Genomic DNA, 51796 nt, shown 5'->3' with positions numbered 1-51796 from the left:
TGGCCGAGAGGCGACGAGAAGGAGAAAGGAGAGAAGAGAAATGGCGAGTGCTTCGACTTGTCGCATTGCTGGCGGAGCGAGCGAAGTCCCGGACGGAAGACATCGGCACCACGAGATCGCGTGAGGGCTTTGTAGAGACTCCGACGATGCGCGCCAGTCAACGAGCGGATCTGGAGGAGATACTCTCCGCACTCGATCAGGTGCCATTGACGTCGATTGCCACGATGGAGGCACTCCAGTACTTCATAAAGCTCAAGAAGCTCGTTGCGAAGGCCATCGGTGAAGTGGATCGGATTCCCTATCCAACCGCCGACGCGACGTGCGGCGAGGTATATGGCCACGTGTGGGTCAGCCTGTACAACCAAATCAAGGAGGCCGCCCAGGTACTGTCGTGGCAAGCGAAGCAATATCGCAGCGACGAGAGAGAACCTGCAGTTAGCTTTCCGCAGGATGACTTTTAGAATTCGCAGTGCACGGGTCTCGGCCCAGGCCGCGTACCCGATCAGCATCGGATAGAACCAGAGCGGCATCACGCACCTCCCTCGCGCCGGGCGGCGCGGCCAGTGACTGTCTGGTCGGTCTCGAACAGTAGAGTCTTCCCGCGCTTCGCGGCCTCCGCACGGATCCGGTCGGCGAGTTCTCGCAGCGACAACAGCATGTCGGTGGCCGTTCCTTCGGTGCATCCATGCTCCAACAGGAAGCTCACTGCGTGAATCGCGCCCTGCTGCACGAGATCCTGGGCAACTAGTTCCTCGTCGGTCATGCCGTCGAAAAACGCAGCGTCCAGAGACGCATCGTTCTCAATGGTTGCCATGGCTTATTTCCCCTTCGCGCTATCGCGCTGGGCGGCCAGGGCGGCGTCGATGTCTGAGCACAGGCTCACGGCGGGTGCCACGTCCTTCCACATTTCCAGCGTGGACCTGGCTTCTCTTAGCAACGCGATCAACTGCTTCTGCTCTGCATCGCGCGCCTCGGTCGGTTGTGAGGCGATCATGGCTCCGATAGCCGCGTCGGCGATCTCGGCAACGCGGTCGTCATCCTCAGCGACCGGATGGAAGTCATCCGGCCCCATCGAGCCTACACCCCATGCCGACCATACCTGGAGGCAATCGTAGGCGCCGCCCAACGCCTCCGCGATCGCATCACGCACCTTCGAGCGCTGCTCTTCCGTCAGCACCGGCGGCGCTGCGGATACTGGTGTCTGGTTGTCCCAGGCGCTGGTTTCGCCAAGTCTGGCCAACTGGCGACCAATGCTCCAGTACTCTGCAAGCCAGTGTCCGACCGGGGGCTTGTTTTCCCCCAGGCGCCCGTAGGTGATGGCGCCATCGATCGCATAGCGGGCGTCCTGTGCAGCGATCTGTCTATCAGTCAGGCGGGCCGTGGGGATCTGCGGAGCGCCATTCGCCGCGAACCACGCCCGGATCGAATCCGCGATCGTCTGCGGGTCGCACACGCTGCCGCCGGGAACCGTCTCGCGCAGCATTTTCTCGACGTCGATGGTCATTGGCGCGCTCCTGCAGTTGCATCGGTACCGAGAACCCAGCGCAGGGCTGCAGCACGCTCGCCTTTTGCCTTGGACAGTTCCGCCTCGATCTGCTTGCGCGTCTTCATGCGCGCTACAGCCTCACCCATGACAGCGCGCTGTGCCCGCGCCCGCTCGTGGCCGGTCGTGGTCTCGCCGGCCGCCACCAGCTCCTGGACTTTGGAGCGCTGCTCCGCCGGCGGCAGCGCCGCCAGCTTCTTGGCGTGGCCGAGATTCACCTTGCCGCTGTCCACGGCCTCCTGGACTGCCGCGGTGCATTCGAGCAGTCGCATCGTGTCCCGGACGGTGGCGACCGTACACTTGAAGATGATGGCGATCTGGTCCTCGCTGCGGCCGATCGCTGCCAGCTTGCGCATCTTCTCGGCTCGCCCCAAGGGGGTGTCAGCGGTACGCGCTTCGTTCTCAGCAACGATCACGTCCAGTGCGCTCTCGCGCTTCCCCTTGTGAACCAAGGCCGGAATCTGGAGGGGTGCGACACCGCGGGCGCGTCGCCATTGGTTGGCAAGACGTGCAGCCTTGACTCGCTGCCGCCCGACAACAACCTCAACATCACCGGTCTCTGGGTTCTTCAGGATCAGGATGGGTTCCAGAACGCCCAAGAAGTCGATGTTCTTGGCGAGCCCCTCATCCACCGGCAGATGGACACGCTCGTCGTAGAGGGGTGAGGTCTTGTCCGTCACCAATACCACGACTTCCGGGTCGAACGAGAGCGCATTGGTCTTGCCGCTGGCGCCATAGGCGTCGATAGAGTTCTTTGCCATGGCCCCTCCCCTACGCTACCCGCCGGGCCATGCCTTTCGACACAACAGCGGCAGTTGCGATGCGGAGGGCCTGCGCGGCACGACGATCCAGGATGAAGCCGCGATCCCACTCCTTGCGGGCTTCCGTGCCCTCCGGATACGGATTGCTGGCGCCCTGCTTCCCTGCGCGCGCGGCGAGCGCGCCCTCCTCTCGGATCTGCGTCCGAGACATGATCTGTTCCATTGGTCCTTCCCCCGGTACGGCCGGCTGGCCGTGCGTTGCTCAAATCCGAACCCAGCGCCTCAGGGCTGTTTCGGTACGATTCCCGCCAGGTTTCCCCTGGCGACTTTCTCGCGTTGGTCCAGTACGCTTTGCATGTCGGCCGGGCACGCCCACCAGCTCAGTACCTCGCGGATCAGCTCAGCCGTCGTCATGCCGCACTCGCGGGCGCGGCTGACGATCTGCTCGCCGACGGGCTCAGGCAAATCGACCTTCGCTTGGAAGGTCAGCTTGCCCAGCGGGTGGCTGTTGGGGCTGCGCGCGAGGAGCATCGAGTCTTCATTCATAGATTTCGATCACCATCACAGGGAACCAGCGACATGACGCCTGACAAGCAACGAGTGGCAAGCCGCCAGGCGCAACCGCTGAACGAACACGATCTGGAGCACCGCAGCCTCCGGCTGCAGGTCTTCCTGCTGCGCCAGCTGCTGCTGCGGCTGTACACGGAGCAATACGGGGAGCGGGCGCCGGCCGTCGTCGCTGAGCGGCTGGCCCAGGTACGCGACGCAGAGAGCGGCCAGGGTCTGCATCCAGCCGAGCAGGCGATGCTGCTCGACGAGACGGCCGAGGCGTTCGCCGACGTGGACGAGCACCTCGACCTCATCCAGGCCGGGGCACTGTGATTGATGCCCTGCCTTCCCTACTTGGTGCCGGCCACACTTGGCGCGCAGCGATGGCACGAGCCCGCCAACCATCCGGCTTTCGGGTCTCAGGAAGAAAGAGCCCCGGCGCAAAGGCGCCAGGGAAAAGCCGCTTGCGGGTCGGTCAAGCGGAGGGGTCAAACGGAGGAGCGCCGGCAGAGCGCTCTGCACAGAAAAAGCAGACAAACCTGCATGGCAGCGATGACAAACTGCCCCGCATGTACACATACGGCGAGCGACTTCGTTGGGCCATGGCGCACGCAGTTCCGCCTGTGTCTGGCCGATCACTTGCCAAGCGGATCGGCGTTCGACATCAGTCGATCTACTACCTGCTCGACCCTGGCCGGAATGCTCAGGGAAGCAGGCACACCCCTGCCCTTGCTCGCGCGCTTGGCGTATCGCCAGAGTGGCTGGCAACTGGAGCCGGCAAGCCGTACCGAAACGGGACGCCGCAGCCAGACCTGCACCACCGCGTATCGCTCTGCCTTGCGTCGGCGCGAGAACTGGTCGACCAGCTCGAGCAGCTGGCGCTTGCCCTTGAAGGGAAAGGCTGATCACGCCTGCGCTCCCTGGGCTGCAAGTTCGGGCCAAACGTCAGCCCAGTCCTCACGAAGATCGCGGCGCGTCACGGCGCCACTCGACGCGCGCTCTATGGCGACACACAGCTCACAGCGGAACTGCTGCCCGGTGCTGCGCGCCTTGCGCATATAGTTCTCGGACGTGCCGCACCGGCTGACGAAGTCAGCACGGGCTTGCTTGTCGAGGGAGTTGATGTACGCGATGAGCTTGTCCATGCGCACATATTACAAAAACGTAATGCGAAGTCAATACATTTCTGTGATTTACCAAAAGGTAATGGGGTTCGATAATTCGCCGTATGACCACCGCAGACAACCGCCGCCGGCGCCTCGACACCCTCATCAGGGAGAAGTTCGGCACCCAGGCGGAGTTCATCCGGCAGACTGGTGAGAACCAGGGCGCCATCTCCGCAATCCTCAAGGGCGCTCGCCCGTTCGGGGAGAAGAAGGCGCGCGACATCGAGCGCAAGGCCGGCGTCGAATGGGGTTGGCTCGACCGCGCGGAAGACGAGCCCCAAGGGGAGGCCCCGGAGGCTACCGGAGGGGTAATCTATGACCCGCAGGCGAGCACAGGAAGTCTGCTTGCCCAGGCGGCAGCTGCAATTGCTGCCGCACCGACGCTGCGTGACATGCAGATCGCGGAAGCGATTGCCATCCTTCAGAAGCTGCCCGACGGCGCCCTCTCCAAGGGCCTCGGGTACCTGCAAGACCTTCTGGTGAAATCTGAGGCGCCCGCGGCCGCCGACCCGGACGACGTGCCGGTTATGTCGCGCAAAAAGAAGGTTCTTGAGTTCACAGGCCTACACCCGGAGCCCACCGCAGAGAAGCGGCACAAGAGGTAACACCCCCAATCCTTCGGGTATCGCAGGGCCGCCGAACTGGCTAGGCTCGCGTTTACAAGAAGTAAAAGGGGGGAAAGGGTTATGAAGAAGATCATCGCCGCGACGCTGCTGAGCCTCGCGGCTTCTGCGTCTTGGGCCTCCTGCTTCGGCGGCCCAACGCACAAGACGTGCACCGACGACGCCGGCAACAGCTACCAGGTCAGCCGATTCGGCAACTCCACCACAGTCCAAGGCTACAACGCTGGCACCGGGTCGACCTGGGAGCAAACGTCTAGCCGGGTCGGCAATTCCACCTACACGCAAGGCACCGCGGCCAACGGCCAGAGCTGGAACAGCACAACCACTGCGATCGGCAACCAAACGACCACTTACGGCACGGACTCCCGCGGAAACTACTTCCAGCGGACCTGTGGGCCCTACGGGTGCTACTAAGCCAGATTCCGGAGGACGCAAGCTTGATTAGTATCTTGACCTCAGACGTGTATGGAGGCTTCGCATCCTGGATTGAGAGCGCGGACACAGCCCATGCACCGGGAGCGCAGCCGATCTACGTTGGGAGGGTCACATGGCCCGGCACGACAGAGGCTGAGGACACCGTAATCAAGCTCTATCCGGCAAGTTCGTGCGGCGTGGCGAATGAGGTGATTGGTTACATCGCAAACGCGAAACGAGGGATCCCTCAACCTCCTCGCGGCGGGATCATCCTCCTGCCGGAGGCAACGCTTCCTGCTTTCGCGCTAGACGTAGCGAAGTATGTCGACAAGAAGTCTGGCTTCGCAGTCTGCTGGGCAACCTCACTGGTCCAGAACGCCAAGCCATTCAAGTTCTACAGGCGACTTGTCGCATTTGATCGCACGCGCCTAAACGCCTTCTTGAAGAGCAACTTCTGCCATACGCTCACAGGGCTCGATCACATCACAGGCAACAATGACCGCAGCGACGCAAACTTCATGTGTGTCGATGACCTGAAGTACCTTGCCATTGACCAGGGCTCCATTGGCGGTAGCGATCACTGGCACATCAATTGGGTAGACGACAACCCCAAGAATCAGTTGCTCGCCCTTGCACGCGACGAACTTGCCGTCTCGCAGTACGCTGCGTGGCAGGCACATGCTTTGAGCGAGTCGAACACTACTCGCGACCTCTGGCCACAGACGAATAGCGAGCTCCAAACTAACCTCAAGCCACTGCTGAAGGCTGACCAGATTGCTACAATATTGGAGTATATGAGCGGTCGCGCAACGATTACGACACTTGCGCAAGCCACCGGGCAACTTTTCTGATGGACATATCCCTTCTACTGTCGAGAGCAGCCCACGCGCCAGAGCCAGTCTTCACCGGCGAATGGGCAACGCTATGGTTCCGCCCTGATCTTGGCAGCCAGCAAGAGTTCATCATTGGCGTCGCGGCAGTCATCAAAGGCGATCGACAACCATTAGTGCGGTGGCTCCCCCAGTTCTCGAAGCTCGCCTCGTTGTACGGTGATGCATTGAGCGGTGCCGAGATTCGCGACTTGGCATCGGGTGTCGAACTGGCTCTCGAGCGGCAATTCCGCGGTGATTTATCGAGCCTGACATCGGGAACACCTCATATTCGCGTGTCGAATTGTGGGTACCTCGCAACCCACAACGTCGAGCAGGAGCTAAGTCGCTTGCTCAAACGCCACGCGGGTGCACTTTGGGCCGACCCGGTGTCGAGAGAATCAGCGATGGACGAAGGCTGGGCCTATGCGGAGATGCGGCGCATGCTATCGAGTGCCGCGCATTCCGTCTTCGTGCCGGCGCGACAGATTTCGCTTGGCACGAGAACACTTCAGGTCGGCCTCTTCAACGGCAAGAGCTACGGGAATCTTGTTTCAGCCCGCTACGCCCATATGCAGACGGTGAAGCAGCATGTCTTTCAGTCGATGACGAGCGTCCTAGCGGCTCACAATTTGACTAACGCGACTTCGCAACCGGCGTTGTTTGTTGTGCTGCCACATCTAGCAGATGATCCAGGCGCACCAGCTATTGCACGGAAAACGGAACAGCTCCTGCAGGAAGTTGAAGACGCCGGCGTGGCAACTTTCTGTGAGTCAAATCCAGCAGATCTTGCGACGAAGTTGGAGACCTGGACGACCTCAGGCAAACAGGCACGACTCACCTGAAGCCCGCTACGCGGGCTTTTTGTTGCCTATCGTCTTCGTTGTCGCGCCGCAACCATACGTTCGTTCAGTCCCACGCGATAGAGCGTGGCTCCCACTCGCTCCAGGAGCGCCCTCTCCTTTCCCTCTATCGTTCGATCGGTCAGCAGCGCTGCCAGCATGGCGATCGCGTCGTCCACATCAAGTTCGATATCATCGTCGAGCGCCAACTGCTCGAACTTACGTATCACGTCATCAGGGTCCATGGCTGCCTCCTAGCCTCAGTCTACCCAGTCTAGACCGCACGCGCGTCACCCGAATGAGCGCGGCAGACGTCTCTGCCACCCCTTTGTAGTCCCTTCTGCCTCCAACAAAAGCGGGGTAGTCAGATCCCGCCCCACGCCTCGTAATTGTTCTGAAAGGCGGGGAGTGGCCTCGACCAAAACAACAAGAAACATGAGCAACGTGGTTCGCATGGACGCCTACAGGGAAAGGCGTGCACGGGAAGGGGTCCGAGAGGAGGAGAAGCCTCCGGACGTGGATGGGGATGAGGACGATGGCGAAATCCGGATCAGGATCCGTCGCGGCGGGCCGTACCGAGCGCGCATCGACGGCCTCTTCGCGGAAGACTCGGATCTGGTCATCGAGGCACTGGCGGACCTGGCCAAGCAGGTTGTGCTGGCCAAAAGGCGCGTTGGGGTCTAGCCTCCCGAAGAAAATTACATTTATGTATTGACGTTGCAATTACAGTTTTGTAATCTACCTCCATCGACGCGCCGCCAGCACTCCGCAGGCGGCCCACCAGATGGAGGAAGCAATGTCGCCTGCCGAAATCATCAGCCGCATCCCGCCGCAAGCGCGGACGGACGCGCTGATCGCGTTCATCGCCATCGACGCACTGAAGTTCGCGAGCAAGGATCCGGGAGAGATCCGGCTGCTGAAGGAAGCGCACTACACCGAGCTGCGTGACTCCCTGGTGGCGAGGGCAAACGAAAGCCTGGAGCACGAGCAGCGCCTGGCTGATGAGGCGCGGGCCGCCGTCGACCGTGCCATGGCGCAGTCGAAGGACGTCATCGTCCGCCGGCGCGTGGAAGGCAAGCAGGAGGTGACGACGATCCGCGGCTTCAATGCAGCTGCGGTGGAAGCGCGCGCCAAGGAGATGGTCGGCAATATCGACCGGTACCGCAGCCCCGCCGTCACCACGAAAGCCGACGACCAGCACGGCCGCCATGTGGTGGAAGTTCGCGCCCACAGCCTGGACTGAGGCGCGCCATGACCTACACGCACACCCCCGGGCCATGGAAATACGCTGGCAGCGACAGCGCAGGCGCCGGTGGCCTCCTGATTGGACCGAGCGGCGAGCCAGTGGCTGTTGTCTACGGGGCCAGCACGAACCCCTGTTCGGAATCGAATGGACGACTGCTGGAGGCGGCCCCCGATCTTCTCCAGGCCGCACAACTCGCTCTTCGGTTCATGTTGAGCGCCGGCCACCGTCAAGGTGATGTGCCGCTTGTCTTGCGTGACGCCATTGCCAAAGCCAATGGGAGCAAGGCATGACCACTCTCACGATCGTCCACAACGGCACCTCGCTGCAGATATCCGGCACCTACTGCCGCGGCTACGGCGATTCACATGATGAACCGGGCCAGGATGCCTGCTTCGAAGTGGAGCGCATCACCGACTCGGGCGTGGATGTGACCCACCTCCACGACATGGACGAGATCTCTGACCTCGCCCTTGATGCGTACCTCGCTGACGCTGCGTTCGAAGCCGGCCAGGCCGCCGACCTCAAGCGCGACGAGGTGCTGGCATGAGCGCCCCCATCCGCAAGGTCATCCACGCCGACGGCACCGAAGTGACGCTGGACGGCCCGCGCACGATCAAGCAGATTCGTGATCGCATCGGCGCTGACACGTTGGACACGGTGCGACTGCGCGACCGCGAGCACGTGATGCTGGTCGACGACCTCGGCCACGCGAAAGGCTTGCCCGTCAACGAGAAGGCCACCCAGCTTTACCGGGAGGTCTGCCGCCCGGGCACCACGCACCAGATCCGCGGATCGGTCGTCATCGTCCCGGATTCCGACTTCGGGGGCGCCCAATGACACCGCGCCACGACCCCGCACGCATCGCGCGCAACAACCGCCGGCTGAACGTGACCACCGTCGTCGTGATCGCGGTGGTCGCCCTCGCCTACTTCTTCACCAGCAACGCGCCGGCCGCGCAGATCCACCCCACGAAGCTCGGGAGGACCGCATGAATCCCGAGATCACCTGGGATGCCTGGCTGCGCTACCTGCGCGCTGCGGGCCTTCGCCCTTCTGGCCGCTGCCTTCCTGACGGCAGCCTCGAAATCATCCCTATTCGCTGAGAGGAACCCATGGAAGAGCAAAACGAAGTCCTGGATCCGGTCCAGGCTGAGCCGGCGACCGCCCTCGCCTTGTACGACCCCATCGAATCCGGCCTGGCCGAGCTGCGCACGGCTGGCGCAGAGGCCTTCGACGTGAAGAGCACGGCCGGCAACAAGGCAGCCCGCGAGTTCATTCAGCACTGCGTGGCCATCCGCACCGCGACCGAAGAGGCCTACACCAACTGGAACCGCCCCATCATGGCAGTCCAGAAGCAGGCACGCGAGAAGCGCGACGAGATCCTGGGCGCCGTCAAAGCGATCGAGGCACCCGTGAAGGACCAGATCGACGCCGAGCAGAAGCGCAAGGACGAGGAGCGCACCGCCAAGATGAAGGCCGAGGCGGACAGGATCAAGGTGCACCAGGCCTGCCTGAACGCGATCGCTACCCTGCCCCGCGACTACATCAGCTCGCCGGCCGCCGACGTTGAGGCCGCGATCCGCGACCTGGAGTCCCCAGAGTACCTGGACAGCCGGAACTGGGAGGAATACGCCGAGCAGGCCGCCGCCGCGATCGACGCCGCCCTGACGACGCTCCGCGCTCACCTGGAGAACGCCAAGGCACGCGAGGAACTGGCCGCGATGCGCGCCCAGCAGCAGGCCGAGGCCGACGCCCGCCGGGCAGAGCAGGAGGCAGCAGAGGCCGAGCGCCGCCGCGTGGACGGAATCAAGGAGCGCATCCGCGCGATCGAGCAGGCGCCGTCGACCTGCATCGGTCTGGCCGCCCGCCAGATACAGGCCCGCATCGACTCCCTCGCCCGCGAGGCTGCTGACGACTTTGCCGAGTTCCAGGCAGAGGCCGCCGCCGCGATCGACGCCGCCCTGACGAACCTGCAGACCCTGCTGGCTGCCGCCAAGGACGCGGAGGAGCTGAAGCAGTTGCGCGACGACGCAGCAGCCCGCAAGCGCCAGGAGGAGGAAGCGAAGGAGGCGGCCGCGCGCGCCGAGCGCGAGGCGGAGGAGCGCCGCCAGGCCGATGCCCGCGCCGCCGAGGAGCAGCGCAAGCGCGACGAAGCAGAGGCCATCCGCCGCGAGCAGGAAGCTGCCAAGGCCGCCGCGGAGCGCGTTCGCGCCCAGGCCGGCACGCTGCTGGCCCTGCTGACCGAGGCCCGCGCCCACGTCCCGGCCGGCGACCTGGCAGACCGCATCGACGCCGCCATCGCCCAAGCCACCGGGAGCGCAGCATGACCCAGGCTGAACTGCACCCGATCGAAACGAGCCTGACCCCGGCGCCAGGCGCCGGCATGGGGCCGCTCTACACCGCCTTCGCCAAAGCCCAAGGCGGCTTCAAGCCCATCGAGAAGAACCGCGCCGTCACGATCAAGCCGAAAGAGAAGCCCGCCTACTCCTTCCGCTACGCCGACCTGCAGGAGATCCGCGAGAAGACCACGCCGGCCCTCTCCGAGAACGGCCTTTGCTTGTTCCAGCTGGTGACGGACGAAGCCGGCACGACAGTTATCCGCACGATCCTGGGCCATTCCAGCGGCGCGCAGATCGAAGCTGTGATTCGCGTGCCGCGCGGCGACGGCGATATCAAGAACTTCGGCGCCACGGTCACCTACCTCCGCCGCTACGTCGTCACGGCGCTGTTGGGCGTGGCCGCCGACGACGACCTGGACGAGGACGGCGACACGGGCGGTGGTGACGGGCATTCGCCGGTCGCGCCGGAGGCCCACCCTGGCATGCGCGATGCCAAGACCATCGGCGACCTGAGCAAGATCATGGCCGGCCTCGACAAGGAGGCGAAGGCTCGCTACGCCGACTACTTCAACCTGCGCATGGATGAACTGCGGAGGGCCGCAGCGTGAGCACGATCATCGTCAACTGCTCGCAAGGCGATGTGGACTGGCTCCAGGCCAGATCCGGCGTCTGCACTGCCAGCATGTTCCGCATCGCACGCTCCAAGAAGACGGGCGGCCAGCCGACCGAAGCGGCCCTGGACTATGCCTTCCGCCTCGCCGTCGAGCGCGTTGCCGGCGCGCCCCTCGATAGCGGCTATGAAACGTGGCAAATGCGCCGGGGCCACGACCTGGAGCCTGATGCACGCATCGCCCACCAGGCGGACATCGGCATCTATGTCCAACCGGTCGGCATCGTCCTGACCGAAGACCGCTGCTTCGGCGCCAGCGCCGACGGATGGATCGGCGACGACGGCGGCGCCGAATACAAGTGCCTCGTCTCCCCCGAGGAGCTGCGCACGACCCTGATCGACCACGATCTGCAGAAGTACACCGACCAGGTGCAAGGGAACCTCTGGCTCTCCAACCGCCAGTACTGGGATTTCTGCATTTACTGCCCTGCCCTCAAGCCGATCAAGGAGTTCTTCCGGTGGCGCATCCAGCGCGACGACGACTACATCGACGCGATGGTCGAAGACCTGTGGGAGTTCGAGAAGCTGGTGCAGCACAACCTCGCCGAGCTGAAGAAGCTCGCCGCATAACCACGAGAGGACAGACCATGTGGTTCCGCAATCTCACCCTCTACCGCCTGGCATCGTTCGGCCTCAGTGCCGACGACCTGGCCGACGCGCTGGAGAAGCGCGCCTACATTCCGTGCACGGATCTCGAGTTGTCGTCCCAGGGCTGGATTCCCCCGCGCGACGGTGGCCTGGTGCACGCTGTCAACGGCCAGATCCTGATCACCCTCTGCATCGAGAAGAAGCTGCTGCCCGCCGCCGTGGTCAACCAGGCGACCAAGGAGCGCGCGACCGAGATTGAGGAGCAGCAGGGATTCAAGCCCGGCCGCAAGCAGCTGCGCGAGATCAAGGAGGCAGTCACCGACGAACTGCTGCCGCGGGCCTTCAGCGTCTGCAGCAAGGTCAGCGCCTGGATTGACCCGGTGAACGGCTGGCTCGCTATCGACGCCGCCAGCGCCCAGAAGGCGGATGTGATCCGCGGCGAGCTGTTCCGTGCGATCGATGGCCTGAAGCTGGTACCGATCCGCACCCAGCATGCGCCGGTGGCCGCCATGACCGAGTGGCTGGCGACGGACACTGCCCCGGCGGGCTTCACCATCGACCAAGACGCCGAGCTGCGCGCCACCGGCGAGGGCCGCGCAACCGTCCGTTACGTCCAGCACACGCTGGAGCCGGCCGACGTGAACCGCCACATCGCCGCCGGCAAGCGCTGCACCCACCTGGCCATGACCTGGAACGACCGCGTTTCGTTCGTCCTGACCGACAGCCTGACGCTCAAGCGCGTCACCGCCCTCGAAGTCATCAAGGAATCGGCAGGCGCGGCCGAGAAGACAGCCGATGAGGCCTTCGATGGCGATTTCCTGCTGATGGCGGGCGAGCTGGCCGGGATGCTCTCCGACCTGATGGCCGCCCTGGGCGGCGAGATCGCGCCCGCTGCCCCCGATGACCTGGTGTCCGCCGCCGAAGACGCAGAGGATTCGGACCAGGGCGAGCGCGACCCGCTCTACCCGCAAGCGGTCGAGGTGGTGCAGAAGAACAAGCGCGCCTCCATCTCGATGGTGCAGCGACACCTGCGGATCGGCCACAACCGCGCGGCCCGCCTCCTCGAGCAGATGGAGGGCGGCCGGATCGTCTCGCCCATGGATTCCAGCGGCAATCGCAGGGTTCTCGCAGGAGCGCCGGCATGACGAAGACGATCCGCAAGATGAAGAACGCCTGGACGACAGACGAACTCGACATCCTTCGCGCCAACTGGGGCAACGGCACGCCGATCAAGGACTGGATGCATCTGCTGCCGAGCCGCTCCCATTCTGGCATCCAGGCTCGTGCACGCGAGATCGGCCTTGGCTCCCGCGGAAAGGTCAGCCGGATCGGTCGATCCATCACCTGGAAGCTGATCTGCAAGCTGCTCGCGGATGGCAAGCCGCGCTCGACCAAGGAAGTGGCCGAGGAAATCGAGATCTCGCGCCGCTCCATCGACCACTGCATGCGCCTCATGCACGGCAAGGGCATCCGTGTCGGCGATTGGGGGCCGCAGGGGCTGGACGGCGTCCGCTCGCGGCTCTGGATTCTCGGCTTCGGGCCTGATGTGCCCAGGCCACCCACCCCCAGTCGCGCCGAGCGCGCCAGCCGGCGCTGGCGCGAGATCAAGAAGGATCCGGTGCGTCTGGCCATCCGCACCGCCAGGCTCAGGCTCAAGACGGCCGAGCAGAAAGGCCTGCTGATCCGCCGCGACCCGGCCGCCGCCTGGTTCTGAGCCATGCAGCACACCGCAGCCCTGATCACCCTCGCCGGCTTCTTCACCTTCATGGTGGCTGGCGCCTATATGCAATACCGGCTGACCAAGCGAATCGTCGATAGCGCGATTGGCCCTGCCGAAGACACCCAGGAGCAAGCAGCATGACAAGTCAGCATTCCCTGCGCGATCCGCTGCTGGCCGAACTGAAGGCCTCGCACGTCATTATCCAGAATGCGCTCAACCTGATGACCATCGACCAGAAGTGCGAATGGGGTAGGCAGAACGATGCCGCCGGCCTGGTCGAATTCGGCTCGACGCGCGCCAATGAGCGCGCAGCCGTGATCGCCGCAGCGGAGAGCGCTGCCCTCTCGCAGCCTCAGTCGCAGGCGCAGGGCGAGGCGGTGGCGTGCAAGCGCTGCGGCGGCTCTGGTTTTGTCGATGACGGCGAAATCACCGGCTGCGGCGGTGTCGAGTTTGAGAACGGCCCAGTGCGCTGCGTCAAGGATTGCCCGAACTGCGCCGCCCCTGCGCCGAGCGCCTGTCCTGCCGCGCCGACGGATCGGGTACAGCGCGACGTGATGTTCATCCTCAATGTACTGCAGGACGTGAACGCGGCCATGCCAACTTCGGCAGCTCACCGCATCACAACCAGCAATGCCATCGAAAAGGCCCGCGCCCTGCTCGCCTCCCAGCCCAGCGAGGCGCGCGTTGCGGAGCAGGACTGCCGGCAAGATCCATTCGCGGCCGTGATGAACCTGCCATGCATCGTCCCAGTCGAGTATGAAGATGCGGCAGTGAAGATGGCTTACCGCGTCGGCCACCGGGACGCCAGGCATGCTGCAGCAGAACTTCTCTCCGCCCCCTCCACCGACAGCGCAGCGGCGCGCGATGCGGAGCGGCTTATGTGGCTGGTCGAAGAAGAGGCGATGATCGTCACCATCCCAGTCAGCGCGGGCCTGCCACGCTACAGGGTCGAATGGCCATCCCTCTATGAGCAGCAGTCCGAGTGCTTCGCTGACCCGCGCGCCGCCATTGATTCCGCTATCGCCGCCCTGGCCGCCCAGCGCGAGGGAGGTGCGTGATGGGCTACATCAATCCGCTGCTGGAACTGCCGGCCGGTCGCTCGCTGCGCGCACTGCCGCCGGAGCTGCGTGCGCCGTTGGTGACGCTCCTGCGCGAGATGCGCAAGCAGGCCAATGCGGAGGCAGAGAAGGCTTGGGACCGCCGCAAGGCGCCCATGGCAGCCTACTGGCGCGCTGTGGCGACCTATGCCCGGCACACGGCCCATGCCCTGGAACAGAAGGGCTGCGCCAGCCAGCGCGAGGGAGGTGTGGCATGACGGTCTACGTCGACGACATGCCCGCGCTAGATGTCTGGCATTTCGGCGAGGCTCGCAAGAGTATCTGCAACGTGATAGAGGCTGTCGCCGCGATTGTGATGCTCATTGACAAAATTTGCGGTTACGTCTTCACCACCAAACTTAACTACGAATGCGGCGGTCTCCCTTGCGAGATGGTCAGACGCATGCACGGCTTCCTCAATGGAATCGTAGTCCGTCGCGCCCACGAGAAAGCCATGGATTGCCTTGACGCGAGCGTTGTTGAACTGCTGGATCCGATCGTAGAGCCCCTTCTCCAGGCCAAGCTCAAAACACTGCCGGAGCAATCGCCCAAACTCTCGCTCCCGCTGAGCATCAGCGGACGCCTTCGAGTCAAAGAACCGTCGAAGCCAGACGTCAATGTACTGAAGCCTCAGGGATACGACCTCAATCAAACAACCCGCGCGCCTAGCCACCTCGACTCTCTGCATCAGCTCCGCCATGTTGCGGATCTGAACCTCTACCGCAGGATCGGCATCCCGGGTTCTAAAGAGCTTGAAACTCCCTGGAGGCTCGGCTGCAATTGCGTCCACGAAAGCTTTTGTATCCGCGTCCATGTCTCTTCTCCCTTGATTTTGGAGAACCCTAGCATGAAGCACTTGCTGAACCAGACCCTCGTTGGTAGGGATGGCGCCATCCTCTCGGACTGCGAGCAGTACCGCTACCGACTCTGGCGCGAGTGGGACAGCGGCCGCCCGGCGCTGGGCTTCATCATGCTCAACCCGTCGACGGCAGACCACCAGGTCGACGACCCGACCATCACCCGGTGCCTGCAGCGCGCGATCGCGGGCAAGTACGGCCGCCTGGAGGTGGTCAACCTCTTCCCGCTGCGCTCGACCGATCCGGACGGGCTGCTGACGCACCCGGCGCCTCTCGGCGACCGAGCGGACCTGAACGACGCCGTCATCATGGACGCGATCGACCGGTGCGCGATGGTCATTTGCGCCTGGGGCGCCCACAAGGCGGCGCCAGCGCGCGCGGCCGAGGTGCTGCGCATCATCCGGATGTGTGGCCGCGGGAAGCTGCTCTATCACCTCGGGCTGAACCAGGACGGCAGCCCGAAGCACCCGCTCTACATCGCGGCCAAGACCCGGCCGCAGCCCTTTCAGCAATGACCGAAGCAGCAGCACGCATCATCGAATTGACCCGCCAGGGTTGGCGGATTGGAGGAAAGCAATGAGCGAAGTAGAACTGCTCGACCGCCTCGCCGACGCGGTCGCCAAGCGCGTGCAGCCGGCGCTGCCCGTCGCCATCGACCTGTGGGATGTGGAGGCCATCGGCGCCTTCCTGAAGCGCGCGCCGAAGGTGGTGCGCGAACGCATCGTCACGCTGCCCGACTTCCCGAAGGCGATCCGGCTGCCGTCCGTGCAGTCGGGCAAGACCGACGAGAAGCCGGTGCGAAGCCTCCCGCTCTGGGAGGCGGCCGAGGTCATCGCCTGGGCTCGCTCCTACAAGGGCTGGACCGGCGGCCGGCCCCGCAAGGAGATCTAGTCGAGCAAGACGGCCATGTCCTCGGCCGTCTTGTTGTAGTAGGTCATCAGCTCCTGCAGGTTCGTGTGCCCGGTCATCCGGGCCAGATCCAGCGGGTGCAACTTCTTCGCCAGCCGCGTGATGGCCTCGTGCCGGGTGTCGTGGAATGTCAGCCCCGCCACCTTGGCCTTGTCCCTCCCCTTGCGGAACAGCACGTCAAGGCTCCAGGGGTTGAGGTTGAACAACGGCTCCCCTGCCTCGACGGCCGGCAGCATCTGCAGCAGCTCCACCGCGCGCGTGGACAGCGGCACGTTCCGCGCCCGGCCGTTCTTGGTCAGGGGAAGGTGCGCCACCCGCTTCTCATAGTCGACCGTCGCCGCGGTCAGCCCCCGCAGCTCGCCGGCCCGCATTGCCGTCTCGATGGCGAAGAGGAACGCCACCGCCACGCGCTGGGACGGCAGCCCGACCGGCAACCCATCCTCGAATCCGAGCGCCGTCGTGATCGCGTCGATTTCCCCCTGGGAGATCAAGCGCTCGCGCGGCGGGTTGTCCGGCGGCCGGCTGACGTTCTTCATGGGATCCGTGACAAGCCAGCCCCATTCCTCGCGCGCCACCTTGAAGGCATGGGACAGCAGCGACATCTCCCGCGACACGGACGGGCCGGAGACGTCGCGCGAGCGCACGTCGCGCCAGGCGGCGATGTGGTGAGGCTGCAGCTCCGCCAGGCGGATGTCCCCGAACTTGCGGCCCTCCAGCTCAAGCCGGCCGATCAGGTCACAGCGCAGCTTTTCCCATCGCGCACCGCGCTTGGTCGGACTGATCTTCCGCTGGTACTCGTCGAGCACATCCCCGACCGTGTGGGTCTTGCTGCCCTGGCCAGCGTCGATCGAGCGCAGCTCGGTCTCGCGCTTCGCTGCCCAGGCCATTGCCTCGGCCTTCGTGTCAAAGACACGGCTGTCGCGCTGGGAGAGGACGCGGACCTGGGCCCGCCAACCGGTGGGGCGTTTCTGGAAAGAAGCCATGGTGCACTCGTGGGGCGTTGGTGGGGCAATCGTGGGGCGCGACCACGATTATAGAGTGCTTCCAACGGTGCGCGAGTGCGCTTAGACAGGGTGGGCGAATCGCCCGGAAACCCTTGTCAGCCTTGGCTTTCCGGGTTTCTAGTGGCACCAAATTGCGCTAAGTGTCTTCGTGCGGAAAACATCACAATTTGGTGGTTTGGTGCGAGGGAGGGGACTCGAACCCCTACACCATTGCTGGCGTCAGGACCTAAACCTGGTGCGTCTACCAATTTCGCCACCCTCGCGGTCCATGGGCGCGGCCCGGGCGGGCCTGCGCTTGCTCGTCACTGGCTGTGCAGCCCCGGCAAACAAAAAAGGCGGCTGGTACTGCCCGCCCTTTCCTGTCTGCCTGGCCCGGAGTGTGGTCCGGGCGGCCGACGTGCCGTGCGCCGGTAGCGCAACGAGGCAGCGGATTGTAGCGCAAGCGCGCGCCTGAATCCAGTCCCCGGGGCGCCGGTGCCAGCGCTCGGTTCTGCCGGCGGATGCAGGCCAGTACCAGCACGGTGGCGGGCGGCTTGACGCCGATGGCGGCGAGTTCGTCGATGTGGTGCTGGACGGCGGCGGCATCGCAGCAGGTCCAGCCGGCGACGATGAATTGCTGGACGTCGAGGGCGAGCGCGTCCTCGCCGGCTACCTGGAACTGCAGTGTCGGCATAGCTGCTACCTGTTACGGGGAAGGAAGGTCGGTCACATCGTCCGGATGATGTTCTTCCGGAATTCGTCGATGTGTTCGCGGATGGCCTTCGGCACCGCGCAGCGAAAATGATGGCGATGCATGTTCCCAGCGACATTTCGGGCAGGTATGATTAACGCCGAGCCAAAGATATCGATAAACGATATGTACATATCTTGGTGCAATACGGCCTGCCCGTGGTGCAGCAGCTCCCGCGGATGGTGCGATGCCCCGGCCCCGTCCCCGCACCAGCGGCCGCGCAACGGCCCGAACCGACCCGTGACGAGATGACCTCCCTGCCGCCCGCCTCCCCTCGAACCGCGCGCGCCGACGCAGCGTCGGACGCCGAGCGTCCCGATCCGCTCTTCAACCAATCGCTGGAAAAAGGCCTGGAAGTTCTGCGCGCTTTCGGCGCCGCGCACCGCACGCTGACGCTGCCGGAACTGGCCGCGCTGACCGGCATGACCAAGAGTTCGGCACAGCGCACCGTGCATACGCTGGAATGCCTCGGCTACATGGCCAAGCATCCGCAGACGCGGCGCTTCCGGCTGACCCCCAAGGTGATGGAGATCGGCTTCAACTATCTCGCCGCGGATCCGCTGATCGCCGCGGCCAGCCCCTACCTGTCGCAGCTCGCGCGCGACAGCGGCGAAACGGCCAACCTGACCGAACCGGTGGGCCTGGAGATGGTCTATGTGGCGCAGCTGATGACATCGAAGTACATCCCGGTGCTGACCCCGGTGGGCATGCGCATCCCGATGTACTGCACGAGTTCCGGACGGGCCTACTTGAGCACGCTGCCAGACGCCGAGGCCATTACGCTGCTGGAGCGCTCTCAGCGCGTGGCGCGCACGCCCGCCACGCTGACCGAGGTACAGGCCATCCTGGCGCGCGTGCAGTCGTGCCGCCAGTTCGGCTTTGCCGTCAACGAAGAGGAGCTGTTCCTCGGCGACATGGGGCTGGCCGCGCCCATCGTCGACCGCCAGGGAATGGCGGTGGGCGCCGTGCACGTGTCACCGCCGGCCAGCCGCTGGACCATGGCCGAGGCGCAGCGCAAGCTGGCGCCGCTGGTCATCGAATGCGCGCGGGCGATCTCGCTGTCCCTGGCGCACTGAGGCGGGCCGGGTGCCCGCAAGACAAAGCAAAGCGGCCTGCAAACCAGGCCGCCCCACCAGTGTTGCGCATGGCCGGCGCCAACGCGCCGGCCAACTTCATCGCGCGTGTTCCAGCATCGCCTGCAACAGCACGTCGGCGCCGGCGGCGATGTGCTCGGGCATGGCGTCTTCCAGCTCGTTGTGGCTGATGCCGTCCTTGCAGGGCACGAAGATCATGCCGGTCGGCGCGCGCTGCGCCACATAGACCGCGTCGTGCCCGGCGCCGCTGACCACGTCCATATGCGGCAAGCCGAGCGAGGCGGCCGCGCGGCGCACACTGTCGACGCAGGCCGGCGCAAAGGCACAGGGTTCGAACTTCACCACCTGGCGGATCTCCACCTCCACCCGCGCGTGCTCGGCGATGCCGGCGAAGGCCGAGCGCATCGCCGCGTCCATGCGGTCCAGGCCGTCGTGGCTCAGGTTGCGCAGGTCCACCGAGAACTCGACGCGGCCGGGAATCACATTGCGCGAATTGGGCGAGACCTGCAGATAGCCGACCGTGCCGCGCCCATGCGGCGCCTCGGACACGGCGATGCGGTTGACCGCATCGACCATGCGCGCCGCCGCCAGCAGGGCGTCGTGGCGCAAGGCCAGCGGCGTGGGGCCCGCGTGCGCATCCATGCCGGTCACGGTCACGTCATACCATTGCTGGCCCAGCGCACCGGACACCACGCCGATCGGCAGGCCGGCCGCTTCCAGCACCGGGCCCTGCTCGATATGGGCCTCGAAGTAGGCCGCGAACATGCCGCCCGGCACCTCTCCCACCGGGTGGGTGCCGCGGTAGCCGATCGCCTCCAGCGCCGCGCCCACGCTGACGCCGTCGCGGTCGGTCTGGGCATGCACGAAGTCCGGCGCGAACAGGCCGGCAAAGGCGCCCGAGCCCATCATCACCGGCGTGAAGCGCGTGCCCTCCTCGTTGGTCCAGAACACCAGTTCCAGCGGAGCGCGCGTCTCGATACCCAGGTCGTCGAGCGTGCGCATCACCTCCAGCCCTGCCAGCACGCCGAAGTTGCCGTCGAACTTGCCGCCGGAAGGCTGGGTGTCGATATGGCTGCCGGTCGCCACCGCGGGCGCGCCGGCGTCGGTGCCGGCACGGCGCGCGAAGACGTTGCCGACCGCATCCACGCGCACCGCCAGGCCGGCGTCGCGGCACCACTGCACGACCTGGTCGCGCCCGCGCTTGTCTTCCTCGGTCAGCGCGATGCGGCAGACGCCGCCCTTGGGCGTGGCGCCGATCCGGCCGAGGTCCATCAGCGATTGCCACAGGCGTCCGGCGTTGATGCGGGGAAGGTATTGCTGGTCCATGGTCACATGTCGGTTGGTTGAAACACGCTCGGCAACTTGCAAGAAGCAGACCAAGGCGGGGGCATCGCCGGGGGCTGCCCACCTTCGCCATGTGCTTCCGCCGACTGGCACGCCGCTTGCTTGAACGAAGGCGACCTCCCTTCCCACACAGGAGCTTCGCCAGTGAACCCCATCACGTCCCCTCTCGCGACTGGCCTGAAGGCCGCCGCCTCGGCCACCGCCCTCGCCGCCCTCACTGTCTTCACGCTGCCGGGCGCCGCGCATGCCGAGAAGGTACTGCGCATCGGCATGACCGCCGCCGACGTCCCGCGCACCCTGGGCCAGCCCGACCAGGGCTTCGAAGGCAACCGCTTCACGGGCATCCCGCTCTACGACAGCCTGACCGAATGGGACCTGTCGAAGAACAACGGCCCGAGCCTGCTGATTCCCGGCCTGGCCACGGAGTGGAAGGTCGACGCCAAGGACAAGACCAAGTGGATCTTCAAGCTGCGCCCCGGCGTGACCTTCCACGACGGCTCGCCCTTCGACGCCGACGCGGTGGTCTGGAACGTCAACAAGGTGCTCGACAAGAGCGCCCGGCAGTTCGATCCGAGCCAGGTCGGCGTCACCGTTTCGCGCATGCCGACGCTGCGCGCGGCCAGGAAGATCGACGACCTGACCGTCGAGCTGACCACCTCCGAGCCCGACTCCTTCCTGCCCTACAACCTGACCAACCTGTTCATGGCCTCGCCGGCGCAATGGGAGAAGAAGTTCGCGGCGGTGCCGGCCTCGGTCACCGAGCCGGTCGAGCGCGCCAAGCAAGCCTGGGTCGCCTTCGCCGCCGACGCGTCGGGCACCGGCCCCTTCCGCATGACGCGCTTCGTGCCGCGCGAGCGGCTCGAACTGGCGCGCAATGCCCACTACTGGGATGGCAAGCGCTTGCCGAAGATCGACAAGGTCGTGATGCTGCCGATGCCGGAAGCCAACGCGCGCACGGCCGCCCTGCTGTCCGGCCAGGTCGACTGGATCGAGGCGCCGGCCCCTGACGCCATCGCCCAGATCAAGAGCCGCGGCTTCGAGGTCTACGCCAACCAGCAGCCGCATGTGTGGCCGTGGCAGTTGTCCTTCGCGCCAGGCTCGCCCTGGCTCGACAAGCGCGTGCGCCAGGCCGCCAACCTGTGCGTGAACCGTTCCGGCCTGAAGACGCTGCTGGGCGGCTACATGGCCGACGCCACCGGCATCGTCGAGCCGGGCAATCCGTGGTGGGGCAATCCGTCCTTCCACATCAAGTACGACCCGGCCGCCGCGCGCAAGCTGATGCAGGAGGCCGGCTACACGGCCGCCAAGCCGGTCAAGGTCAAGGTCCAGGTGTCGGCGTCGGGTTCCGGCCAGATGCAACCGTTGCCGATGAACGAGTACATCCAGCAGAACCTGAAGGAGTGCTTCTTCGACGTCGACTTCGACGTGGTGGAGTGGAACACGCTCTTCACCAACTGGCGCATCGGCGCCAAGGACGCCAGCGCGCACGGCGCCAACGCCATCAACGTCAGCTTCGCCGCGATGGACCCCTTCTTCGCCATGGTCCGCTTCGTCAGCACCAAGACGCAGCCGCCCGTCTCGAACAACTGGGGCTTCTTCGGCAACGCCGAATTCGACAAGCTGATCGAGACCGCCCGCACTTCCTTCGACGCCAAGGGACGCGATACCGCGCTGGCCAGGCTGCACGCGCGCATCGTCGAGGAAGCGCCCTTCGTGCTGATCGCGCATGACGTCGGCCCGCGCGCCATCTCGAAGAAGGTCAAGGGCGTGGTGCAGCCGCAAAGCTGGTTCATCGACCTGGCCACCATGTCGATGGATTGACGAGGCTCCCCGCGGCGCCGCTGGCCGCGGCCCCGCGCAACCCGTGCAACCCGCGCCGGCGCCACCGTGCGCCGGCGCCCGCCGGCATTCATCATGATCTACCTGTTCCGCCGCCTGCTCTACACGCTGCCCATCCTGCTCGGGGTGGCCTTGCTGTGCTTCTCGCTGGTCCACTTCGCGCCCGGCGATCCGCTGGTGTCGGTGCTGCCGCCCGACGCCTCCGAAGAACTGCGCCGCCAGATCACCGCGCTGTACGGCTTCGACAAACCCTTCCTCGACCAATTCCTGCACTGGCTGCTGCGCGCGCTGCACGGCGACCTGGGCACCTCCATCGCCACCAGCCGCCCGGTGCTGGACGAAGTGTCGAAGGCGGTGGTCAATTCGATCCGGCTGGCCGCCGTGGCGACGCTGATCGGCTTCAGCCTCGGCTGCCTGTTCGGCTTCGTCGCCGGCTACCTGCGCAACACCGTGGCCGACCGCACCGCCTCGCTGCTGTCGGTGGTCGGCGTCAGCATGCCGCACTACTGGCTGGGCATGGTGCTGGTGATCGTGTTCTCCGTGCTGCTCGGCTGGCTGCCCGCCACCGGCGCCGGGCCCGACGGCTCGGGCGACTGGCGCTGGGACTGGGACCATCTGCAGTACATGCTGCTGCCGGCGCTGACCATGTCGGTGATCCCGATGGGCATCGTGGCGCGCACCATCCGCGCGCTGGTGGCCGAGATCCTCGCCAACGAATTCATCGTCGGCCTGCGCGCGCGCGGCCTGTCCGACCTGGCGGTGTTCCGCCACGTGCTGAAGAACGTGGCGCCGACCGCGCTGTCCGTGATGGGCCTGCAGCTCGGCTACCTGCTCGGCGGCTCCATCCTGATCGAGACCGTGTTCTCCTGGCCCGGCACCGGCTTCCTGCTCAACTCCGCCATCTTCCAGCGCGACTTTCCCCTGCTGCAGGGGACCATCCTGGTGCTGGCGGTGTTCTTCGTGCTGCTGAACCTGGTGGTCGACGCCCTGCAGACGCTGTTCGACCCGCGCATCCAGCGCAATTGAGAAAACCGAAAGGGCCAGGAGGGCCGACAGGACCGACAGGACCAAGGACAAAAGCGACCGAGGAAACCGAACCGGCCCGGCGCGCGCCGACGCAACGCGCCCGAGCCAAGGACATGCCATGGAAATCACGCTGAACAAGGCCGCGCCGCCGGCCGCCATCGAACACTCGCCGGGCTACTGGGCCGGCGTGAGCCGCCGCCTGCTGCGCAACAAGCTGGCCATGGCGGCCGCGCTGGTGCTGCTGGCCCTGGTGCTGCTGGCCCTCTTCGCCCCGGCCCTGATGCCGGCCGATCCCTATGCTTCTTCCATCCTCAAGCGGCTCAAGCCGATCGGCACCGAGCATTTCCCGCTCGGCACCGACGAGCTCGGCCGCGACATGCTGTCGCGCCTGATGCTGGGCGCCCGCCTGTCGCTCTTCATGGGCATCACGCCGGTGCTGCTGGCCTTCGTCATCGGCAGCACGCTGGGCATCCTGGCCGGCTATGCGGGCGGCTGGGCCAATACCGCCATCATGCGCGTGGTCGACATCCTCTACGCCTTCCCCTCGGTGCTGCTGGCCATCGCGCTGTCGGGCACGCTGGGCGCCGGCATCGGCAATGCGCTGCTGTCGCTGACCATCGTCTTCGTGCCACAGATCGTGCGCGTGGCGGAGAGCGTCACCACCCAGGTGCGCAACCGCGAGTTCGTCGACGCCGCGCGCGCCTCCGGTGCGCCTGCCCTGACCATCGTGCGCGCCCACGTGCTCAACAATGTGCTGGGGCCGATCTTCGTCTATGCCACCGGACTGATCTCGGTCTCGATGATCCTCGCCTCCGGCCTGTCCTTCCTCGGCCTGGGCGTGAAGCCGCCGGAGCCGGAGTGGGGCCTGATGCTGAACACGCTGCGCACCGCCATCTACACCCAGCCCTGGGTGGCGGCGCTGCCCGGCGCGATGATCTTCCTGACCTCGATCTCCTTCAACCTGCTCGCCGACGGCATCCGCTCGGCGATGGAAATCAAGGACTGAGCCATGCTGACCCCGTTCCATCCTCTCGAGCCCGCCGCCGCGCGCGACCTGGGCGGCCCCGCCCAGCCGCTGGTGATCGCGCACGCCCTGGTCAAGCACTTCCCGCTCAAGTCCTCGCTGCCCGGACGCCGCGCCGGCGTGGTACGCGCCGTCGACGGCGTCAGCTTCGACGTGCTCAAGGGCGAGACCCTCGGCGTGGTCGGCGAGTCCGGCTGCGGCAAGTCGACCACCGCGCGCCTGCTGATGCAGCTCGCCACCCAGGACAGCGGCGAGCTGATCTTCGACGCCCAGGGCGTGGGCTCGGCCCGGCTGCCGCTCAAGCAATACCGCAGCCAGGTGCAGATGGTGTTCCAGGACAGCTACGCCTCGCTCAACCCGCGCCTGACGCTGGAGGAATCGATCGCCTTCACCCCGCGCGTGCATGGCGTGGCGGCGGCCGAGGCGCGCGAGCGCGCGCGCTACCTGCTGCAGCGCGTGGGACTGGAGCCGGCCCGCTTCGCCGGGCGCTACCCGCATGAGTTGTCCGGAGGACAGCGCCAGCGCGTCAATATCGCGCGCGCGCTGGCGCCGCGCCCGCGCCTGGTGATCCTCGACGAGGCAGTCTCGGCGCTGGACAAGTCGGTCGAGGCCCAGGTGCTGAACCTGCTGCTCGAACTGAAGGCCGAGTTCGACCTGACCTACGTCTTCATCAGCCACGACCTGAACGTGGTGCGCTACCTGTGCGACCGCGTCATGGTGATGTACCTGGGCAAGGTGGCGGAAGTGGGCCCCACCGAAGCCCTCTTCACCCGGCCGGCCCACCCCTACACGCGCGCGCTGCTGGCCTCGATGCCGTCGCTGGACCCGGACCGGCGCACGCTGCAGCCGCCGCTGGCGGGCGACCCGCCCAACCCCATCGACCCGCCTTCCGGTTGCAGCTTCCATCCCCGCTGCGCGATGGCCGAGCCTGCCTGCGCGCAACGCACGCCGGTGCTGAGCGAGGCGCTGGCCGGCCACCCGGTCGCCTGCCTGATGGCCATGCCCGACGGCGGCCACTCGCGTCCGCTGCAACCGCTGCAACCGCTGCAGCCACCGCAGCCACCGCAGCCACCGCAAGCCCCCGCCACGCTGGCCGCTGCCACGCATTGAGGAGTCTCCATGAGCGAACGATCCCCCCTCCCTGCCGCGGGCGCCCCGGCCATCCGCGTGCGCGACCTGCGCGTGGCCTTTGCCGCCGGCGGCAAGACCATCGAGGCCGTCAACGGTGTCTCGCTGGAGGTCGCGCCGGGCGAGGCGCTGGCGCTGATCGGCGAATCCGGCTCGGGCAAGAGCGTGACCCTGCGCGCGCTGATGCGCCTGCACCCGCCGCGCCGCACCCGCCTGCAAGGCGAGATCCGCGTCGGCGGCGACGACGTGCTGGCCATGGACAAGCGCGCGCTGGCACGGCTGCGCGGCGGCACGGTGGCGATGGTGTTCCAGGAACCGCTGCTGGCGCTCGATCCGGTCTATACCATCGGCCAGCAGATCGAGGAGTGCATCCGCGCCCACGGCAAGGTCAGCGCGGCCGAGGCACGCCGGCGCGCGCTGGCCGCCCTGGAGGCGGTGCGCATACCCAGCCCCGAGCGGCGCCTGGCCGCCTATCCGCATGAACTGTCCGGCGGCATGCGCCAGCGCGCGATGATCGCGCTGGCGCTGAGCGCGCAGCCGCGCATCCTGCTGGCCGACGAGCCGACCACCGCGCTGGATGCCACCGTGCAGATCCAGGTGCTGATCCTGCTGCGCGAACTGCAGCGCGAGCTGGGCCTGTCCATCGTCTTCGTCACGCACGACATCGGCGCCGCGGTGGAGATCGCCGACCGCGTGGCGGTGATGTACGGCGGACGCATCGTCGAGGAAGGCCCGATCCGCACGCTGCTGCACACGCCGCGCCACCCCTACACGGCCGCGCTGCTGCGCAGCCGCCAGCACGGCCTGGAACGCGGCAAGCCGCTCGAAGCCATTCCCGGCTCGCCGCCCGACCTGTCGGCGCTGCCGCCCGGCTGCAGCTTCGCGCCGCGCTGCGCGCAGGCGCGCCCGGACTGCCTGCGGCAGGTTCCACCCACCGTGGACCTGGGCGGCGGCCATCGCGTGAGCTGCGTGCTGGTGGGCGGTGCCGCGGCTGCGCAAGCGCCGGCCGCCGCCGCTGCCGCGTGATCCGGCGGCCGTGCCGCGCCATCCGACCCCGGCGGGCCTGCCCGCCGTCCCGCAACCCCTCGCCCGATCTGACCGACTGACTCCGATGACCCTGGCCACCCACCCCTCGCGCGCCTTCCTGCCCTACCCGCCCGCCGCCGTGCCGCACGCCTCCAGCGGCCCGCTGCGCGGCCTGCGCTTCGCCGTCAAGGATCTGTTCGACGTCGCCGGCTTCCCCACCGGCGGCGGCAATCCCCATGTGCTGGCCCTGTCCGGCATCAAGCAGGCCACCGCGCCCACCGTGCAGGCCCTGCTCGACGCGGGCGCGGCCTTCGTCGGCAAGACCCATACCGACGAGCTCGCCTTCTCGATGAACGGGCAGAACGCCCACTACGGTGCGCCGGTCAACGGGGCCGCCCCGGATCGCATCACGGGCGGCTCGTCCTCCGGTTCGGCCTCGGCGGTATCGCACGGACTGTGCGATTTCGCGCTCGGCACCGATACCGGCGGCTCGGTGCGCGCGCCCGCCAGCCACTGCGGCCTCCTCGGCATCCGCCCCACCCATGGCCGCATCTCGCTGGCGCGCTGCCTGCCGCTGAGCGAAAGCCTGGATACCTGCGGTTTCTTCGCGCGCGACATGGCCACGTTCGCGCGCGTGGCCGAGGTGCTGCTGGGCGACGATACGGCGCCGCTGGCCGGCGCGCCGCGCCTGCTGCTGGCGCAGGATCTGCTGGAGCTGGCCGAACCGGCCGCCCAGGCCGTCCTGCGCCCGCTGCTGGCCCGCCTCGACAGCGAGGTGGCACCGGTCACCGCCGTCAGCGTGGCCGACCGGCCGCTGTCCGAGCTGTACTGGGCCTTCCGCTACGTGCAGGGCTGGGAGGCCTGGCAAGCCGACGGCGCGCTGATCGAACAGTACGGGCTGAAGCTGGGGCCCGACGTGGCGGGGCGCTTCCGCTTCTCGAAAGCGGTGACGGCGGCGCAGTTCGAGGCATCCAGCGCCGCGCGCCGGGCCTTCACCACCCACCTCGGCCGCCTGCTGGGCAACGACGGCATCCTGCTGATGCCGGCCATGCCCGACATCGCCCCGCTGGCCGATACGCCGATCGAAGCGCTGGAGGACTACCGCACGCAGGCCGCCCACCTGCTGTGCCTGGCGCCGCTGACGGGCTTTCCCCAGCTCAGCCTGCCGTTGTCGGGCCGCGACGGCGCGCCGATGGGCCTGTCGCTGATGGGACCGGCAGGCAGCGACCGCAGCCTGATCGCCGCCGCCGCGCGCCTGATGACAGCGCTGGCCGGCTGACCGGCGCGGCGCACCCGCCGGCACTGACTGCCGGCGGGTGCGCGCTCAGAACGGCACCATGGCGAAGTCTTCCTTGCCGACGTCGCACAGCGGGCAGCGCCAGTCCTCCGGGACATCCGCCCAGCGTGTCCCCGGCGCGATGCCTTCCTCGGGCAGGCCGGCGGCTTCGTCGTACACCCAGCCGCAGATCAGGCAGATCCACTGCTGGAAGCCGTCCGCTGCGCCGGCGGAAACCGGCGCGTCCGTGCCATCCGACGCCTCCGCAGCGGCCGGCATCGTGCCATCCAGGGCGAACACGGCGGGCGGCTCGGTGTCGGGCCTGCCCGGCTGCAGCCTCGCCTGCAGCAAGTCGAGCAGGCGTGCGGCCTCCTCGGCCGACAGATCGATCCAGAAGGGATCGCCGGCGCCGTCGTTGAGACGGCCCGGCGAAAACTGCAGTTCTAGGACGGTACCTTTCCTGTACATGGTTCAAGCCATTCAGTGAGCGGGCCGGTGCGCCACCGGCATCGAAGCCTCCCCCGTGCCGGCGCGCGCCGGCAGGCCGGGAGCGGGCCGCCAGGTCAATTGTCCGATCAGCCGCTGAATCCGCGCACACAGCTCGCGACCATGGCGAGCGCGGCGATCAGCGGGCAGCCGGCCGTCAGCAGGACCAGCGCCGAGCGGGCCGAGGCGGCCGCCGCCAATCCGGCCAGCGCAAGCAGTGCCCCGACGAAGACAGGGCTCGCGGTCCGCAGCCAGGGCGTGTCGAGCGCCAGCAGCGCCAGGATGGCCGCGACGCCGACGCCGAACAGCACACGGAAGGTGTCGATGCGCGGCGACTGGTTGGAAAGGGCCGGCTGCTGCGCGGCAGGTGCGCTCGATCTCGTGGGCATGGGACGGCTGGGACGGCAGAAAGGACCGGGAAGGTGGAGAAGCGAGACAGATCAGCGAGATCCGAAGGATGGTCATGATACCCATCCACCCGCAGTAGATCGAGAGCCCGCTGGTAGACTGAATGTTTCCTCACAGGAAACGATATGGACACCCTGCTCAGCCTGCGGGTCTTCCGCGAGATCGTCGAGCGCGGCAGCTTTGCCGCCGCTGCCGACAAGCTCGCCATGTCCACCGCCATGGCCAGCAAGCACGTCGCCGCCCTGGAGCGCCGCCTCGGCGCCCGCCTGCTGAACCGCACCAGCCGCCACCAGAGCCTGACCGAAGCCGGCGAACTCTACTACGCCCAGTGCTGCGAAGCACTGGAGATCATGGACGCGGCCGATGCCGCCGTCAGCCAGAGCGCCGCCGCGCCGCGCGGCACCTTGAAGGTGACAGCTCCGGTGTGGTGCGCCAGCGCCCGCTTCGTCGACGCGCTGGCCGACTACCGGCGGCGCTACCCCAGCGTGCTGGTGGACCTGCGCCTGGAGAACCAGAAGGTCGACCTGGTCCACGAGGGCTATGACGTGGCGCTGCGCGCCACCGACGCCCCCTCGCCCGCGCTGATCGCCCGGCCGATCTGTCCCATCGACTTCCACCTCGTCGCCAGCCGCGCCTTCCTCGACCGGCATGGCTGGCCGGCCAAGGCCGCCGACATCGCGCGCTACGATGCCGTGCTGCCGACCTACACCAGCCGCGAGAACGCGACCCTGCGCGGCCCCCAGGGCCAGGTGGCGGTGCGCCTGCGGCCCAGCCTGAAGACCGACGACACCAGCCTGGCCCACCGCGCGGTGCAGGCCGGCATGGGGATCGCCTTCCTGCCGGCCTGGCTGGTGGAAGCGGACCTGGCCGCGGGAAGCCTGGTGCGCGTGCTGCCCGACCACGAACTGGCGCCGATCACCCTGTATGCCGTGTACACCAGCCGCAAGTACCTGGCGCCGAAGGTCCGCTCCTTCATCGACCACTTTTCGCACGCCCTGGCGGTGGCCTGAGAGGCCTGAACGCGCCCGCGCCGGCCCTGCCAGACCTTGCGAGGGCATTGCGCGGGCATTGCGCGGGCATTGCGTGGGCATTGCGTGGGCGAACGGCGCCTCACCGCCAGGATGCCGGTGGCCACACGCAACCCAAAATTTACCCGGGTGTTATTGACCGTTTATTATTACCCGGGTAATAATTGACGCTCCCAACCTGGAGCACCTGCTATGACACCCGCCCTGACGCGCCTGCGTCCACCCCCACCCGCCAGCCTCGGCCCCGGCCCTGCCGCGCAGCCGGCCCCCGGCACCGGCCAGGAGAGGCCATGAACCAGCACCGGCGCGAACTCAAGCGGCAGTACCTGGAGACCCCGACCCGCGCCGGCGTCTACGCCATCCGCAACCTGGTGAACGGCCGCCTGCTGGTCGCCGGCAGCAACGACGCGCAGGCCGCGCTCAACCGGCATCGCTTCGAACTCAAGCTCGGCGCCCATGCGGATGCGCTGCTGCGCCAGGACTGGGCGGAGCACGGCGAACCCGGCTTCGTCTTCGAGGTGGTGGACCGGGTCAAGCCGCGCGACGACCCTGCCTTCGATGCGGCGCAGGAACTGGCGGCCCTGGTCGAACTGTGGCGCCAGGAACTGTCGTGCGCGCAGGCGCCGGGCTACGGCGCGCCGGGAGCGCAGCCATGAACGCAGCCATGGACACGGCCATGCATGCCGCCGCGCTGGCGCTGGGCCTCGCCATCCAGCGCGCCCATGCCGGCCTGCGCCTCAAGCTCGACGATGAACTGGGACGGCGACACGGCATCGGCTTGACCGACTTCGCCTTGCTGGACCACCTGGACAGTTCCGGCGGCCAGTCCGCCCTGGCGGAACTGATGACGCCGCTAGGCTTGCAGCGCTCGGCGGTGCTGAAGCGCGTGTTGACGCTGGAGAAGATCGGCCTCGTCGCAAGGTGCGGCCTGGGCACCAGCCGCAGCGTCGCGCTGCGGCCGGCGGCGCGGGCCGTGGTGAGCATGGCGCGCGAGACGGTGGCATCCATCTGCGCGGGCGCGGCGACCACGCTTGGCCCGTCCGACATGGACGCGCTGCCCGCCGCCTTGCGCACCTTCGCCGCGGCACCCGGGCTCCGGCTCGCCTAGGCGCGCCGGAGCGCGGACCTCAGCCCGCGAACGGATCGCGGATCACGATCGTGTCGTCGCGTTCCGGTCCGGTGGTGACGATGTCCACGGGCACGCCGACGATCTCCTCGATCCCCCGCACCAGCGCCAGCGCCTGTGCCGGCAGGCGGTCGAGCGAGCGCACGCCCTGGGTCGGCTGCTCCCAGCCGGCGAAGCGGCGGTAGACGGGCACGGCGCGCCGCTGCGCGGCCAGGCTGGCCGGCGCATGATCCAGCCGCTGCCCGTCGAGTTCGTAGCCCACGCACACATCGATCGCTTCGAAGCCGTCCAGCACGTCGATCTTGGTCAGCGCCAGGGCATCGATGCCCGCCACCTTGACACCCTGCCGCAGCAGCGCCGCGTCCAGCCAGCCGCAGCGGCGCGGGCGCCCGGTGTTGACGCCGAACTCGCGCCCGCGCTCGCGCAGCAGTTCGCCCAGTCCGCCGGCCTGCTCGGTGGGGAACGGTCCCTCGCCGACCCGCGTGGCGTAGACCTTGCTGACCCCCAGCACCCGCCCGATCCGCGCCGGCGACACCCCGGTGCCGGTGGCGGCGCCCGCGGCAATGGTGGTCGACGAGGTGACGAAGGGATAGCTGCCCCAATCCACATCGAGCATCACGGCCTGCGACCCTTCGAACACGGTGCGCCGGCCGTCGGCATGGGCGCGGTCCAGCAGGTGCCAGACCGGGCCGGCGAAGGGCAGGATACGCGGCGCCAGGGCCAGCAGCCCTTGCAGCATCGGCTCCAGCGCGAAGGGCTCCAGGCCCAGGCCGCGGAACCACGCATTGTGATGGCGCAGCAACTGCTCCAGCTTGTCCGCCAGCAGTTCGGGCTCGCCCAGGTCGCAGACGCGCAGCCCGCGCCGCCCGACCTTGTCCTCGTAGGCCGGACCGATGCCGCGCAGCGTGGTGCCGATCGGCTTGGCGCGCAGCCCCTCCTGGGCGGCGTCGATGGCGCGATGGATCGGCAGCACCAGCGTGGCGGTCTCGGCCACGCGCAGCGTCTGCGGCGTGACCTCCACGCCCAGCGCCTGCATGCGTCCGATCTCGGCCAGCAGCGCCTCGGGATCCACTGCCACGCCGTTGCCGATCAGCCCCAGCTTGCCGCGCACCACGCCGCTGGGCAGCAGGGCGAGCTTGTAGGTCTTGCCGTCCACCACCAGGGTGTGGCCGGCGTTATGCCCGCCGTTGTAGCGCGCCACGATATCGGCCCGCTCCGCCAGCCAGTCGACGATCCGGCCTTTTCCCTCATCGCCCCATTGAGCACCCACGACTACCACGTTCGACATGGCGGCACCTCCACTTGCTTGGTCAGGTTTTCAGACATAGTTGAGAAGGCCGGCCTTGCCTTCGGACGAACTATATCGGTGCTGGCTTGTTCGTCAAAACGATATAAACTGGGGCTCTTTGTCAGGAAAAATCACAAGCAAGGAAGCGCATCGACGCCATGGCCCGCCGCCTGCCGCCCCTCAATTCCCTGAAAGTGTTCGAAGCCGCCGCACGGCACGAGAGCTTCAGCGCCGCCGCCGCGGAGCTGTGCGTCACGCACGGCGCGGTGAGCCGGCACGTGGCCCAGCTCGAGGACTGGATCGGCCATGCACTGTTCCTGCGGCACGGCCGCCGGGTTGCGCTGACGGCACCGGGACGCGCCTACCTGGCCGAAATCACGGCCGCCTTCGACCGCATCGCGCTGGCCACCAGCGAGCAGGTCCAGGCGGCGCGCCGGCAGGTCATCCGCGTCAACGCGCCGACCACCTTCGCGCTGCGCTGGCTGTTGCCGCGGCTGTCGGAGTTCCAGCTCGCCCATCCCGCCGTCGAAGTGCGGCTGACCACCTCGAACGCCCCCGTCGGCAAGATCCGCGATGAAGTCGACATCGCCATCCGCGGCGGCGACCAGCAGGCCGACGGCTATGTCGCGCGCGAGTTCCTCGCCGAAGGGCGCCTGCCGGTCTGCTCGCCGCGCTTGCTGGAAACCCTGCCGCTGCGCCGCCCTGCCGATCTCGCCGGCCACACCCTGCTGCACTCGGCGACCTATCCCGGCATGTGGTCGGAATGGCTCGAGGCCAGCGGCAACGGCGGCCTGGTGCCGCGCCAGTCGCTGCAGCTGGAGCACTTCTACCTGACGCTGCAGGCCGCCCTCGACGGGCTCGGCGTGGCCATGGGCCCGACCGCGCTGGTGGCGCTGGACGTCAAGGAAGGCCGCCTGGTCTTTCCCTTCCGCGGCCCCGTGCTGCCGCCCTGGCGCTACTACGCCTACGTGTCCGCCCGCCGTGCCGGCGACGAGGCCATCGGCAGCTTCCTGGCCTGGCTGGAAGCGGCGGGCGCCGAGGCCGCGGCCGCCACGGGGGCGCTGGCTTAGCCGGGGGCCGGCCAAAGGCAGCGCCAGGTGGAGCTAGGCGGCGCGCAGGTAGGCACAGACCGCCCGCGCCAGCTCCGTCTCCATCGCCGCATCCTCCAGCCCGAGCGGACCGGGGTTGTTGATCACCGCATTGTTCAGCGCGCCGAACAGGAGCTGGAAGGCGAAGCGGATGCGCAGCCCGCCCGGCTCGTCCCGCACCGGCGCCGGCAGGCCGCGCAGGCGCATCACGCGGGGGACCAAGGCGTCGACGTAGTCGCGGCCGAGCTGGCGGATCGCATCCCAGCTCTGCGGATCGCGCCCGCGCTGCATCTGCGAGGCTCGCACCACGCCCTCATGGCGGCAGTACCAGCTGCGCATCGAGCGGACGATCAGCGCGATGCCCTCCTCCAGGTCCCACTCGCCGGCATCGAGCTCCCCCGCCACCGGGCCGCGCTCCGCTGCCGAGGCCTCGATGGTCAGCGCCTGCAGCGCCTTGAAGAAGGCGTCCTTGCTGTCGAAGCGGCGATAGAAGGCGCCCGTGGTGACGTGCGCCCCGGCGCACAACTCCTCCACCGTCATGCCGTCCAGAGTGCGCGTGCGCAGCAATTGCCGGCCCGATTCGAGCAGGGCATCGGCGGTGCGCTTGCCGCGCGAATAACGCGGCGGGGTGAAGCCGGCCTGGCCATCCAGCGGGGCGAAGCCGTCCGCCGCAGCCGGCGCTTTCGTCATCGCTTTCGTCATGGTTTTCCCTTCCCGATCCGGTCTTGACCGAACAAATGGTATTTCATACTATCAATTCAAAAGATAATACCGATTACCAATTCATCCCGCGAGTCCTGCCGTCCCGCACGGGCGGCACGGCCCGGCGGCAAAACCCTACCTATGGAGACCCTGGGACCATGAGCAACGCTGCCACCCTGGAGCAACCGACCTCGACGCCGACCCCGGCCGCGGCCCCCGCCGTCGTGCGCGCCGGCCCCCTCAAGGCATCGTTCACCGTCACGCCGATCACACCGGTGATCGGCGCCGAGATCGGCAACATCGACCTGAGCGTGACACCGGACGAGGCCACCAGCGCAGCGCTGCGCGAGGCGCTGGTACGCCACAAGGTGCTGGTCTTCCGCGACCAGGACATCAGCCCCGCGGCACACGTGGCGGTGGCGCGCCGCTTCGGCGAACTGGAGATCCACCCGGTCTTCCCCCGGCATCCGGAACATCCAGAACTGGTGCTGCTGGGCGGCAGCGAGCAGAACAAGGCGCGCGAGAACATCTATCACAGCGATGTTTCCTGGCGGGAGGTACCGTCGATGGCGTCGATGCTGCGCTGCGTGGAATGCCCCGTGGCCGGCGGCGACACGCTGTGGGTCAACATGGCGCATGCCTATGCGCAATTGCCGCAGGAGATGAAGAGCCGCATCGACGGCCTGTACGCGGCGCACGACATCATGCCGGCCTTCGGCACGCGCATGACGCCGCAGCAGCGCGAGGAGAACCGCCAGCGCTTTCCCGTCGCCGTCCATCCGGTGGTGCGCACCCACCCGGAGAGCGGCGAGAAGATCCTCTACGTCAACGAGGCCTTCACCACCCACCTGGTCAACTTCGGCGAGAAGGCCGAGGTGCGCGTCGGCTTCGATTTCCGCGTGGCCGAGCTGGAACTGCTGCAATACCTGTTCCGCCAGGCCGCCATCCCCGAGTACCAGATGCGGCTGCGCTGGCGCCCCAACACCATTGCCTTCTGGGACAACCGTGCCACCCAGCACTACGCCATCCAGGACTACTTCCCGGCCGTGCGGCGCATGATGCGCGCCACCATCATCGGCGACAAACCCATCTGAAACCCTTCTGAACGGCCGAACGGCCGGCGCGGCAGCGGCAGGCCGATGCCCGCCTCCGTCTGCACTACCGCTTCAGCCCTGCGCCGGCTCCGGTGCGGCGGCGCCCCCCGCCGGGCGCTGCCCGCGGGCGGTGGCGGACGCGTGCGTGCCCTCGTCTTCCGGGCGCCGCACGCGGAACCAGGCCGCGTACAGCGCCGGCAGGAACAGCAGCGTCAGCACCGTGGCCACGATCAGGCCGCCCATGATGGCCACCGCCATCGGCCCCCAGAACACCGAGCGCGACAGCGGGATCATGGCCAGCACGGCCGCCGCCGCGGTCAGCACGATGGGCCGGCAGCGGCGCACCGCCGATTCGACGATGGCGTTCCAGGCCGGCACGCCGGCGCGCCGGTCCTGCTCGATCTGGTCGACCAGGATCACCGAGTTGCGGATGATCATGCCCAGCAGCGCAGTGATGCCGAGCTGCGCCACGAAGCCCATCGGCGCGCGCAGCAGCAGCAGCGTGCCGGCGGCGCCGATCAGGCCGAGCGGGCCGGTCAGGAAGACCATCAGCGCGCGCGAGAAGCTGTGCATCTGCAACATCAGCAGGGTGAAGATCAGGAACAGGCACAGCGGCATCTGCGCCGCGATCGAGCCCACCGCCTTGCCGCTTTCCTCCTCGGCGCCGGCCACTTCGATGCGGTAGCCGGCCGGCAGCCCGGCGCGCAGCTTGTCCAGCCCGGGCTTGAGCTGGGCGGCCACGGTCGGGCCCTGGATGCCGTCGGCCACGTCGGCCTGCACGGTCACGCCGAAGTCGCGGTTCTCGCGCCACACCACGCCCGGCTCCGAGCGCAGCGTGATGCGGGCCAGCTGCGTGAGCGGCACCACGCGGCCGCTGGTGGTCGGCACCAGCGCATTGTTCAGGTCCGACATGGCATCGCGCTCGTCGCGCGCGGCACGCATGACGATGTCGATCAGCTTGTCGCCATCGCGGTACTGGCCCACCGTCACGCCGCTCAGCACCGTCTGCGTGGCCCGCGCGATGGCACCGGTGGTCACGCCGAGCGCACGCGCCTTGTCCTGGTCCACTTCCAGGCGCAGCATCTTGACGCTCTCGTTCCAGTTGTCGTTGACGCCGACGGTGTTGGGGTTGGCTTCCATCTGCGCGCGCACCTGATCCGCCAGGCGCCGCACCCCGGCCGCCTCCGGCCCGATCACGCGGAACTGCACCGGATAGGCCACCGGCGGGCCGTTCGGCAGCAGCTTGACGCGCCCGCGCAGCTGGGCGAAGTCGGTGGCCAGCAGGCGCTGCAGGCGCGCCCGCAGCGCCGCGCGCTCGGCCAGGCTGGTCGGCATCACGATCAGCTGCGCCACATTGCTCTGCGGGAAGATCTGGTCCAGCGGCAGGTAGAAACGCGGCGTGCCGCTGCCGACGAAGGTCGTCACGCTCTCGATCTGCGCATCGCCGCGCAGCGCGCGCTCGAAGCGCTTGGCCTCGGCCTCGGTCTGGGCGAAGCTGGCGCCCTCGGGCAGCCACAGCTCCACCATCAGCTCGGGACGGCTGGAGTCGGGGAAGAACTGGCGCTCGACGAACTGGAAGGCGTACAGGCCCAGCGCGAACAGCGCCAGCGTGACCGCGATGACCGATTTGCGCCAGGTCACGCACCAGTCGACCACGCGCCGGAAACGCTCGTACAGCGGGGTGTCGAAGACTTCATGCTCGCCGCCCGGCGCGCCGCCGCCGGCCGCCGCGGCCGGGCGCGTCTTCAGCAGCAGGTAGCCCAGGTAGGGCGTGAAGTACACCGCCGCCAGCCAGGACAGCACCAGCGCCAGCGCCGTCACCGCGAAGATGGCGAAGGTGTACTCGCCCACCGTCGAGCGGGCCAGCCCCACCGGCAGGAAGCCGGCCGCGGTGATCAGCGTGCCGGTCAGCATCGGCATCGCCGTGGAACTGTAGGCATAGGTGGCCGCGTCCATCTTGGACAGGCCCTGCTCCAGCTTGCGCACCATCATCTCGACCGCGATGATGGCATCGTCCACCAGCAGGCCCAGGGCCACGATCAGCGCGCCCAGCGAGATCTTGTGCAGGCCGATGCCGAACATCGCCATGAAGAGGAAGGTCACCGCCAGCACCAGCGGGATGGTCAGCGCCACCACCAGGCCCGGGCGCGGGTCCAGCCGCAGCGGGCGCCGGTGCAGGCCCAGCGAGAGGAAGCTGACGCCCAGCACCACCACCACGGCCTCGATCAGCACGTGCACGAACTCGCCCACCGAGTGCTGCACCGCCTCGGGCTGGTCCTGCACCTGGTTGATCTCCACGCCCACCGGCAGCTGCGCGCGCAGCGTGTCCATGGTCTGGCGCAGGTCCTTGCCCAGGGCGATGATGTCGCCGCCCTTGGCCATCGAGATGCCCAGGCCGATCACCTCCTTGCCGTTGAAGCGCATCTTGCCCTGCGGCGGATCAACGTAGCCGCGGTAGACGTGCGCGATGTCGCCCAGGCGGATATTGGCCACGCCGTCGGGACCGCGCAGCACCAGCTTCTCCAGGTCGGCCACGTTGCCGAACTGGCCGGACACGCGCACCTGCACGTTGTCGGTGGGCGTGACCAGCACGCCGCTGCCGTTCAGGTTGTTCTGCTGGCCGATCTGGTCGGCGATGGCATTGATGTCCAGGCCGAGCTGGGCCAGCCGCGTCTGGTTGAAGTCGATATAGACCTTCTCGTCCTGCAGCCCCAGCAGCGATACCTTGGCCACGGACGGCACGCGCAGCAGTTGCTGGCGCACCAGGTCGGCATACTCGCGCAGTTCCTTGTAGTTGAAGCCATCCGAGGACAGCGCGTAGATAGAGCCGTAGACGTCGCCGAACTCGTCGTTGAAGAAGGGGCCGCGCACCCCGGCCGGCAGCGTCGGGGCGATATCCCCCACCTTCTTGCGCACGGTGTACCAGATGCGCGCGGTATCGGCCGCCGGCGAGGTGTCCTTGAGCTGGAAGATGATGGTGGTTTCGCCGGGCTTGGAGAAGCTGCGGATCTTGTCCGCGTAGGGCACCTCCTGCAGCTGGCGCTCGATCTTGTCGGTCACCTGCACGGCGATCTGCTCGGCCGTGGCGCCCGGCCAGTAGGCCTGCACCACCATCACGCGGAAGGTGAAGGGCGGATCCTCGTCCTGGCCCAGGCGGAAGAAGGCCAGCATGCCGGCGATCATCAGCACCACCAGCAGGTAGCGCGTCAGCGGCTGGTGCTCCAGCGCCCAGCGCGACAGGTTGAAGCGTGAATGTTCCATCGCCGGGCCCTCAGCCGCGCGCGCCGGCGGCGGCCGATGCCGGCGCTGCGGCGGGAGATACGGCAGGCGCCATGCCCTGCAGCGGCTTGACCATCTGCCCCGGCTTGAGCAGGTGCACGCCGGCCGTCACCACGCGCTGGCCGGCCGCCAGCCCGCGGCTCACCACCACGTCGTTACCCTCCGGCGCCCCCAGCACCACCGGCACCGGCCGCACCGTGCCGGTACCGGAGCCGTCGCGGCCGGGCTCGTAGATCCACACCTGGTCGCGCCCGCCGCTCTGGTACAGCGCCGTGAGCGGCACGCGGATCACCGGTGCCGGCCCGTCGCGCTCGAAGGTGACGACGGCGGTCATGCCCAGTTTCAGGTCCGCCGGGGCCGCCGGAATGCTGACGCGTGTGGCATAGGTGCGGGTGACCGGATCGGCCGCGCCGGCGATCTCCCGCACCCGGCCGGCCATGACGCGGCCCGGTTCGGCCCAGGTATGGACGCTGACCTCGGTGATGCCGCGCAGCGCGTCCACCTGGTCTTCCGGCAGGCCGATCGCCACCTCCTTCTCGGCGGTCTGCGCCACGCGGATCACCGACTGTCCGGGGCTGACCACCTGCCCGACTTCGGCATCGATGGCGGTGACCACGCCGTCGGCATCGGCATGCAGCACGCCGTAGCCGGTCTGGTTGGCCTGGTTGCGCAGGCTGGCCTGGGCCTGGCGCAGCTTGGACTCGGCGGCGTCCAGGGTGGCGCGGCGGCGGTGCTGCTCGGCCGGGCTGATAAAGCCCTTGGCGAACAGCTCGTCGTAGCGCTTCATGTCGGACGCGGCCAGGTCGCGGTCGGTCTTGGCCGCATCGAACTGCGCGCGCGCGCCGGCCTCCGCCAGGCCGAGGTCGGTCACGTCCAGCCGTGCCAGCGGCTGGCCGCGATGCACGGTGGCGCCGGCGTCGACCAGGCGCGCCGCGATCTTGCCGGCCACGCGGAAGCCCAGGCGCGACTCCACGCGCGGCCGCACCTCGCCGGAAAACGACAGCGCGGTGCTGCCCGCATCCGCGCGCACCTGCAGCAGCCGCACCGGGCGTACCACCTCGGCCGGCGCCGGTTGCTTGCCGCAGCCGGAAGCCAGCAAGGCCAGGCCGGACACGGCCAAGGCGAGCAGCCGGCCGGCCACGCGCCGGCGCGGCCTGGCGCCGCCGGCAGGCGGACTTTCCTGCGACGCAACAGAAAAGGAAACGGGGCAAACCTCGACTTCGGCCGCGGCGTCCGGCCCGGGACAAGACACTGGCATGGGTGAGCTTCAGATCCGAGACGGGCCACGAGCGGGCCCGGTTGGCCGCGGCGCCGGCCGCGGTGGGCAGGACCGCCGGGGAGGCCGGTCCGCATAACTAACTTTGCGGTCAGTAATATAGCGAGCCGTGCCGGGTGCGTCAAACGACAGGCAGCGCCGGCAACGGGTGCCGGCAGCCACACCCGCCCCGAGCGCGGGCCGGCCGGGGGCCGCCTGCGCGCTCCGGGCAAGGTGGCGGCGGTGCTACAATCCGGCCCGTTTCCCTATCCCGGGCGGCGGACGCCACGGCCGCCATGTGCCGGCGCCGTCTCTCGACGCACGCGCTGACGCCCCCGCCGCCGCGCGCCCGCCCCCACACCACCCACACGAGCCTGGCGTGACGCCCGACCAGTATTGCCAAGACAAGGCCGCCCAGAGCGGCTCCAGTTTCTATTACAGCTTCCTGTTCCTGCCGGCCGAGCGCCGGCGCGCCATCACCGCGCTCTACGCCTGGTGCCGCGAGGTCGATGACGTGGTCGACGACCCCCAGGACGCCGGCGTGGCGCACCAGCGGCTGGACTGGTGGCGCGCCGAACTGGCGCGCCTGTTCGACGGCAAGCCCAGCCATCCCGTCACGCAGGCGTTGCAGCCCCACCTGACGGCCTGCGGCCTGCAGGCGGGCGAGCTGGGCGAGGTGCTGGACGGCATGGAGATGGACCTCACGCAGTCACGCTATCTCGACGAGATCGGCCTCACGCGCTATTGCCACTGCGTGGCCGGCGTGGTCGGCGTGATGAGCGCGCGCATCTTCGGCTACACCGATGCCCGCACGCTCGAGTTCGCCGAAAAACTCGGCCAGTCGCTGCAGCTGGTCAATATCCTGCGCGACGTGGGCGAGGATGCCCGGCGCGGCCGCATCTACCTGCCGGTCAACACGCTGCAGCGCTTCGAGGTGCCGGCCTCCGAGGTCCTCAAGGGCGTCTACTCGGAGCGCTTCACCGCGCTGATGCAGTACCACGCCGGCCGTGCCCGCGCGCTGTACCGCGAAGCGCTCGAGCTGCTGCCGCGCGCCGACCGCCGCGCCCAGCGCGCCGGCCTGGTGATGGGGGCGATCTACCACACGCTGCTCGATGAAATCGAGGCCAGCGGCTTCCAGGTGCTGCACCAGCGCATCGGCCTGACGCCGCTGCGCAAGCTCTGGATCGCCTGGAAGACCTGGCTGGCCAACCGCTGAGCCGGCGCCGGGCCCCGACACCGGGCCACCGCCGGCCGGCGCACGCGCCGGAATCTCCCCACGCTGGCACCAAGCACTGGCAAAATGGCCGTTTGCGCCACAGCGCCGCGGCACCACGATGGCCCCGGCGGCGCTGGCGGCCCGGGCAGCCTGCCCTGGCCGTCACCGTGCCGCCCCGGTCCTGCCCCGCGAAGTCCACCCCCGAAGTTCCCGACACCGCCATGCCAGCCTCCCCGACCGCATCCCTGCCCTCCCTGGGCCAGGCCATCCTCGACCGCGCCGACCAGCTCGCCCGCCATTCCGACATGGAGGGCGGCCTCACCTGCGCCTACCTGACGCCCGCCCACCGCGCCGCCCAGGCCCTGCTGGCCGAGTGGATGGCAGCCGCCGGCATGGACGTGCGCGTCGACGCCATCGGCAACGTGATCGGCCGCTATGCGGCGGCGGCCGAGGCCGGCCCCGGCGCGCGCGTGCTGATGACCGGCTCGCACTTCGACACGGTCCGCAACGGCGGCCGCTACGACGGCCGCCTGGGCATCCTGCTGCCGATCGCGGTGGTCGACGCGCTGCATCGCGCCGGCATCCGCCTGCCCTACCATTTCGAGGTGGTGGCCTTCGCCGAAGAGGAAGGCCTGCGTTTCAAGACGAGTTTCCTGGCCAGCAGCGTGCTGGCCGGCCGCTTCGACCCGGCCCTGCTGGAGCGCCGCGACACTGCCGGCATCTCGCTGGGCGAAGCGCTGGCGGGCTCGGGCCTGCCCGGCGGCGGCGCTGCCGCCGCGCTGGCGGCCGCGGCCGTCGATCCGGCCAGCCTGCTGGGCTTCATCGAGGTGCACATCGAGCAAGGGCCGGTGCTGCTGCACCACGGCCTGCCGCTCGGCGTGGTGACCCAGATCGCCGGCAGCAGCCGCTTCCAGGTGCGCGTCGGCGGCACCGCCAGCCACGCCGGCACCACGCCGATGAACCTGCGCGCCGATGCGGCGGCGGCCGCCGCCGAGATGGTGCTGCTGGTGGAAGCGCGCTGCGGCGAGGTAGCGTCCCTGGTCGGCACGGTGGGGCAGCTGGAGGTGCCGAACGGTTCGAGCAATGTGATTCCCGGCGCCTGCCATTTCTCGATGGACATCCGCGCCGGCGAGGACGGCATCCGCGAGGCGGCCATCGCCGACATCCTGGCCGGCATCGAGCGCATCGCCGCGCGGCGCGGCGTCAGCGCCCAGGTGGAGCGCGTCACCCCCGTCAACAACGCCCCCTGCGCCCGCTGGCTGATGGACCAGTTCGCCACCGTGCTGGCCAAGCGCGGCCTGCAGGCCTTCGAGCTGCCGTCGGGCGCCGGGCACGACGCCATGATGATGCAGCGCATCACCGACATCGCCATGTTGTTCGTGCGCTGCGGCAACGGCGGCATCAGCCACAATCCGCTGGAGACCATCACGGCCGAGGACGCCCAGCTCGCGGCCGAAGTACTGGTGGACTTCCTGCGCCACTTCCAGCCGCGCCAGGACGCCTGAGGCGCGCGGGCGCGAGCCCGGCGAGGCCGCGCCCGATGCGGCGCGACCCGATGCGGCGGCGCGGCGCTCAGGCGCCGCCGTACATTTCCCGGCCGAGGTCGTAGAGGTTCTGCCGCAAGCGGCGGCGTTCGTCAGGAGAGAGCCGCTCACCACGGTCGCCGCGGGCGCCGCGTTCACTGCGTTCGCCGTTGTCGCGCTCGAAGCGCCGCCGCTCCCGCTCGGGCGGGCGCCGGCCCTCGTGCTTGCGCAGCCGTTCGGCACGAGCGTCGCCGCCATGCAGCAAGCGGCTGATGCCGGCGGACTGGGCCTGGGCGCCGGGGCAGGCGAACAGTGCCGTCATGGCCAGCGCGAAGCACAAGCGTGCGCCGACCGCGCGACGCAAGGCAAGCCAGGGCCGATTGCGGTTCACTTTCATCGATAATGGCGGTTTTGGCTTGGCATAATGGCGGCATCCATGCCGCCGCAAGCCGGGAATCCGGCCTCCCCTGGCGCACCGTGCGGGCTGGAATCCGCGTACCGGCGCGCCAACGCGCCATGGGCGCGGGAGCGGTATGCGCAGCAGTGTAAGGGTGGCACCCCTGCGCGCTGCCATACGTCGGGGTAAAGTATGTAACGTTTTGTTAAGCCATTTTGAGCGAAAGCGAGAGTCGCTAAGATACCGCCATGGAAAATACCAGCCACAAGATTCTTGTCGTGGACGATGATCCGCGTCTGCGCGACCTGCTGCGCCGCTATCTGGGCGAGCAGGGCTTCACGGTGCTGGTGGCGGAGAACGCCACCGCCATGAACAAGCTCTGGCTGCGCGAACGCTTCGACCTGCTGGTGCTCGACCTGATGATGCCCGGCGAAGACGGCCTGTCGATCTGCCGCCGGCTGCGCGGTGCCAACGACCAGACGCCCATCATCATGCTGACCGCCAAGGGCGAGGATGTCGACCGCATCGTCGGCCTCGAAATGGGCGCCGACGACTACCTGCCCAAGCCGTTCAACCCGCGCGAGCTGATCGCGCGCATCCACGCCGTGCTGCGCCGCAAGGGCCCGGCCGAAGTCCCGGGCGCGCCGTCCGAGACGCCGGAAACCTTCGCCTTCGGCGACTTCGTCCTCAACCTGGCCACCCGCACGCTGACCAAGAACGACGAGGAAATCACCCTCACCACCGGCGAGTTCTCGGTACTGAAGGTGTTCGCCCGCCATCCGCGCCAGCCGCTGTCACGCGAGAAGCTGATGGAAATGGCGCGCGGCCGCGAGTACGAGGTGTTCGATCGCAGCCTGGACGTGCAGATCTCGCGCCTGCGCAAGCTGATCGAACCGGACCCGGGCAACCCGCGCTTCATCCAGACGGTCTGGGGCCTCGGCTACGTCTTCATCCCCGACGGCGTCAAGTGATCCGGCCCGGCGTACCCAGGTACGCCGGCGACCGGCCCGCTTCGCGCTTACCAACAACCGCTTCCCTTCCGGCCCCTTCCATCGTGGCGACTGCCCTCAGCCGCACGGCCACGCGCTTCTTCGGTTCGCTGTTCTGGCGGACCTTCATGCTGATCGCCCTGCTGCTGGCACTGTCGCTGGTCATCTGGTTCCAGAGCTACCGCCTGTTCGAGCGCGCCCCGCGCGCCCAGCAGGTGGCGATGCAGGTGGTCAGCGTGGTCAAGCTGACGCGCGCGGCCCTGCTCTACTCCGACCCCGCGCGCCGGCGCTTCCTGCTGCTCGACCTGGTGCAGAACGAAGGCATCAAGGTCTACCCGCGCGAGAAAGAAGACGACTTCAAGGTCCCGAACGCCAATCCCTTCCTGACCCAGCTGGTGCAGCAGGAGATCCGCAACCGGCTGGGCGAGGACACCGTCATCGCCACCACGGTCAACGACATCCCGGGCATCTGGGTCAGCTTCGAGATCGAGGGGGATGATTACTGGGTGGCGATCAGCCCGGAACGCTTCGAGCGCGTGTCCGGCGTGCAGTGGCTGTGGTGGAGCGTGGCCGCGCTGCTGCTGTCGATCTTCGGCGCGGCCTTCATCACCGCGCGCGTCAACTACCCGCTCAAGCGCCTGGCCAACGCCGCGCGCGCCATCGGCGCCGGCGGCGACCCGCCGCCGCTGCCCGAGCACGGCGCCAGCGAAGTGGCGCAGGCCAACCACAGCTTCAACCAGATGGTGCGTGACCTGCGCCAGCTCGACGACGACCGCGCGGTGATGCTGGCCGGCATCTCGCACGACCTGCGAACCCCGCTGACGCGGCTGCGGCTCGAGACCGAGCTGTCGCCGGCCGACGAAGCCACGCGCGACGCGATGATCGCCGACATCGAGCAGATGGATGCCATCATCGGCCAGTTCCTCAACTATGCGCGCCCGCCCCAGGAAAGCGCCGAGCCGGTCGACCTGTCGGCGCTGGTGCAGGAAGCGGTGGGCGTCTATGCCGCGCACGACGACGTGCGCGTGCGCGTGCGGGCCAGCGAGCCGGTGATGGCCGTGGCCAGCCGCATGGAGATCCAGCGCATCCTCGACAACCTGGTGGAGAATGCGCGCCGCTACGGCAAGGACGAGGACAGCGGCATGGCCGAGGTGGAGATCAGCACCCACGTGCAGGACAAGGAAGCCGTGCTGACAGTGGCCGACCACGGCGGCGGCGTGCCCGAGTCGCAGCTCACCCTGCTCACGCGGCCCTTCTACCGCCTCGACAGCGCGCGCAGCGAAGCCAAGGGCACGGGGCTGGGGATGTCCATCGTCAACCGCATCCTGCAGCGCAGCGGCGGCCGCCTGCTGCTCGCCAACCGCCCGCCGCCCGCCACCGGGCTGGTAGTCAGCGCCTGTTTCCGGCGCGCCTGAGCGCGCCTGAGCCCACCGGTGCCGCGCGGCCGCTTTCCCGCGCGGCCTTGTCGTCCCGATCTCCCCCGCAGCGTCCAAATGCGCCTCGCGCGGCACTCCCTGCCGCGCGAGGACGGTCAACCCCCACTTTCCTCCCCCGCTGACAGGCTTTTGACAGCCTATGATAGGGAGTTGAAAGGGCTTTGACAGCGAATTGACAGCGACTGGGCGCACACTTGCCGCACACCGCAGCGGGCGCCAGACACCACGTCTCCACCGGCCTCCGGCCAACGCCCGCAGCAAGATCCGCGCGGACCACGCGCACCTCAGAAAACAGGCCCCCGGAACCCACCGGGAGCGTTGGAGAGACAGTCATGTCAGCTACCCCCACCCATAGTCAATCCGGGTTCCGCACGGTATTCCGCGTGGTCAGCGGCAACTTCCTGGAAATGTACGACTTCATGGTGTACGGCTTCTACGCCGCCGCCATCGCCAAGGCGTTCTTCCCGGCGCACAGCGAGTTCGCCTCGCTGATGCTGTCGCTGGCCACCTTCGGGGCCGGCTTCCTGATGCGCCCCCTCGGCGCCATCTTCCTCGGCGCCTACATCGATCACCACGGCCGCCGCAAGGGCCTGATCGTCACGCTGATGCTGATGGCCATGGGCACGCTGCTGATCGCGCTGGTGCCCGGCTACGCGACCATCGGCGTCGCCGCGCCGCTGCTGGTGCTGTTCGGCCGGCTGCTGCAGGGCTTCTCGGCGGGCGTGGAACTGGGCGGTGTCTCGGTCTACCTGTCCGAGATCGCCAAGCCCGGCCAGAAAGGCTTCTACGTGGCGTGGCAGTCGGCCAGCCAGCAAGTGGCGGTGATCTTCGCCGGCCTGCTGGGCGTCGTGCTGCACTCCACCCTGGCCCCCGAGCAGATGACCTCCTGGGGCTGGCGCGTGCCCTTCTTGATCGGCTGCATGATCGTGCCCTTCCTCTTCATCATCCGCCGCTCGCTGGAAGAAACCGAGGAATTCAAGCAGCGCAAGCACCGTCCGAGCGTGGGCGAGATCTACCGCTCGATGGCCGAGAACTGGGGCATCATCCTGGCCGGCTGCATGCTGGTGGTGATGACCACGGTGTCGTTCTACATGATCACCGCCTACACCCCGACCTTCGGCAAGACCGTGCTCAAGCTGGACGACGTCGACAACCTGATCGTGACGATGTGCGTGGGCCTGTCCAACTTCATCTGGCTGCCGCTGATGGGCGCCGTGTCGGACCGGCTGGGCCGCAAGCCGCTGCTGGTGTTCTTCACCGCCGCCACCATCCTGACCGCCTACCCGGCCGTATCGTGGCTGGTCGCCGAGCCCTCCTTCGGCCGCCTGCTGATGGTGGAGTTGTGGCTGTCCTTCCTGTACGGCAGCTATAACGGCGCCATGGTGGTGACGCTGACCGAAGTGATGCCCCCGGCCGTGCGCACCGCCGGCTTCTCGCTGGCCTACAGCCTGGCTACCGCGCTGTTCGGCGGCTTCACCCCGGCCATCTCGACCTACCTGATCCACGCCACCGGCAACAAGGCCGCCCCCGGCCTGTGGCTGACCTTCGCCGCGGTGTGCGGCCTGATCGCCACCCTCACCATCTTGCGCCGCGGCCGCCAGCAATCGGCGCTGCAGACGGCCTGAAGTCAGGCGGACCGGACGAACGGGCGGCGCACGCCGGTGCGCCGCTCGCGCCCTCTCCCTGCCGCTTCCCTTCCGCTTCCCTGCCGGATCCCTTCCGAACGGACAGGGGCTGGCGCCATCGGCGCCGCCCCTCCCCCGGCTCCCGGCCTCCTGCAGTGCAGCGCGACCCTCCGCGCCAGACCCGGGCATGCGCCCGCCGCCGTCCCGCCGGTGCTGGAAACCGCACGCTTCGCCGCGATTCCGCATCCTGTCACACGCCTGCCTATCGCCCTGTTTGAGAATATCAATTAGCCCCGCCGGCCGGGATGACGCATAATCAGCACTCATTGCATTGCGCAGCCCAGGCCGGCCAGGCCGGACCGCGCATCGCGTGCGTCTCTCTTAACCCAATCAGGAGAAGTGTCTATGAAGACCGTTGGTGACAAGCTCGAAGCCTTCAACGTCGTCGGCGTCAAGCCGGGTTTCAACAACCACGAAGAGAACGGTCAGTCGGCCTTCGAAGACATCAACGAAAAGTCGTTCGAAGGCAAGTGGAAGATCATCTACTTCTACCCGAAGGACTTCACCTTCGTGTGCCCGACCGAAATCGTGGCCTTCGCCAAGCTGAACAACGACTTCGCCGACCGTGACGCCATCGTGCTGGGCGGCTCGACCGACAACGAGTTCGTCAAGCTGGCATGGCGCCGCGAACACAAGGACCTGAACAAGCTGAACCAGTGGCAATTCGCCGACGTGACCGGTTCGCTGGTCGACCAGCTGGGCGTGCGTGACAAGGAAGCCGGCGTTGCCCTGCGCGCCACCTTCGTGGTCGACCCGCACAACGTGATCCAGCACGTGTCGGTGAACAACCTGAACGTCGGCCGCAACCCGGACGAAGTCCTGCGTATCCTGGACGGCCTGCAAACCGACGAGCTGTGCCCCTGCAACCGCGCTGTCGGCGGCGCCACGCTGTAATCACAGCCAGGCGATGCAGCCGCGCGCTGCCGGCATGCCCTGCCGGCAGCCGTACGCGATGCGGCTGCGCGGGGCCCCGCCCCGTGCAGCCAAACCCGCTGATGCGGGTTTTTTGAGCCCCGAACGATAGGAGAATTTTATGGAATTCCTCGCGACGATCAAGAATCTCATCCCCGACTACGCCAAGGACATCCGCCTGAACGTGGACGGCACCATCGCCCGCTCCTCGCTGGAAGGCAATGACGCGGTCGGCGTGGCCCTGGCAGCCGCCTTCGCCGCCAAGAGCAAGATCATCGTGGACGCCATCCGCAACGCCGGTGTGCTGTCCCCCGAGGAAACCAACGGCGCGCTGACCGCCGCCTCCTTGATGGGCATGAACAACGTCTGGTATCCGTACGTCGAGATGGCCGGCGACGCCGACCTGTCGAGCCAGCCGGCCGGCCTGCGCATGAACGCCTACGCCACCCATGGCGGCGTGGACAAGCGCCGCTTCGAGATGTACGCGCTGGCCGCCTCCATCGTCGGCAAGTGCCATTTCTGCGTGCAGTCGCACTACAAGCTGCTGAAGGACGAACAGGGCATGACCACCCAGCAGCTGCGCGACGTCGGCCGCATCGCCGCCGTGATCTCGGCGGCGGCCAATGTGATCGCGGCCGAGTAAGACTGCCGCGCGCCGGCTCCCAGGGCCGGCGCTTTTGCGCCAGGCGCCCCGCAGCGGGCGGTCCTCCAGCGCGCTCCCCTGGCGGGAGCGCGTTTTTTTCTTGCCGGCGCCGCCCGGCCGACCCGCTGACCTGCCGCTTGGTGTGCGACACCCTGTGCCACGCCATGCGACGGGCTGCGCGCGGGCGCCGGACGGCCTACAATCCAGGAAAAAGGAGACAGCGCCCGCCGCGCCCACCACACCGCCGACATGAGTTCCCTGCCCTCACACACTTCCCCGCGCTTCCGCTACCGTCTCGCCACCGTGCAGGACTGGGGCGACATCGCCGCCGTCACGCAGCAGGCTTACTCGCAATACGAGCTGGAAATCATGGAAGACTGCCGCGCCTCGTTCCAGCGCGGCATGCAGTCGGTGCTGGCCGCGTCCGGCGCCGACATGGAATGGTGGGTGGCGGAGACCGATCACGGCATCAGCGGCGCCGTGCTGTTCTGCCATCCCGGCGCCACCCTGCCGGCACTCGACGGCAGCACCGTCACGCTGGCGCTGCCCGAGGCGCGGCTGCTGTCGGTCAGTCCGGAAGCGCGCGGCCTGGGGCTGGGCCATACGCTGATGCAGGTCTGCATCCAGCGTGCGCGCGACATCGGCGCGGCCACGCTGCTGGTGCGCGCCATGCCCGAGATGCGCTCGGCCGTGCAGCTTTGCGAGCGCATGGGCTTCGTACGGCGCACCGAAGCCGGCTCACGCAGCGGCCCTCTGGCGCGCGTGATCGACTTCAGCTATCCGCTGTCGCCGGCCGAGAACCAGGCGCCGGCAACGTCGGCAAGCTGAACGGCGGCGCCTGCCGCCGCTCCGCTCAGTCCTGCGCGCTGGTGGCCAGTGCGCCGCGCCACAGCAGCACCACGGCCTGCGCCACGATGCCTTCCTGGCGGCCCTCGAAACCCAGCTTCTCGTTGGTCTTGGCCTTGACGTTGCAACGTCCCGGCGCCAGGTCGAGGTCGGCCGCGAGGTTGTCCACCATGGCGCCGATATGCGGCGCCAGCTTGGGCTGCTGGGCGATCACCGTGGCATCGACGTTGCCGATCTCGTAGCCGGCCGCGCGCACGCGGCGGGCCGCCTCGCGCAGCAGCACGCGGCTGTCGGCGCCGGCGAACTGCGGATCGGTGTCAGGAAAATGGCGGCCGATGTCGCCCAGCCCGGCCGCGCCGAACAGCGCGTCGGTGATGGCGTGCAGCAGCGCGTCGGCATCGGAGTGGCCGAGCAGGCCACGATCGTGCGGAATCTCCACGCCGCCCAGGATCAGCTTGCGCCCCGGCACCAGGGCGTGTACGTCGTAGCCCTGGCCCACGCGAATGTCGAAGGGTGTCATGCCTGGTTCGCTCCTTTGCGAGAATCGCCGGCCGCCGGGTCGCCAAGCAACACCTCGGCCAGCGCGAAATCTTCGGGATAGGTGACCTTGAAATTGCGCAGCGAGCCGTTGACCAGGCGCGGACGCAGGCCCAGCCGCTCGATCGCGCTGGCCTCGTCGGTCACCACCGCGCCCTCGGCCAGCGCATCCTGCAGCGCCTGGCGCAGCACGCCGATGCGGAACATCTGCGGCGTCTGCGCCTGCCACAGGCCATCGCGCGCCACCGTGGCGCCGATGCGCGCGTCCTCGCCGGCCCGCTTCAGCGTATCGGGCACCGGCACCGCCAGGATGCCGCCGATGGCGGCGTCGGGGCCATCGCCCTCCACCGCGCGGATCAGCGTATGGATCATGGTCGGCGTCAGCCCGGGACGGGCCGCGTCGTGCACCAGCACCCAGTCGCGGTCGCTGGCGCCCATCTGCGCCAGGTGATGCAGGCCCGCCAGCACCGAAGCGTGGCGCGAATCGCCGCCCACGAAGGCGGTATCGAAACGCAGCCCGGCAAAGGCATCGGCGCCGAAGCGTGCCGCCAGCGGCATGTCGTCCGGGGCCAGCACCAGTGCCGTGCCGCTGATGGCCTCGCAGGCGCTGAAGGCAGCCAGCGCGTACCACAGCATGGGGCGGCCGGCGACGGTCTGGTATTGCTTGGGCAAGGGACCGCCGGCGCGGCTGCCGGTACCGGCACAGGGGATCAGGGCAAAGCGGCGGTCGGACACGGGCAGGACGCTGGGCGTGGCAATGGATGAGGGAAAGGCGGCTGGCGCGGAGCGGGCCTCCGGCCCGCGGCACGCCGCGCCGGTGCGGCGCAGGATCGACGCGCATTCTATAATACGGCCCTTGCCTGCCGCTACGGCAGCGTGCGCCACGGCGCCGCGGATCCGCCACCTGGCGCTTTCGCGCCGCGCGCACGCCACGTCGCGCCGGCAGACCGCACCCCGCCCCGGATCGTTGGCGGGGTGTTTGCGTTGAATCCGGCGTGCGCAGCCATCCGAAGTTCATGCCGCACGCCCAGCCGTCTTTCGCCGTCCCGACACCCGTACCGAACACAGACAACCCCTGACCCGCCGCCGCGCCCGCCAGCCCGCATCGCGCACCGCCGCCCTGCCACCGCGCAGCGCGTGCCGCGCAGCCGATGCCGCCGCCTGCCGCGAACCGGCGCGCCCCATCGACCATGCCTGACGCTCCGTCCCTTCCGCTTCCCGTCTCCCTGCCGCTGCTCAAATCCGGCCAGCGCCATACCGTGGCCGGCCTGCACGGCTCCGCCGACGCGCTGGCGCTGGCGGCCTATGCCCGCCAGATGAAAGGACAGGCGCCGATGCTGGCCGTGGTCTGCGCCAGCGCCGTCGACGCGCAACGCCTGGCCGAGGAGATTCCCTGGTTCGCGCCCGAGCTGCGCGTGCGCCTGCTGCCCGACTGGGAAACGCTGCCTTATGACAGCTTCTCGCCGCACCAGGACCTGGTCTCCGAGCGGCTGGCCACGCTGCACGACATCCAGGGCAGCCAGTGCGACGTGATGCTGGTGCCCGCCTCGACCGCGCTGTACCGGCTCGCGCCGCCGTCCTTCCTGGCCGCCTACACCTTCTTCTTCAAGCAAGGCGAGCGGCTGGACGAAAACGCGCTCAAGTCGCAGTTCACGCTGGCCGGCTACGAGCATGTCAGCGCGGTGATGCGCCCCGGCGAATACAGCGTGCGCGGTGGCCTGATCGACCTGTTCCCGATGGGCTCGGCGCTGCCCTACCGCATCGACCTGTTCGGCGACGAGATCGAGACCATCCGCGCCTTCGACCCCGACACCCAGCGCAGCCTGTATCCGGTCAAGGAGGTGCGGCTGCTGCCGGGACGCGAGTTCCCGCTCGACGAAGCCGCCCGCACCGCCTTCCGCGGCCGCTGGCGCGAAGTGTTCGAGGGTGACCCGAGCAAATCGCCGATCTACAAGGACATCGGCAACGGCGTGCCCTCGGCCGGCATCGAGTACTACCTGCCGCTGTTCTTCGAACAGACCGCCACCGTCTTCGACTACCTGCCCGCCGACACCCAGCTCGCCTTCGTCGGCGAGATCGACGAGGCGGTGCGACGCTTCTGGGCCGACACCACGCAGCGCTACAACTTCATGCGGCACGACCGCGAGCGCCCGCTGCTGCCGCCCGCCGACCTGT

The 51796-nt window shown here is 68.1% G+C and carries 63 protein-coding genes, 1 tRNA gene and 1 pseudogene (2 of these 65 only partly in view); 45 read left to right on the top strand and 20 right to left on the bottom strand.

The window, feature by feature from the left end; genetic code table 11:
* Positions 1-461, top strand: the 3' portion of a protein-coding gene (locus BKK79_RS00855; protein ID WP_071036840.1) for a hypothetical protein. It extends 187 nt beyond the left edge of the window; only the last 461 of its 648 coding nucleotides appear in the window; its start codon lies beyond the left edge, outside the window; its stop codon occupies positions 459-461.
* A 68-nt stretch (positions 462-529) separates the two neighbouring features.
* Here the strand turns inward: BKK79_RS00855 and BKK79_RS00850 are convergent, their stop codons facing one another.
* Genes BKK79_RS00850 through BKK79_RS00830 form a run of 5 tightly spaced genes read right to left on the bottom strand, consistent with a single transcriptional unit; the run spans position 530 to position 2850 of the window.
* A complete protein-coding gene (locus tag BKK79_RS00850) occupies positions 530-814 on the bottom strand; it encodes a hypothetical protein (protein WP_232346245.1) in 285 nt (94 codons plus the stop codon).
* A gap of 3 nt (positions 815-817) precedes the next feature.
* Positions 818-1504, bottom strand: a complete 687-nt coding sequence (locus tag BKK79_RS00845; RefSeq protein ID WP_071036839.1) for a hypothetical protein — start codon at positions 1502-1504, stop codon at positions 818-820.
* The gene (locus BKK79_RS00840) at positions 1501-2304 is read right to left on the bottom strand and encodes a ParB/RepB/Spo0J family partition protein (RefSeq protein WP_071036837.1); all 804 of its coding nucleotides are present in this window, start codon (positions 2302-2304) and stop codon (positions 1501-1503) included. Before BKK79_RS00840 ends, BKK79_RS00845 begins: the two co-directional genes overlap by 4 nt.
* A gap of 10 nt (positions 2305-2314) precedes the next feature.
* Positions 2315-2527, bottom strand: coding sequence for a hypothetical protein (locus BKK79_RS00835; RefSeq protein ID WP_071036834.1), 213 nt, complete (start codon positions 2525-2527; stop codon positions 2315-2317).
* A gap of 59 nt (positions 2528-2586) precedes the next feature.
* Complete coding sequence (locus BKK79_RS00830) at positions 2587-2850, bottom strand: hypothetical protein (RefSeq protein WP_157128326.1); 264 nt, start codon at positions 2848-2850, stop codon at positions 2587-2589.
* Between the two features lie 33 nt (positions 2851-2883).
* Here BKK79_RS00830 and BKK79_RS00825 point away from each other — a divergent pair, with 33 nt between their 5' ends.
* The gene (locus tag BKK79_RS00825) at positions 2884-3186 is read left to right on the top strand and encodes a hypothetical protein (protein WP_157128325.1); all 303 of its coding nucleotides are present in this window, start codon (positions 2884-2886) and stop codon (positions 3184-3186) included.
* 572 nt (positions 3187-3758) lie between these two features.
* On the opposite strand, the gene BKK79_RS00820 is transcribed toward BKK79_RS00825, so the two are convergent.
* Positions 3759-3998: a transcriptional regulator gene (locus BKK79_RS00820; RefSeq protein ID WP_071036829.1), complete on the bottom strand. Its 240-nt coding sequence runs from the start codon at positions 3996-3998 to the stop codon at positions 3759-3761.
* An 83-nt stretch (positions 3999-4081) separates the two neighbouring features.
* Between BKK79_RS00820 and BKK79_RS00815 the strand changes: the two genes are divergently transcribed.
* The 4 genes from BKK79_RS00815 to BKK79_RS38645 all read left to right on the top strand — a co-directional run bounded on the left by BKK79_RS00815 (position 4082) and on the right by BKK79_RS38645 (position 6770).
* The gene (locus BKK79_RS00815; RefSeq protein WP_071036828.1) at positions 4082-4624 is read left to right on the top strand and encodes a hypothetical protein; all 543 of its coding nucleotides are present in this window, start codon (positions 4082-4084) and stop codon (positions 4622-4624) included.
* An 81-nt stretch (positions 4625-4705) separates the two neighbouring features.
* Entirely contained in the window at positions 4706-5056 is a 351-nt protein-coding gene (locus tag BKK79_RS00810; protein ID WP_071036826.1) for a hypothetical protein, read from the top strand.
* Positions 5057-5091: 35 nt separating this feature from the next.
* A complete protein-coding gene (locus BKK79_RS00805; RefSeq protein ID WP_232346244.1) occupies positions 5092-5907 on the top strand; it encodes a hypothetical protein in 816 nt (271 codons plus the stop codon).
* Entirely contained in the window at positions 5907-6770 is an 864-nt protein-coding gene (locus BKK79_RS38645; protein ID WP_084084367.1) for a hypothetical protein, read from the top strand. Before BKK79_RS00805 ends, BKK79_RS38645 begins: the two co-directional genes overlap by 1 nt.
* Positions 6771-6796: 26 nt before the next feature.
* On the opposite strand, the gene BKK79_RS00800 is transcribed toward BKK79_RS38645, so the two are convergent.
* A complete protein-coding gene (locus BKK79_RS00800; RefSeq protein ID WP_071036824.1) occupies positions 6797-7012 on the bottom strand; it encodes a hypothetical protein in 216 nt (71 codons plus the stop codon).
* A 190-nt stretch (positions 7013-7202) separates the two neighbouring features.
* Here BKK79_RS00800 and BKK79_RS00795 point away from each other — a divergent pair, with 190 nt between their 5' ends.
* The 17 genes and pseudogenes from BKK79_RS00795 to BKK79_RS00730 all read left to right on the top strand — a co-directional run bounded on the left by BKK79_RS00795 (position 7203) and on the right by BKK79_RS00730 (position 16174).
* A complete protein-coding gene (locus tag BKK79_RS00795) occupies positions 7203-7451 on the top strand; it encodes a hypothetical protein (RefSeq protein WP_071036812.1) in 249 nt (82 codons plus the stop codon).
* A 112-nt stretch (positions 7452-7563) separates the two neighbouring features.
* Positions 7564-8010: a hypothetical protein gene (locus tag BKK79_RS00790; protein ID WP_071036811.1), complete on the top strand. Its 447-nt coding sequence runs from the start codon at positions 7564-7566 to the stop codon at positions 8008-8010.
* Positions 8011-8018: 8 nt separating this feature from the next.
* A complete protein-coding gene (locus BKK79_RS40050; RefSeq protein ID WP_157128324.1) occupies positions 8019-8303 on the top strand; it encodes a hypothetical protein in 285 nt (94 codons plus the stop codon).
* Positions 8300-8560, top strand: a complete 261-nt coding sequence (locus BKK79_RS00785) for a hypothetical protein (RefSeq protein WP_071036810.1) — start codon at positions 8300-8302, stop codon at positions 8558-8560. Before BKK79_RS40050 ends, BKK79_RS00785 begins: the two co-directional genes overlap by 4 nt.
* Positions 8557-8850 (top strand): hypothetical protein, encoded by a 294-nt coding sequence (locus BKK79_RS00780; protein WP_071036809.1) that lies wholly within the window; start codon positions 8557-8559, stop codon positions 8848-8850. The genes BKK79_RS00785 and BKK79_RS00780 overlap by 4 nt, the downstream gene beginning before the upstream one ends.
* On the top strand, positions 8847-9005 hold the full coding sequence (locus BKK79_RS40045; protein ID WP_157128323.1) for a hypothetical protein: 159 nt from the start codon (positions 8847-8849) through the stop codon (positions 9003-9005). The genes BKK79_RS00780 and BKK79_RS40045 overlap by 4 nt, the downstream gene beginning before the upstream one ends.
* A 119-nt stretch (positions 9006-9124) precedes the next feature.
* On the top strand, positions 9125-10339 hold the full coding sequence (locus BKK79_RS00775; RefSeq protein WP_071036808.1) for a hypothetical protein: 1215 nt from the start codon (positions 9125-9127) through the stop codon (positions 10337-10339).
* Positions 10336-10959, top strand: a complete 624-nt coding sequence (locus tag BKK79_RS00770; protein WP_071036807.1) for an ERF family protein — start codon at positions 10336-10338, stop codon at positions 10957-10959. The genes BKK79_RS00775 and BKK79_RS00770 overlap by 4 nt, the downstream gene beginning before the upstream one ends.
* Entirely contained in the window at positions 10956-11591 is a 636-nt protein-coding gene (locus BKK79_RS00765) for a lambda exonuclease family protein (protein ID WP_232346243.1), read from the top strand. Before BKK79_RS00770 ends, BKK79_RS00765 begins: the two co-directional genes overlap by 4 nt.
* A 17-nt stretch (positions 11592-11608) precedes the next feature.
* Positions 11609-12490, top strand: a pseudogene (locus BKK79_RS00760) (recombination-associated protein RdgC); the annotation flags it as partial.
* Positions 12470-12754, top strand: coding sequence for a DNA translocase FtsK (locus BKK79_RS41375; protein ID WP_232346331.1), 285 nt, complete (start codon positions 12470-12472; stop codon positions 12752-12754). The pseudogene BKK79_RS00760 and the gene BKK79_RS41375, both read left to right, overlap by 21 nt.
* Positions 12751-13323 carry a hypothetical protein gene (locus BKK79_RS00755; protein ID WP_071036803.1) on the top strand — a complete coding sequence of 191 codons (573 nt, stop codon included), beginning with the start codon at positions 12751-12753 and terminating at the stop codon, positions 13321-13323. Before BKK79_RS41375 ends, BKK79_RS00755 begins: the two co-directional genes overlap by 4 nt.
* 3 nt (positions 13324-13326) lie before the next feature.
* On the top strand, positions 13327-13470 hold the full coding sequence (locus BKK79_RS40040) for a hypothetical protein (RefSeq protein ID WP_157128322.1): 144 nt from the start codon (positions 13327-13329) through the stop codon (positions 13468-13470).
* On the top strand, positions 13467-14387 hold the full coding sequence (locus tag BKK79_RS00750) for a hypothetical protein (protein WP_071036797.1): 921 nt from the start codon (positions 13467-13469) through the stop codon (positions 14385-14387). The genes BKK79_RS40040 and BKK79_RS00750 overlap by 4 nt, the downstream gene beginning before the upstream one ends.
* Positions 14387-14644 (top strand): hypothetical protein, encoded by a 258-nt coding sequence (locus BKK79_RS00745; protein ID WP_071036793.1) that lies wholly within the window; start codon positions 14387-14389, stop codon positions 14642-14644. The genes BKK79_RS00750 and BKK79_RS00745 overlap by 1 nt, the downstream gene beginning before the upstream one ends.
* Positions 14641-15798, top strand: coding sequence for a DUF1643 domain-containing protein (locus tag BKK79_RS41370; protein WP_232346242.1), 1158 nt, complete (start codon positions 14641-14643; stop codon positions 15796-15798). Before BKK79_RS00745 ends, BKK79_RS41370 begins: the two co-directional genes overlap by 4 nt.
* Before the next feature lie 61 nt (positions 15799-15859).
* On the top strand, positions 15860-16174 hold the full coding sequence (locus BKK79_RS00730; RefSeq protein ID WP_071036787.1) for a hypothetical protein: 315 nt from the start codon (positions 15860-15862) through the stop codon (positions 16172-16174).
* On the opposite strand, the gene BKK79_RS00725 is transcribed toward BKK79_RS00730, so the two are convergent.
* From BKK79_RS00725 to BKK79_RS41035, 3 genes are all read right to left on the bottom strand, one after another.
* On the bottom strand, positions 16171-17175 hold the full coding sequence (locus tag BKK79_RS00725; protein ID WP_071036785.1) for a tyrosine-type recombinase/integrase: 1005 nt from the start codon (positions 17173-17175) through the stop codon (positions 16171-16173). The genes BKK79_RS00730 and BKK79_RS00725 overlap by 4 nt on opposite strands.
* A 197-nt stretch (positions 17176-17372) precedes the next feature.
* Positions 17373-17459: transfer RNA gene (locus BKK79_RS00720), tRNA-Leu, on the bottom strand.
* Positions 17438-17869, bottom strand: a complete 432-nt coding sequence (locus BKK79_RS41035; protein WP_084084366.1) for a DUF2848 family protein — start codon at positions 17867-17869, stop codon at positions 17438-17440. The genes BKK79_RS00720 and BKK79_RS41035 overlap by 22 nt, the downstream gene beginning before the upstream one ends.
* Here BKK79_RS41035 and BKK79_RS41030 point away from each other — a divergent pair.
* Positions 17759-17980: a hypothetical protein gene (locus tag BKK79_RS41030; protein ID WP_071036783.1), complete on the top strand. Its 222-nt coding sequence runs from the start codon at positions 17759-17761 to the stop codon at positions 17978-17980. The two genes, BKK79_RS41035 and BKK79_RS41030, sit on opposite strands and share 111 nt — an antisense overlap.
* 194 nt (positions 17981-18174) lie before the next feature.
* A complete protein-coding gene (locus BKK79_RS00710; RefSeq protein ID WP_071012951.1) occupies positions 18175-19002 on the top strand; it encodes an IclR family transcriptional regulator in 828 nt (275 codons plus the stop codon).
* 96 nt (positions 19003-19098) lie between these two features.
* Here the strand turns inward: BKK79_RS00710 and BKK79_RS00705 are convergent, their stop codons facing one another.
* Positions 19099-20346 (bottom strand): Zn-dependent hydrolase, encoded by a 1248-nt coding sequence (locus tag BKK79_RS00705; protein WP_071036781.1) that lies wholly within the window; start codon positions 20344-20346, stop codon positions 19099-19101.
* Between the two features lie 162 nt (positions 20347-20508).
* On the opposite strand from BKK79_RS00705, the gene BKK79_RS00700 reads away from it, so the two are divergent.
* From BKK79_RS00700 to BKK79_RS00675, 6 genes are all read left to right on the top strand, one after another.
* Complete coding sequence (locus tag BKK79_RS00700; RefSeq protein ID WP_071036779.1) at positions 20509-22185, top strand: ABC transporter substrate-binding protein; 1677 nt, start codon at positions 20509-20511, stop codon at positions 22183-22185.
* A 93-nt stretch (positions 22186-22278) separates the two neighbouring features.
* Complete coding sequence (locus tag BKK79_RS00695) at positions 22279-23229, top strand: ABC transporter permease (protein WP_071036777.1); 951 nt, start codon at positions 22279-22281, stop codon at positions 23227-23229.
* Positions 23230-23347: 118 nt separating this feature from the next.
* The gene (locus BKK79_RS00690) at positions 23348-24235 is read left to right on the top strand and encodes an ABC transporter permease (RefSeq protein WP_071012959.1); all 888 of its coding nucleotides are present in this window, start codon (positions 23348-23350) and stop codon (positions 24233-24235) included.
* A gap of 3 nt (positions 24236-24238) precedes the next feature.
* Positions 24239-25363: an ABC transporter ATP-binding protein gene (locus BKK79_RS00685; protein ID WP_084084364.1), complete on the top strand. Its 1125-nt coding sequence runs from the start codon at positions 24239-24241 to the stop codon at positions 25361-25363.
* A gap of 9 nt (positions 25364-25372) precedes the next feature.
* A complete protein-coding gene (locus tag BKK79_RS00680; RefSeq protein ID WP_071012963.1) occupies positions 25373-26407 on the top strand; it encodes an ABC transporter ATP-binding protein in 1035 nt (344 codons plus the stop codon).
* Positions 26408-26492: 85 nt separating this feature from the next.
* Positions 26493-27686 (top strand): amidase, encoded by a 1194-nt coding sequence (locus BKK79_RS00675; protein WP_071038372.1) that lies wholly within the window; start codon positions 26493-26495, stop codon positions 27684-27686.
* 45 nt (positions 27687-27731) lie between these two features.
* On the opposite strand, the gene BKK79_RS42035 is transcribed toward BKK79_RS00675, so the two are convergent.
* Positions 27732-28151: a rubredoxin gene (locus tag BKK79_RS42035; RefSeq protein WP_083384073.1), complete on the bottom strand. Its 420-nt coding sequence runs from the start codon at positions 28149-28151 to the stop codon at positions 27732-27734.
* Between the two features lie 107 nt (positions 28152-28258).
* Entirely contained in the window at positions 28259-28558 is a 300-nt protein-coding gene (locus tag BKK79_RS00665) for a hypothetical protein (RefSeq protein ID WP_071012964.1), read from the bottom strand.
* Between the two features lie 144 nt (positions 28559-28702).
* On the opposite strand from BKK79_RS00665, the gene BKK79_RS00660 reads away from it, so the two are divergent.
* The 3 genes from BKK79_RS00660 to BKK79_RS00650 all read left to right on the top strand — a co-directional run bounded on the left by BKK79_RS00660 (position 28703) and on the right by BKK79_RS00650 (position 30713).
* Entirely contained in the window at positions 28703-29587 is an 885-nt protein-coding gene (locus BKK79_RS00660) for a LysR family transcriptional regulator (protein WP_071036775.1), read from the top strand.
* 308 nt (positions 29588-29895) lie between these two features.
* Complete coding sequence (locus BKK79_RS00655; protein WP_071036770.1) at positions 29896-30261, top strand: GIY-YIG nuclease family protein; 366 nt, start codon at positions 29896-29898, stop codon at positions 30259-30261.
* Positions 30258-30713, top strand: coding sequence for a MarR family transcriptional regulator (locus BKK79_RS00650; RefSeq protein WP_157128321.1), 456 nt, complete (start codon positions 30258-30260; stop codon positions 30711-30713). The genes BKK79_RS00655 and BKK79_RS00650 overlap by 4 nt, the downstream gene beginning before the upstream one ends.
* Positions 30714-30732: 19 nt before the next feature.
* On the opposite strand, the gene BKK79_RS00645 is transcribed toward BKK79_RS00650, so the two are convergent.
* Positions 30733-32019: an adenylosuccinate synthase gene (locus BKK79_RS00645; RefSeq protein WP_071036768.1), complete on the bottom strand. Its 1287-nt coding sequence runs from the start codon at positions 32017-32019 to the stop codon at positions 30733-30735.
* Positions 32020-32177: 158 nt separating this feature from the next.
* Here BKK79_RS00645 and gcvA point away from each other — a divergent pair, with 158 nt between their 5' ends.
* On the top strand, positions 32178-33089 hold the full coding sequence (gcvA, locus tag BKK79_RS00640) for a transcriptional regulator GcvA (RefSeq protein ID WP_071012971.1): 912 nt from the start codon (positions 32178-32180) through the stop codon (positions 33087-33089).
* Positions 33090-33122: 33 nt separating this feature from the next.
* Here gcvA and BKK79_RS00635 read toward each other — a convergent pair whose 3' ends face one another.
* Complete coding sequence (locus BKK79_RS00635) at positions 33123-33809, bottom strand: TetR/AcrR family transcriptional regulator (protein ID WP_084084360.1); 687 nt, start codon at positions 33807-33809, stop codon at positions 33123-33125.
* Between the two features lie 158 nt (positions 33810-33967).
* On the opposite strand from BKK79_RS00635, the gene BKK79_RS00630 reads away from it, so the two are divergent.
* The gene (locus BKK79_RS00630; RefSeq protein WP_084084358.1) at positions 33968-34903 is read left to right on the top strand and encodes a TauD/TfdA dioxygenase family protein; all 936 of its coding nucleotides are present in this window, start codon (positions 33968-33970) and stop codon (positions 34901-34903) included.
* Positions 34904-34975: 72 nt separating this feature from the next.
* Here the strand turns inward: BKK79_RS00630 and BKK79_RS00625 are convergent, their stop codons facing one another.
* A complete protein-coding gene (locus BKK79_RS00625; RefSeq protein ID WP_071012975.1) occupies positions 34976-38164 on the bottom strand; it encodes an efflux RND transporter permease subunit in 3189 nt (1062 codons plus the stop codon).
* 10 nt (positions 38165-38174) lie between these two features.
* Complete coding sequence (locus BKK79_RS00620) at positions 38175-39440, bottom strand: efflux RND transporter periplasmic adaptor subunit (protein ID WP_071036764.1); 1266 nt, start codon at positions 39438-39440, stop codon at positions 38175-38177.
* A gap of 376 nt (positions 39441-39816) precedes the next feature.
* On the opposite strand from BKK79_RS00620, the gene hpnD reads away from it, so the two are divergent.
* Together hpnD and BKK79_RS00610 are read left to right on the top strand one after the other, a co-directional pair.
* A complete protein-coding gene (hpnD, locus tag BKK79_RS00615; protein WP_071012977.1) occupies positions 39817-40653 on the top strand; it encodes a presqualene diphosphate synthase HpnD in 837 nt (278 codons plus the stop codon).
* 221 nt (positions 40654-40874) lie between these two features.
* Positions 40875-42158: a Zn-dependent hydrolase gene (locus BKK79_RS00610; protein ID WP_071036762.1), complete on the top strand. Its 1284-nt coding sequence runs from the start codon at positions 40875-40877 to the stop codon at positions 42156-42158.
* Positions 42159-42225: 67 nt separating this feature from the next.
* Here the strand turns inward: BKK79_RS00610 and BKK79_RS00605 are convergent, their stop codons facing one another.
* Positions 42226-42498: a hypothetical protein gene (locus BKK79_RS00605; protein WP_231907911.1), complete on the bottom strand. Its 273-nt coding sequence runs from the start codon at positions 42496-42498 to the stop codon at positions 42226-42228.
* A gap of 323 nt (positions 42499-42821) precedes the next feature.
* On the opposite strand from BKK79_RS00605, the gene ompR reads away from it, so the two are divergent.
* The 6 genes from ompR (at position 42822) to BKK79_RS00575 (ending at position 49066) form a co-directional block, all read left to right on the top strand.
* Positions 42822-43544: an osmolarity response regulator transcription factor OmpR gene (gene ompR / locus BKK79_RS00600; RefSeq protein WP_006576352.1), complete on the top strand. Its 723-nt coding sequence runs from the start codon at positions 42822-42824 to the stop codon at positions 43542-43544.
* 83 nt (positions 43545-43627) lie between these two features.
* Positions 43628-44977 (top strand): ATP-binding protein, encoded by a 1350-nt coding sequence (locus BKK79_RS00595; RefSeq protein WP_071012983.1) that lies wholly within the window; start codon positions 43628-43630, stop codon positions 44975-44977.
* A gap of 353 nt (positions 44978-45330) precedes the next feature.
* Positions 45331-46623, top strand: coding sequence for an MFS transporter (locus tag BKK79_RS00590; RefSeq protein ID WP_071012984.1), 1293 nt, complete (start codon positions 45331-45333; stop codon positions 46621-46623).
* Between the two features lie 405 nt (positions 46624-47028).
* Positions 47029-47577, top strand: a complete 549-nt coding sequence (locus tag BKK79_RS00585; RefSeq protein ID WP_071012986.1) for a peroxiredoxin — start codon at positions 47029-47031, stop codon at positions 47575-47577.
* 139 nt (positions 47578-47716) lie between these two features.
* On the top strand, positions 47717-48238 hold the full coding sequence (locus BKK79_RS00580; protein ID WP_071012988.1) for a carboxymuconolactone decarboxylase family protein: 522 nt from the start codon (positions 47717-47719) through the stop codon (positions 48236-48238).
* A gap of 249 nt (positions 48239-48487) precedes the next feature.
* Positions 48488-49066 carry a GNAT family N-acetyltransferase gene (locus tag BKK79_RS00575; protein WP_071036760.1) on the top strand — a complete coding sequence of 193 codons (579 nt, stop codon included), beginning with the start codon at positions 48488-48490 and terminating at the stop codon, positions 49064-49066.
* Between the two features lie 25 nt (positions 49067-49091).
* On the opposite strand, the gene ispF is transcribed toward BKK79_RS00575, so the two are convergent.
* A complete protein-coding gene (gene ispF / locus BKK79_RS00570) occupies positions 49092-49604 on the bottom strand; it encodes a 2-C-methyl-D-erythritol 2,4-cyclodiphosphate synthase (RefSeq protein ID WP_071012991.1) in 513 nt (170 codons plus the stop codon).
* The gene (ispD, locus tag BKK79_RS00565) at positions 49601-50356 is read right to left on the bottom strand and encodes a 2-C-methyl-D-erythritol 4-phosphate cytidylyltransferase (RefSeq protein ID WP_156811246.1); all 756 of its coding nucleotides are present in this window, start codon (positions 50354-50356) and stop codon (positions 49601-49603) included. Before ispD ends, ispF begins: the two co-directional genes overlap by 4 nt.
* Positions 50357-50772: 416 nt before the next feature.
* On the opposite strand from ispD, the gene mfd reads away from it, so the two are divergent.
* Positions 50773-51796: the 5' end (the start) of a transcription-repair coupling factor gene (gene mfd / locus BKK79_RS00560; protein ID WP_442873239.1), read on the top strand. It continues 2468 nt past the right edge of the window; the window shows 1024 of its 3492 coding nt (coding positions 1-1024); it begins with the start codon at positions 50773-50775; the stop codon falls past the right edge of the window.

The sequence above is a fragment of the Cupriavidus sp. USMAA2-4 genome, assembly GCF_001854305.1.
GTDB classification, from domain to species: Bacteria; Pseudomonadota; Gammaproteobacteria; order Burkholderiales; family Burkholderiaceae; genus Cupriavidus; species Cupriavidus malaysiensis.
Note: the sequence above shows the minus strand (reverse complement) of the source record. Positions and strands in the feature narration are given on the sequence as shown.

Coding starts and splice junctions, on each gene's coding strand:
- BKK79_RS00755 (WP_071036803.1), top strand. CDS start 12,751: ATGACGAAGACGATCCGCAAGATGAAGAACGCCTGGACGACAGACGAA.
- BKK79_RS00775 (WP_071036808.1), top strand. CDS start 9,125: ATGGAAGAGCAAAACGAAGTCCTGGATCCGGTCCAGGCTGAGCCGGCG.
- BKK79_RS00800 (WP_071036824.1), bottom strand. CDS start 7,012: ATGGACCCTGATGACGTGATACGTAAGTTCGAGCAGTTGGCGCTCGAC.
- BKK79_RS00705 (WP_071036781.1), bottom strand. CDS start 20,346: ATGGACCAGCAATACCTTCCCCGCATCAACGCCGGACGCCTGTGGCAA.
- BKK79_RS00620 (WP_071036764.1), bottom strand. CDS start 39,440: ATGCCAGTGTCTTGTCCCGGGCCGGACGCCGCGGCCGAAGTCGAGGTT.
- BKK79_RS00680 (WP_071012963.1), top strand. CDS start 25,373: ATGAGCGAACGATCCCCCCTCCCTGCCGCGGGCGCCCCGGCCATCCGC.
- BKK79_RS00785 (WP_071036810.1), top strand. CDS start 8,300: ATGACCACTCTCACGATCGTCCACAACGGCACCTCGCTGCAGATATCC.
- BKK79_RS42035 (WP_083384073.1), bottom strand. CDS start 28,151: ATGTACAGGAAAGGTACCGTCCTAGAACTGCAGTTTTCGCCGGGCCGT.
- BKK79_RS00830 (WP_157128326.1), bottom strand. CDS start 2,850: ATGAATGAAGACTCGATGCTCCTCGCGCGCAGCCCCAACAGCCACCCG.
- BKK79_RS00630 (WP_084084358.1), top strand. CDS start 33,968: ATGAGCAACGCTGCCACCCTGGAGCAACCGACCTCGACGCCGACCCCG.
- gcvA (WP_071012971.1), top strand. CDS start 32,178: ATGGCCCGCCGCCTGCCGCCCCTCAATTCCCTGAAAGTGTTCGAAGCC.
- BKK79_RS00850 (WP_232346245.1), bottom strand. CDS start 814: ATGGCAACCATTGAGAACGATGCGTCTCTGGACGCTGCGTTTTTCGAC.
- BKK79_RS00575 (WP_071036760.1), top strand. CDS start 48,488: ATGAGTTCCCTGCCCTCACACACTTCCCCGCGCTTCCGCTACCGTCTC.
- BKK79_RS00675 (WP_071038372.1), top strand. CDS start 26,493: ATGACCCTGGCCACCCACCCCTCGCGCGCCTTCCTGCCCTACCCGCCC.
- BKK79_RS00725 (WP_071036785.1), bottom strand. CDS start 17,175: ATGGCTTCTTTCCAGAAACGCCCCACCGGTTGGCGGGCCCAGGTCCGC.
- BKK79_RS00820 (WP_071036829.1), bottom strand. CDS start 3,998: ATGGACAAGCTCATCGCGTACATCAACTCCCTCGACAAGCAAGCCCGT.
- BKK79_RS00835 (WP_071036834.1), bottom strand. CDS start 2,527: ATGGAACAGATCATGTCTCGGACGCAGATCCGAGAGGAGGGCGCGCTC.
- BKK79_RS41370 (WP_232346242.1), top strand. CDS start 14,641: ATGACGGTCTACGTCGACGACATGCCCGCGCTAGATGTCTGGCATTTC.
- BKK79_RS38645 (WP_084084367.1), top strand. CDS start 5,907: ATGGACATATCCCTTCTACTGTCGAGAGCAGCCCACGCGCCAGAGCCA.
- BKK79_RS00605 (WP_231907911.1), bottom strand. CDS start 42,498: ATGACGGCACTGTTCGCCTGCCCCGGCGCCCAGGCCCAGTCCGCCGGC.
- BKK79_RS00665 (WP_071012964.1), bottom strand. CDS start 28,558: ATGCCCACGAGATCGAGCGCACCTGCCGCGCAGCAGCCGGCCCTTTCC.
- BKK79_RS00645 (WP_071036768.1), bottom strand. CDS start 32,019: ATGTCGAACGTGGTAGTCGTGGGTGCTCAATGGGGCGATGAGGGAAAA.
- BKK79_RS41375 (WP_232346331.1), top strand. CDS start 12,470: ATGGCCGCCCTGGGCGGCGAGATCGCGCCCGCTGCCCCCGATGACCTG.
- BKK79_RS00635 (WP_084084360.1), bottom strand. CDS start 33,809: ATGACGAAAGCGATGACGAAAGCGCCGGCTGCGGCGGACGGCTTCGCC.
- BKK79_RS40040 (WP_157128322.1), top strand. CDS start 13,327: ATGCAGCACACCGCAGCCCTGATCACCCTCGCCGGCTTCTTCACCTTC.
- BKK79_RS00695 (WP_071036777.1), top strand. CDS start 22,279: ATGATCTACCTGTTCCGCCGCCTGCTCTACACGCTGCCCATCCTGCTC.
- ompR (WP_006576352.1), top strand. CDS start 42,822: ATGGAAAATACCAGCCACAAGATTCTTGTCGTGGACGATGATCCGCGT.
- BKK79_RS00585 (WP_071012986.1), top strand. CDS start 47,029: ATGAAGACCGTTGGTGACAAGCTCGAAGCCTTCAACGTCGTCGGCGTC.
- BKK79_RS00730 (WP_071036787.1), top strand. CDS start 15,860: ATGAGCGAAGTAGAACTGCTCGACCGCCTCGCCGACGCGGTCGCCAAG.
- BKK79_RS40045 (WP_157128323.1), top strand. CDS start 8,847: ATGACACCGCGCCACGACCCCGCACGCATCGCGCGCAACAACCGCCGG.
- BKK79_RS40050 (WP_157128324.1), top strand. CDS start 8,019: ATGACCTACACGCACACCCCCGGGCCATGGAAATACGCTGGCAGCGAC.
- BKK79_RS00580 (WP_071012988.1), top strand. CDS start 47,717: ATGGAATTCCTCGCGACGATCAAGAATCTCATCCCCGACTACGCCAAG.
- BKK79_RS00590 (WP_071012984.1), top strand. CDS start 45,331: ATGTCAGCTACCCCCACCCATAGTCAATCCGGGTTCCGCACGGTATTC.
- BKK79_RS00795 (WP_071036812.1), top strand. CDS start 7,203: ATGAGCAACGTGGTTCGCATGGACGCCTACAGGGAAAGGCGTGCACGG.
- BKK79_RS00790 (WP_071036811.1), top strand. CDS start 7,564: ATGTCGCCTGCCGAAATCATCAGCCGCATCCCGCCGCAAGCGCGGACG.
- BKK79_RS00655 (WP_071036770.1), top strand. CDS start 29,896: ATGAACCAGCACCGGCGCGAACTCAAGCGGCAGTACCTGGAGACCCCG.
- BKK79_RS00750 (WP_071036797.1), top strand. CDS start 13,467: ATGACAAGTCAGCATTCCCTGCGCGATCCGCTGCTGGCCGAACTGAAG.
- BKK79_RS00840 (WP_071036837.1), bottom strand. CDS start 2,304: ATGGCAAAGAACTCTATCGACGCCTATGGCGCCAGCGGCAAGACCAAT.
- BKK79_RS41035 (WP_084084366.1), bottom strand. CDS start 17,869: ATGCCGACACTGCAGTTCCAGGTAGCCGGCGAGGACGCGCTCGCCCTC.
- BKK79_RS00625 (WP_071012975.1), bottom strand. CDS start 38,164: ATGGAACATTCACGCTTCAACCTGTCGCGCTGGGCGCTGGAGCACCAG.
- BKK79_RS00650 (WP_157128321.1), top strand. CDS start 30,258: ATGAACGCAGCCATGGACACGGCCATGCATGCCGCCGCGCTGGCGCTG.
- BKK79_RS00815 (WP_071036828.1), top strand. CDS start 4,082: ATGACCACCGCAGACAACCGCCGCCGGCGCCTCGACACCCTCATCAGG.
- BKK79_RS00690 (WP_071012959.1), top strand. CDS start 23,348: ATGGAAATCACGCTGAACAAGGCCGCGCCGCCGGCCGCCATCGAACAC.
- BKK79_RS00610 (WP_071036762.1), top strand. CDS start 40,875: ATGCCAGCCTCCCCGACCGCATCCCTGCCCTCCCTGGGCCAGGCCATC.
- BKK79_RS00780 (WP_071036809.1), top strand. CDS start 8,557: ATGAGCGCCCCCATCCGCAAGGTCATCCACGCCGACGGCACCGAAGTG.
- BKK79_RS00770 (WP_071036807.1), top strand. CDS start 10,336: ATGACCCAGGCTGAACTGCACCCGATCGAAACGAGCCTGACCCCGGCG.
- BKK79_RS00845 (WP_071036839.1), bottom strand. CDS start 1,504: ATGACCATCGACGTCGAGAAAATGCTGCGCGAGACGGTTCCCGGCGGC.
- BKK79_RS00745 (WP_071036793.1), top strand. CDS start 14,387: ATGGGCTACATCAATCCGCTGCTGGAACTGCCGGCCGGTCGCTCGCTG.
- ispF (WP_071012991.1), bottom strand. CDS start 49,604: ATGACACCCTTCGACATTCGCGTGGGCCAGGGCTACGACGTACACGCC.
- BKK79_RS00710 (WP_071012951.1), top strand. CDS start 18,175: ATGACCTCCCTGCCGCCCGCCTCCCCTCGAACCGCGCGCGCCGACGCA.
- BKK79_RS00825 (WP_157128325.1), top strand. CDS start 2,884: ATGACGCCTGACAAGCAACGAGTGGCAAGCCGCCAGGCGCAACCGCTG.
- BKK79_RS00810 (WP_071036826.1), top strand. CDS start 4,706: ATGAAGAAGATCATCGCCGCGACGCTGCTGAGCCTCGCGGCTTCTGCG.
- BKK79_RS00660 (WP_071036775.1), top strand. CDS start 28,703: ATGGACACCCTGCTCAGCCTGCGGGTCTTCCGCGAGATCGTCGAGCGC.
- BKK79_RS00685 (WP_084084364.1), top strand. CDS start 24,239: ATGCTGACCCCGTTCCATCCTCTCGAGCCCGCCGCCGCGCGCGACCTG.